At 49.4% G+C, this 57,671-nt stretch carries 26 protein-coding genes and 1 pseudogene (1 of these 27 running past the window's edge); 13 read left to right on the forward strand and 14 right to left on the reverse strand.

Annotation, left to right across the window (positions count from 1 at the left end; genetic code table 11):
- On the forward strand, positions 1–20,720 hold a 20,720-nt coding region (locus NE535_RS10510), incomplete at its 5' end, for a VCBS domain-containing protein (protein ID WP_261298598.1).
- Between the two features lie 843 nt (positions 20,721–21,563).
- A complete protein-coding gene (locus tag NE535_RS10515) occupies positions 21,564–21,686 on the forward strand; it encodes a hypothetical protein (protein WP_261298599.1) in 123 nt (40 codons plus the stop codon).
- Positions 21,687–21,874: 188 nt separating this feature from the next.
- Here the strand turns inward: NE535_RS10515 and greB (NE535_RS10520) are convergent, their stop codons facing one another.
- The 3 genes and pseudogenes from greB (NE535_RS10520) to gmtZ form a co-directional block, all read right to left on the reverse strand.
- Positions 21,875–22,369, reverse strand: coding sequence for a transcription elongation factor GreB (gene greB / locus NE535_RS10520; protein WP_261298600.1), 495 nt, complete (start codon positions 22,367–22,369; stop codon positions 21,875–21,877).
- A gap of 20 nt (positions 22,370–22,389) precedes the next feature.
- Entirely contained in the window at positions 22,390–23,010 is a 621-nt protein-coding gene (gene gmtX, locus NE535_RS10525; RefSeq protein ID WP_261298601.1) for a gamma-mobile-trio protein GmtX, read from the reverse strand.
- A 1-nt stretch (position 23,011) separates the two neighbouring features.
- Positions 23,012–25,405 (reverse strand): annotated as a pseudogene (gene gmtZ, locus NE535_RS10530) (gamma-mobile-trio integrase GmtZ); the annotation flags it as partial.
- Between the two features lie 481 nt (positions 25,406–25,886).
- On the opposite strand from gmtZ, the gene greB (NE535_RS10535) reads away from it, so the two are divergent.
- Together greB (NE535_RS10535) and NE535_RS10540 are read left to right on the forward strand one after the other, a co-directional pair.
- Entirely contained in the window at positions 25,887–26,261 is a 375-nt protein-coding gene (gene greB / locus NE535_RS10535; RefSeq protein ID WP_261298602.1) for a transcription elongation factor GreB, read from the forward strand.
- A 270-nt stretch (positions 26,262–26,531) separates the two neighbouring features.
- Positions 26,532–28,580, forward strand: coding sequence for a TonB-dependent receptor plug domain-containing protein (locus NE535_RS10540; protein WP_261298603.1), 2,049 nt, complete (start codon positions 26,532–26,534; stop codon positions 28,578–28,580).
- Positions 28,581–28,775: 195 nt separating this feature from the next.
- On the opposite strand, the gene NE535_RS10545 is transcribed toward NE535_RS10540, so the two are convergent.
- Together NE535_RS10545 and NE535_RS10550 are read right to left on the reverse strand one after the other, a co-directional pair.
- On the reverse strand, positions 28,776–29,315 hold the full coding sequence (locus NE535_RS10545) for a response regulator transcription factor (protein ID WP_261298604.1): 540 nt from the start codon (positions 29,313–29,315) through the stop codon (positions 28,776–28,778).
- On the reverse strand, positions 29,308–30,591 hold the full coding sequence (locus NE535_RS10550) for a sensor histidine kinase (protein WP_261298605.1): 1,284 nt from the start codon (positions 30,589–30,591) through the stop codon (positions 29,308–29,310). The genes NE535_RS10545 and NE535_RS10550 overlap by 8 nt, the downstream gene beginning before the upstream one ends.
- A 244-nt stretch (positions 30,592–30,835) precedes the next feature.
- On the opposite strand from NE535_RS10550, the gene NE535_RS10555 reads away from it, so the two are divergent.
- A complete protein-coding gene (locus NE535_RS10555; protein WP_261298606.1) occupies positions 30,836–31,405 on the forward strand; it encodes a cytochrome b/b6 domain-containing protein in 570 nt (189 codons plus the stop codon).
- Between the two features lie 16 nt (positions 31,406–31,421).
- On the opposite strand, the gene NE535_RS10560 is transcribed toward NE535_RS10555, so the two are convergent.
- Entirely contained in the window at positions 31,422–34,466 is a 3,045-nt protein-coding gene (locus NE535_RS10560; RefSeq protein WP_261298607.1) for a bacteriohemerythrin, read from the reverse strand.
- A gap of 189 nt (positions 34,467–34,655) precedes the next feature.
- Here NE535_RS10560 and NE535_RS10565 point away from each other — a divergent pair, with 189 nt between their 5' ends.
- From NE535_RS10565 to NE535_RS10575, 3 genes are all read left to right on the forward strand, one after another.
- Positions 34,656–36,995, forward strand: coding sequence for a Tex family protein (locus NE535_RS10565; RefSeq protein ID WP_261298608.1), 2,340 nt, complete (start codon positions 34,656–34,658; stop codon positions 36,993–36,995).
- Positions 36,996–37,338: 343 nt separating this feature from the next.
- Positions 37,339–39,003: a phosphoethanolamine transferase gene (locus NE535_RS10570; RefSeq protein ID WP_261298609.1), complete on the forward strand. Its 1,665-nt coding sequence runs from the start codon at positions 37,339–37,341 to the stop codon at positions 39,001–39,003.
- A 455-nt stretch (positions 39,004–39,458) separates the two neighbouring features.
- On the forward strand, positions 39,459–41,468 hold the full coding sequence (locus tag NE535_RS10575) for an LTA synthase family protein (protein WP_261298610.1): 2,010 nt from the start codon (positions 39,459–39,461) through the stop codon (positions 41,466–41,468).
- A gap of 6 nt (positions 41,469–41,474) precedes the next feature.
- Here the strand turns inward: NE535_RS10575 and NE535_RS10580 are convergent, their stop codons facing one another.
- Both NE535_RS10580 and bioH read right to left on the reverse strand, forming a co-directional pair.
- Positions 41,475–41,918 (reverse strand): hypothetical protein, encoded by a 444-nt coding sequence (locus NE535_RS10580; protein WP_261298611.1) that lies wholly within the window; start codon positions 41,916–41,918, stop codon positions 41,475–41,477.
- A 110-nt stretch (positions 41,919–42,028) separates the two neighbouring features.
- On the reverse strand, positions 42,029–42,814 hold the full coding sequence (gene bioH / locus NE535_RS10585; protein WP_261298612.1) for a pimeloyl-ACP methyl ester esterase BioH: 786 nt from the start codon (positions 42,812–42,814) through the stop codon (positions 42,029–42,031).
- A 36-nt stretch (positions 42,815–42,850) separates the two neighbouring features.
- Between bioH and NE535_RS10590 the strand changes: the two genes are divergently transcribed.
- The gene (locus NE535_RS10590) at positions 42,851–43,720 is read left to right on the forward strand and encodes a ComF family protein (RefSeq protein WP_261298613.1); all 870 of its coding nucleotides are present in this window, start codon (positions 42,851–42,853) and stop codon (positions 43,718–43,720) included.
- Here the strand turns inward: NE535_RS10590 and NE535_RS10595 are convergent.
- Complete coding sequence (locus tag NE535_RS10595) at positions 43,717–46,296, reverse strand: M14 family zinc carboxypeptidase (RefSeq protein ID WP_261298614.1); 2,580 nt, start codon at positions 46,294–46,296, stop codon at positions 43,717–43,719. The genes NE535_RS10590 and NE535_RS10595 overlap by 4 nt on opposite strands.
- Before the next feature lie 198 nt (positions 46,297–46,494).
- On the opposite strand from NE535_RS10595, the gene nfuA reads away from it, so the two are divergent.
- Together nfuA and NE535_RS10605 are read left to right on the forward strand one after the other, a co-directional pair.
- A complete protein-coding gene (gene nfuA / locus NE535_RS10600) occupies positions 46,495–47,073 on the forward strand; it encodes a Fe-S biogenesis protein NfuA (RefSeq protein ID WP_261298615.1) in 579 nt (192 codons plus the stop codon).
- A gap of 106 nt (positions 47,074–47,179) precedes the next feature.
- Positions 47,180–47,761, forward strand: coding sequence for a prepilin-type N-terminal cleavage/methylation domain-containing protein (locus tag NE535_RS10605; RefSeq protein WP_261298616.1), 582 nt, complete (start codon positions 47,180–47,182; stop codon positions 47,759–47,761).
- Between the two features lie 59 nt (positions 47,762–47,820).
- Here the strand turns inward: NE535_RS10605 and NE535_RS10610 are convergent, their stop codons facing one another.
- Entirely contained in the window at positions 47,821–48,888 is a 1,068-nt protein-coding gene (locus NE535_RS10610) for a PepSY-associated TM helix domain-containing protein (RefSeq protein ID WP_261298617.1), read from the reverse strand.
- A 441-nt stretch (positions 48,889–49,329) separates the two neighbouring features.
- Here NE535_RS10610 and NE535_RS10615 point away from each other — a divergent pair, with 441 nt between their 5' ends.
- Entirely contained in the window at positions 49,330–51,486 is a 2,157-nt protein-coding gene (locus NE535_RS10615) for a TonB-dependent siderophore receptor (protein ID WP_261298618.1), read from the forward strand.
- Positions 51,487–51,640: 154 nt separating this feature from the next.
- Here the strand turns inward: NE535_RS10615 and menE are convergent, their stop codons facing one another.
- From menE to menD, 4 genes are read right to left on the reverse strand one after another with little or no spacing between them, the layout of a single operon-like run.
- The gene (gene menE, locus NE535_RS10620) at positions 51,641–53,134 is read right to left on the reverse strand and encodes an o-succinylbenzoate--CoA ligase (protein WP_261298619.1); all 1,494 of its coding nucleotides are present in this window, start codon (positions 53,132–53,134) and stop codon (positions 51,641–51,643) included.
- A gap of 8 nt (positions 53,135–53,142) precedes the next feature.
- Complete coding sequence (gene menC, locus NE535_RS10625; RefSeq protein WP_261298620.1) at positions 53,143–54,168, reverse strand: o-succinylbenzoate synthase; 1,026 nt, start codon at positions 54,166–54,168, stop codon at positions 53,143–53,145.
- A gap of 9 nt (positions 54,169–54,177) precedes the next feature.
- Complete coding sequence (gene menH / locus NE535_RS10630) at positions 54,178–54,972, reverse strand: 2-succinyl-6-hydroxy-2,4-cyclohexadiene-1-carboxylate synthase (RefSeq protein WP_261298621.1); 795 nt, start codon at positions 54,970–54,972, stop codon at positions 54,178–54,180.
- Positions 54,972–56,711 carry a 2-succinyl-5-enolpyruvyl-6-hydroxy-3-cyclohexene-1-carboxylic-acid synthase gene (gene menD, locus NE535_RS10635; RefSeq protein WP_261298622.1) on the reverse strand — a complete coding sequence of 580 codons (1,740 nt, stop codon included), beginning with the start codon at positions 56,709–56,711 and terminating at the stop codon, positions 54,972–54,974. The genes menH and menD overlap by 1 nt, the downstream gene beginning before the upstream one ends.
- Positions 56,712–57,136: 425 nt before the next feature.
- On the opposite strand from menD, the gene NE535_RS10640 reads away from it, so the two are divergent.
- Positions 57,137–57,671 carry the 5' portion of an HDOD domain-containing protein gene (locus NE535_RS10640; RefSeq protein WP_261298623.1) on the forward strand. The gene runs 296 nt beyond the window's last position, so only the first 535 of its 831 coding nucleotides appear in the window; its start codon is at positions 57,137–57,139; its stop codon lies off the right edge, out of view.

Genomic DNA, 57,671 nt, shown 5'->3' on the forward strand with positions numbered 1-57,671 from the left:
ACAACACGCAGGCAGCGATCCAGCAACTGAAGGCCGGTGAAACACTTACCGACACCTTCACCGTCAGCACCACGGACGGCACGACGCATACCGTGACCGTCACGTTGCAGGGCACGAACGACGCCCCGGTGCTAGCGGCACAGAGCCAGGCCGTCGCCGAAGACGGCAGCTTGCTCAGCGGTCACATGGCCGCGACCGATGTGGACGCCGGCGACACGCAAACTTTCAGCATCGCCAACGCCGTTGACGGCTTCACGCTCAACGCCGATGGCAGTTATCAATTCGATCCGAGCCATGCGGGCTACCAGCATCTGGCCGCCGGTCAGACGCAAGACGTGGTGATTGCGATCACGGTGACCGACAGCGCGGGCGCGACCAGCACGCAAAATCTCACCATAACAGTCACCGGCGCCGCAGACGGCGCGGTGATCGGCGGTGTGGATCTGGGAACGGTCACTGAGGATGCCGCCGTCACCACCGGCCATCTGCAGGCCAGCGGCCAGCTCACGATCAGCGACGCCGATACCGGCGAAGCGCACTTCACGGCGCAAACGGATGTGGCTGGCAGCGGTAGCTACGGGCACTTCAGCGTCGACACAGCAGGGGCCTGGACCTACAGCGCGGACAACACCCAAACGGCCATCCAGCAGCTGAAGGCCGGCGAATCGCTGACCGACACGCTGACGGTGCAGAGCGCCGACGGCACCACTCACACGATCACCGTCACGCTGCAGGGCACGAACGACGCGCCGGTGCTCAGTGCCCAGACCCAAGCCGTCACAGAAGACGGCGCTCAGCTTAAGGGGCACATGGTTGCAAACGATGTGGACGCCGCCGATACACAGACGTTCAGCACGGCGCAGTCCGTAGACGGTTTCACGATGAACGCCGACGGCAGCTACAGCTTCGACCCAGCGCACGCGAGCTACCAGCACTTGGCTGCCGGCCAGACGCAAGACGTGGTCATCCCCATTACTGTCACCGACAGCGCCGGTGCGACCAGCACTCAGAACTTGACCATCACTGTCACCGGCGTTGACGACGGCGCCATCATCGGCGGCGTCAACACCGGTGCGGTCACCGAGGATCAGTCCGTCCAGAGCGGCCATCTGCAAGCCAGCGGGCAGCTGACGGTCGCCGATGTGGACACCGGCGAAGACCATTTCATCGCGCAGACCGGTGTCGCCGCCAGTTACGGCAGCTTCAGCATCGATGCCGCTGGCCATTGGACCTACTCAGCCGACAACAGCCAAGCCGCAGTCCAGCAACTCAAAGCTGGCGCCACGCTGAGCGACAGTCTCACCGTGAGCAGTGCCGATGGCAGCACGCATACGATCAACGTCACCCTCACCGGCAGCAACGACGTACCGGTTTTGCAGGCTCAAAGCCAGTCAGTCATCGAAGACGGTACGCGACTCCGTGGGCTCCTAGTTGCCACCGATATGGATGCGGGCGACAGCCTGGCCTTCAGCGTGGGCACGGCAGTCGCCGGCTTCACACTCAATCCTGACGGCAGCTATAGCTTCGATCCGAGCGACGCTGCCTATCAGCAGCTCACCGCCGGTCAGGTGCAGACGCTGACCATTCCCATCACCGTCACTGACACAGCCGGAGCCTCCAGCACACAGAACCTGTTGATCTCGATCACCGGGACTGGCGACGCCGCTGTCATCGGCGGTCGGCTTGCCAACAACGTCACCGAGGACGCTGTGGTATCCACGGCCGGTATACTCCGGGCCGCAGGGCAACTCACCGTCGTCGACCCGGATGCCGGAGAAGCCCATTTCGTGGTCCAAACCGACGTGACCGGAGCTGGCCATTACGGCAGCTTCAGCATCGATGCCAGTGGGCACTACAGCTACACCGCCGACAACACCCAGACGGCCATCCAGCAGCTCAAGGCTGGCCAGACGCTGAGCGATAGCTTCACCGTAACGACAGCCGACGGCACGCAGCAGGTCGTCACCATCACCATCAACGGCACCGAAGACAGGCCGGTGCTGCAGGCCCAAACCCACGCAGTCACCGAGGACGGCTTGCGGCTTGACGGTCAGATGATCGCCACCGACGCGGATGCCGGCGACCTCAAGGCTTTCAGCATCGCCCAGCCGGTGGACGGTTTCACGCTGCACAGCGACGGCAGCTTCAGCTTCGAACCTGGCCACGCAAGCTACCAGCATCTGGCTGCTGGGCAGACGCAGGACCTGGTCATCCCGATCACCGTCACCGACAGTGCCGGCGCGACCAGCACGCAAAACCTGAGCATCACCATCACTGGCGTCGACGACGGCGCGGTGATCCACGGCGTCGACAGCGGCGCAGTCACCGAGGATCAGTCCGTCCAGAATGGCCATCTGCAAACCAGCGGGCAGCTGACGATCACCGACACCGACAGCGGTGAGGACCATTTCATCGCGCAGACCGATATGGCCGGCAGCACTGGCCTGGGCCGCTTCAGCCTGTCTGCGTCCGGCCACTGGACCTACAGCGCCGACAACACGCAGTCTGCCGTCCAGCAGCTTCAAACCGGCCAGTCGCTGAGCGACACGCTGACCGTGCACAGTGCCGATGGCACGGCGCACACGATCACCGTCACGATCAATGGCACGAACGACGCGCCGGCGCTGGCCGCGCAGACGCAGGCCGTCACTGAAGGCGGCACCTTGTTGCAAGGCCACATGGTCGCCACCGATGCGGATGCTCACGACGCCCAGACCTTCAGCATCGCCAACACAGTTGACGGCTTCGCGCTGAATGCAGACGGCAGCTACAGCTTCGATCCGGCGCACGCCAGCTACCAGCACTTGACCGCCGGCCAGACGCAAGACGTGGTCATCCCCGTCACGGTGACCGACAGCGCCGGCGCGACCAACACGCAGAACCTCACGATCACGGTCACCGGCAGCAACGACGGCGCCACCATCGGCGGTCAGATTGCCAACTTCGTCACCGAGGACGCCGTCGTGTCCACGAGCGGCATGCTCAGAGCAGGCGGCCAGCTCACCGTCGTCGACCCGGATGCGGGTGAAGACCACTTCGTGGCGCAAACCGGCGTGACCGGTGCAGGTCATTACGGCAGCTTCAGCATCGACGCCAGAGGCCACTACAGCTACACCGCCGACAACACGCAGACGGCCATCCAGCAGCTCAAGGCTGGCCAGACGCTGAGCGACAGCTTCACCGTGGCAACAGCCGACGGCACGCAGCAGGTCGTCACCATCTCCATCAAAGGCGCCGAGGACAAGCCGGTGCTGCAGGCGCAGACTCATGCCGTCACTGAAGACGGCGCACGCCTCAACGGCCAGATGCTGGCCACCGACGCGGACGCGGGCGACACACAGCGTTTCTCGATCGCTCAACAAGTCGCCGGTTTCACGATTAATGCTGATGGCAGTTTCAGTTTCGATCCATCGAATGCGACCTACCAGCATCTGGCTGCGGGCCAGACGCAGGATGTGCTCATTCCGATCACGGTGACCGACAGCGCGGGCGCCACCAGCACGCAGAACCTGACCATAACCGTTACCGGCACGAACGACGCCGCCGTGGTGAGCGGTCGAGTTGCCAATGCGGTCAATGAAGACGGCGTGGTGTCTACGGGCGGACTACTCAGAGCGGGCGGCCAGCTCACAGTTGTCGACCCGGAAGCCGGCGAAGACCACTTCGTGGCGCAAACCGGCGTAACCGGTGCAGGTCATTACGGCAGCTTCAGCATCGACGCCGGCGGCCACTACAGCTACACCGCCGACAACAGCCAAACGGCCATCCAGCAACTCAAGGCCGGCGAGACATTGACCGACCGCTTCACCGTGACAACCGCCGATGGCACACAACAAGTCGTCACCATCACCATCAACGGCGCTGAAGACAGGCCGGTGCTGCAAGCGCAAGCCCAGGCGGTCACCGAAGACGGCAATCTATTGCGTGGCCAGATGGTTGCAACTGACGCCGACGCGGGCGATACGCAGCGCTTCTCGACCTCTCAACCCGTCGACGGTTTCACGCTGAACGCCGATGGCAGTTACCGCTTCGACCCCAGCCACGCGAGTTACCAGCATCTGGCGGCAGGTCAGACGCAAGATGTCGTGATCCCGATTACGGTCACAGATCACGCCGGTGCGACCAGCACACAGAACCTGACGATTACGGTCACCGGCACCAACGATGCCGCTCAAGTTCGTGGCACTGACAGCGGCGCTGTCACCGAGGATATCAATCCGTCAGGTTCAAACCTCTTGGTATCTGGCCAGCTTCAAATTAGCGACAAAGACACGGGTGAAAACCTCTTTGTAGTCACCGGTCAATCCAATCATCAGCCTGGGTCGCGCGAACGGGGTACGCCGGTGGATGGCGATCATGGCCTTGGCCAGTTTGTGGTTCATGCCGATGGCACCTGGACCTTTATCGTCGACAACCGCAAGTCTGAAATCCAGACTTTGGCTGAACACCAGACCTTGCAAGAGACGATTACGGTACAAACCGTTGACGGCACGACACACACCCTGACCGTCACGATCACCGGTACCAACGACGCACCGGTGCTGACTGCCCAGACCCAGTCCGTCACCGAAGACGGTGCGCAACTCACCGGCCGGATGGTCGCCACGGATGTCGATAGCGGTGACACCCAGGCCTTCAGCATGGGCACGGCAGTCGCCGGCTTTACCCTCAACGCCAACGGCAGCTACACCTTCGACCCGAGCAATGCCGCCTACCAGCACATTCAGGCGGGTCACTCCGAGACCGTGACGATTCCGGTGACGGTCACCGACAGCGCGGGAGCCACGGCTGTCCAGAACCTCGTCATCACGGTTGCTGGTGCACAGGACGGTGCAGTGATTCGTGATGCCAGCGGAACCGTCGGTGAAATCAAGGAAGACAGTCGTCTGCACATCGAAGGCCATCTGGCAGTGACAGATGTCGATGCCGGCGAAAATACATTCACCACCCAGCAGGGAACCAGCCAGGCAGGCCTTGGTCAGTTCTCCCTGACGCCGCTGACCAATGGGCAAGCCTTCTGGGGCTACACCGTTGACAACACCCGTCCCGAGATCCAGCGACTGGCCGAGGGCCAGACTATTCAGGACACCTTCGTCATTCATAGCGCCGATGGCACTCAGCACACGGTGACCGTGACGATCAAGGGCAGCAACGACGCCCCGGTGCTGACCGCCCAAACCCAAAGCGTGACCGAAGACGGCACGCAGCTCATCGGCCGGATGATCGCCACCGATGTTGACACGGGTGATACGCAGGCCTTCAGCATGGGCACGGCCGTCGCCGGCTTCACGCTCAACGCGGATGGTAGTTACAGCTTCGATCCGGGCAATGCTGCCTACCAGCACCTGGCCGCCGGCCAGACGCAAACCCTGACCATCCCCGTCACCGTCACCGACAGCGCCGGCGCCACCGCCACGCAGAATCTCGTCATCACCGTTGCCGGCGCCCAGGACGGCGCGATCATCGGCGGCGCCAGCACCGGCGCCGTCACGGAAGACACGGGCGTCAACGCCGCCGGGAAAATCGCCGCCTCGGGCACGTTGACCGTGACTGACCCGGATGTGGGACAAGACCACTTCAATGCGCTGGCCTCGAACGGCCACTATGGCGTCTTCACCCTCGATGCAGCCGGGCACTGGACTTACAGTGCCGACAACAGCAAGCCGGACATCCAGCAACTCAAGGCCGGTGACCCCCTGACCGACAGCTTCACCGTGACCAGTGCCGACGGCACCAGTCACACGGTGACGATGACGATCACCGGTACCAACGACGCACCGGTGCTGACTGCCCAGACCCAGTCCGTCATCGAAGACGGTGCGCAACTCACCGGCCGGATGGTCGCCACGGATGTCGATAGGGGTGACACCCAGGCCTTCAGCATGGGCACGGCAGTCGCCGGCTTCACGCTCAACGCGGACGGCAGCTACACCTTCGACCCGACGCACGCCAGTTACCAGCACCTATCGGCGGGACAGACTCATGACGTGGTGATTCCGATCACGGTCACCGATAGCGCCGGCGAGACCAGCACACAGAAGCTCACCATCACCGTCACGGGAACCAACGACGGCGCCACGATCACCGGCACCACTAGCGGCAGCGTCACCGAAGACAAGGGGGTGTCCACCGGCCACTTCCTGGAGACTAGCGGGCAACTGAGCGCCACCGACGTGGACAGCGCGGCCACCTTCCAGGCCGCCACCCTGCATGGCAGCGACGGAGGCGTGCTGACTATCGATGCCGCCGGTACTTGGCATTATTCGATCGACAACAGCCTGCCGGCGGTCCAGCAACTGGGGCCACAAGGAGCGCTGTCCGAAACGTTCACCGTGCAGACGGCCGATGGCACCAGCCAACAGATTGCCGTCAGCATCCACGGCACCATCGACGCCCCCAGCCTCACCGCAACCCAGGAGGCAACACAGTTCTTGCCTACCGACGCCACGGGCGAGGTGCTCCATGGCCAGGGGGTTTTGCACCAGATCACACTGAGCGGATTTGCCACCGACCAGATCGAACTGGGCGGCAAGCTGAACCTTGGCTTGGTGGGGAATACGCCAATCGTATCCGGCGGCAGTTTCGGCGTGTCCGCGCGAACTGGTGACACCCAGCTTGATAAAGGTGAGACCCTGATGATCCAGCTGGCTGGCGCCTCACGTTCCGCTACCCTGCAGCTCAGTAACTTTATGGACCACACCAGTACGGCCAATCCCTACGCCAGCGAGGACAAGGCGCACTGGATTGCCTACGACGCCCAGGGCAACAAAGTGGCTGAGGGCGACCTGGTGCCCAATGCCGACCCAGCGCTCAACGGCAAGCTCGACATTCATACGGCGACCCCGTTCAGCTACATCGCTTTGCAGGCGGTGGATGCTCCACTCCATGACGCTCACCATCAATCCCGTTTCATGCTGAGCCACGTCGAGGCGCAGCTGATCCAGTTCGACACACGGCTCAACCTGCACGGCCAGCTCAGCGACCAGGCGACCACTGAAACCCTGAGCTACAAGATTACCGGCCTGGATGTCGCCGCTACCCTCAACCGCGGCACCAGGAACGCCGACGGCAGCTGGACCGTCACTGCCGCCGAGGCCCAGGACCTGCACCTGCTGCACGCCACTGACCAGCATTTTCAGGTACAGGCGATGGCCACCGACGGCAGCGCCGTGGCCGACTCTACACCGGTGGATCTGCGTGTGACCTCCAGCGGCATGCAGTACGAGTTGATTGGCGGCGATCACCGGGGCAAGACGGACGAGGATGCCCATCAGGCTGTCGAGGGGCAACTGCGGGTGGACACCAGCGCGGCCGTGGCCCCGGCTTTTGTGGCGCAGATTCAACACACCGCCCATGGCACCTTTGAGCTGCGAGCCGATGGCCACTGGACCTATCAGGTGGACAACGCAGCCGTTCAGGGCATGGCCGGCCGTGAAGTCCAACGCGACACCTTCACCGTGGAGACCGCCAACGGCGTGCAGCGCGAGCTGACGGTAGATGTGATGGGGCGGGATGACGCTACTGTAATCGGCGGAAAACTCACTGGCGATGTCATCGAGGATGGCCAAGGCACGACTACCGGCCAGATGAGCTTCACCGACATCGACACCCCTAAGAGCAACATCGCGGCAGCCGACAGAAGCTACCCCGGGACCTACGGCACCCTGCTGGTGAAGACTGACGGCACCTGGGAATATCAGCTCGACCCAACCAAGGCGAACAGTCTTAACACCGGTGATGTAGAGCATGATGTGTTCGGCAAGGTATTCATCATGTCCCAAGGCCTACCCCAGACCACCAGCATCGATATCACCGTCCATGGCCATACCGATGGCACGCCGCAGATCACAGCGGTCATTGCTGGCGATGACGCAAAAACGACCGACGAAGACAGGGCGGTCAGCGGCGTACTGACCGTCACCGACCCCACGGCAGCCGATGCCCACCTAGTTGCCCAGACCGATGTCGCCGGTCAGTTCGGTCATTTCAGCATCACCGCCGACGGCCATTGGTCCTACACCCCGGACAACCGGGCCGATGCGCTGGCCGTGGGTGCGACACAAACAGATACCTTTGCCGTCACCTCAGCCGATGGGACGAGCCACAATGTCGTGATCACCCTCACCGGCAGCAACGACGGCGCCGTGATCACCGGCACCGACAGCGGTAGTCTGACGGAAGATGTCGCTGTCAATGCCGCCGGAAAAATCACCACGTCCGGGCTTCTGTCGGTCAGCGATGCCGATGCTGGCGAAGCCGTGTTTGCCGCGCAATTCGGTACCAGTGCCCAGGGTTATGGCGGCTTTGTGCTCGGTGCGAGTGGCCACTGGACCTATGCGGCCGACAACAGCAATCTGGCGATTCAAGCCCTCAAGGCCGGGGAACACCTGAGCGACAGCTTCACGGTACACAGCCCTGACGGCACCACGCACACCATCAACGTCACCATCAACGGCAGCAATGATGTTCCGGTGATCGGCGCCACCCGTGCCTCGGCGCGCTTCGTCAGCGAAGATTCGGCGACGTCCACCATCACGGGTCTTTTGCACAGCCGCGATCTGGATGCCGGCGATACCTTGAGCTGGTCGGTAAGCGGCCAGGGCCAGGGCACTTACGGGCATCTGGATTTCGATGCTGCATCGGGCAGTTGGACTTATCAGCTCGACAATACCGACGCTGACACGAACGCACTGTCGGCCGGCCAGCGTGGCGAGGATGTGTTCCAGATCACCGCCACTGACAGCAGCGGCGCCACGGCCAGTACCGTGGTGCGCGTCATGGTGATGGGGGCGAACGATGGCGCAGTCATTGCCGGCGTCGATGCGGCAACATTGAACGAAGATGCGATCGACAGCACGGGCAAGCTGGCGGCCAGTGGCCAGCTCACGGTCACCGACCCGGATGCCGGGCAAGATCACTTCACGGCACAGACCGATGCGGCCGGCAGTAGCGGCCTCGGCCACTTTAGCGTGGATGCGACCGGCGCCTGGACCTACACCGCCGACAATACGCAAAACGCAATCCAGCAACTCAAGACAGGCGACAGCCTGACGGACAGCCTGACGGTGCAAAGTGCCGACGGCACGACCCACACGATCACGGTCACCCTCCAGGGCACGAACGACGTTCCGGTACTGCAAGCACAGACGCAGGCCGTGACCGAAGACGGCACGCAGCTCACAGGCCATATGGTCGCCACTGACGTAGACGCGGGCGATACCAAAGCTTTCAGCGTCGCGCAGGCAGTCGACGGCTTCACGCTGAACGCTGACGGCAGCTACAGCTTCGACCCCAGCCATGCCAGCTACCAACATCTGACTGCGGGGCAGACGCAAGCTGTCGTCATCCCGATCACGGTGACCGACAGCGCGGGCGCGACGAGCACCCAGAATCTCACGATTACCGTCACGGGCGCCAACGACGGCGCCGTGATCGGCGGCGTGGATGTGGGAACGGTCACTGAGGACGCGGCCGTCACCACCGGCCACCTGCAGGCGAGCGGCCAGCTCACGATCAGCGATATCGATACCGGCGAAACGCATTTCACTGCCCAAACGGATGTGGCCGGCAGCGCCGGCTACGGGCATTTCAGCGTCGATGCGTCTGGCGCCTGGACCTACAGCGCCGACAACGCGCAGACGGCCATCCAGCAACTCAAGGCGGGCGAAAGCCTGACCGACACGCTGACCGTGGCCAGTGCCGACGGCACGACCCACACGATCACGGTCACGCTGCAGGGCACGAACGATGCGCCGGTGTTGGCGGCACAGAGCCAGACCGTCACGGAAGACGGCACGCAGCTCACAGGCCATATGGTCGCCACCGATGTCGATAGCGGCGACACGCAGGCCTTCAGCCTCGCCAACGCGGTCGATGGATTTACGCTCAACGCCGATGGCAGCTACAGCTTTGATCCGAGCAATGCGGCGTACCAGCATCTGGCCGCTGGCCAGACGCAGGATGTGATCATCCCGATCACGGTGACCGACAGCGCTGGCGCGACCAGCACCCAGAACCTGACCATCACCCTCACCGGCAGCAACGATGGCCCGCTGGTCACCCACGGTACGGTCGCGACAGCCGCCGACCTGGGCGCGATCAATGAAGACGCACCGCGCGTGTTCACCGAGGCCGAGCTGTTGCAGGCGGTGGGCGCCAGCGATGTGGATGACGGCAGCAGCCTGCACATCGTTGACGGATCGCTTACCAGTGCCCACGGCACCTTCACCGGCGATGCTACCCACGGCTACACCTTCACCCCGGCGGCCAATTTCAGCGGCCAGGATGTGGACCTGCAGTTCAGCGTGAGCGATGGCACGGTCAGCCGCGAAGCGCATGGGCAGCTGGATATCACGCCGGTGGCGGACAAGCCCGTGGGTCCGCTGGTGTCGACCACTTTCGATGATGTGCAACTGTCGGGGCAATTCGCCGACCCCGCGTTGCTGGGCTGGAAGACCGATTCCACGTTCGGCGTGGAGCAAACCACGGAAGACGTGTTTGGCGGGACGGGCAAAAACCAGGTGCTGGAATTGGTGTCCAAGGGCGCCAGCATCAACTCGCCGAACATCTACCGCGAGCTCGACACGCAGACCGGGCAATTGCTCCACGTCAGCTTCGATGCCTCGCGCCGCGAGAACTGGGATGTCGCCCGCATCGAGGTGCTGTGGGAAGGCAAGGTCATCGACGCGTTCACGCCGGGCACCGCCGGTTACGAGATGCATCATCACGAGTACGACCTGCAGGCCACTGGCCCGCAGTCGCGCATCGAGTTCCGCGTGGTGGGCGATGATGCAGACAAGCGGGCCATCATCGACAACATCCAAATCGGCCTGCCCACCCAGGTGGGCGAGGTCAACCAGGCCCTGCACCTGGATATGGGCCAGGCATTTCAGCTGGCCGACACCGACGGCAGCGAGACCCTGAGCTACCTGATCAAGGGCTTGCCGCCAGGCTTCACGCTCACGGACGGCACGCACAGCGTGACCATCGCCAGTGTCGGCCAGGTGGTCGACACTAAGGGGTGGAGCCAGGATGCGTTGGCTTTGCGTGCGCCTCAGGACTACCAGGGGCAGCTCGAGATCCAGGTCAGCGCCCGTGCCGAGGAGACCGCCAACCACCAGACGGCGACGTCTGACCAGCAGTCGCTGCGCTTGAGCTTCGATCGGCTGACGGCCGTTGAAGATACGCCCCAGACCTTCTCTGCATCCCGCTTGCTGCAACTGGCCGGTATCCGTGCGGGTTTGGGAGAGGTCCTGACGCTGGATGACGTGCAGGTGAACCCGGCCTTCGGCCATTTCAGCCACAACGCCGATGGCAGCTGGACGTTTACGCCGGAGGCCAACGTCTCGGCCCATCAGGTGCCGCTGACCCTCACCGTACACGGTGGTGCGCAGCCGATCAGCAGCACCCTGCATCTGGACATCACGCCGGTGGCCGACACGCCGCTGCTCGACCTGCCGGCCGATGGCCAGCTGACGGCCATCCATACCGACTTTGACAGCACCCTGTTGCACGGCCAGTTCGCCGATCCCACACCCCTGGGCTGGCACACGGATGGGCCCCAGGGCTCGGAAGTGGCGCGGCAGGACGTGTTCGGCGGCAGCGGCGGTGACCATGCGCTGGAACTGATCTCCGAGGGCGCCGGCGCGGTCAACTCGCCCAATCTCTACCGCGTGCTGGACGTCGCGTCGGGCCAGATGGCGCGTTTCGGCTTTGACGTGTCACCGCGCAATAGTTGGGCGGTACCGCTGGTCGAAGTGCTGTGGGAAGGCAAAGTCATCGACAGCTTCACGCCCTCGGGCACGGGCTTCGGCTTGCAGCACCATGACTACGATTTACTCGCCACTGCTGGCCAGCCCCGTCTGGAGATTCGCGTGGTGGGCGCGCAGAGCGATATGCGCGCTATCTTCGATAACCTGGACGTCGGCGTCTCTCCGGTGGCGGCGCGCTTCAGCCCGGTCAATGGCGATGCGTATCTGGATCTCGGCGCACAGTTTCACCTGGCCGATACTGACGGCAGCGAGACCCTCAGTTACGTGGTCAAGGGCCTGCCGCAGGGCTTCACCCTGACCGACGGCACCCACAGCATCACCGTCACCACGGCCGGTCAGGCCATTGAGACCAAGGGATGGGATCAGGCGGCGCTGGTGGTGAAGGCACCACAGGATTTCCAGGGCCAGGTGAATCTGCAAGTCAGCGGGGTAGCCGAAGAGAGCGGCACGCAGCAGACCGCCAGTTCACCCGAGCTGTCCATGCGGTTGAGCTTCGAGCAACTGCGGGTGTACGAGGACACGCCCCAGGTGTTCACTGAATCCAAGCTGCTGCAGCTGGCCGGTGTTCATGCGCCTGCCGGACAGGCCATGACGCTGGCCGATGTGCAGGTAGACCAGGCCTTCGGCCAGTTCAGCCACAACGCGAATGGCAGCTGGACCTTCACCCCGGCCTCCAACGTCAATGCCGACGATGTACCGTTCACGCTGACCATCGCCGGCGGCAGCCAGCCGCTCAGCCGCCCGCTGCAGCTCAGCATCGCGCCGGTCAATGACGCGCCGGTGCTGGCGGCACAAAGCCAGACGGGGACCGAAGACGGCAGCCCTATCACCGGTCATATGGTCGCCACCGATGTGGATGTCGGTGACACGCAGAGCTTCAGCCTGGCCCACCCCGTTGACGGATTCACACTCAATGCCGACGGCAGCTACAGCTTCGACCCCTCGCATGCCAGCTACCAGCATCTGGCGGCAGGGCAGACTCAGGATGTGGTCATCCCGATCACGGTGACAGATCACGCCGGGGCGACCGGTACACAGAACCTCACCTTCACCCTCACCGGCACCAACGACGGCCTGCAGGTGGTGGCCAACAGCGCAGCGAAGGCGGGCGATCTTGGCGCCGTGGACGAGGACGCGCCGCGCCTGTTCACCGAGGCCGAGCTGCTGCGTGCGGTCGGTGCCAGCGACGTTGACGATGGCAACGACCTGCACATCGTGGCGGGTTCGCTGAGTTCCACCCACGGCACTTTTACGGGTGATGCCGCCCACGGCTTCACCTTCACGCCCTCCGCCAACTTCAGCGGCCAGCAGGTCGATGTGCAGTTCAGCGTCAGCGACGGTGGCGTCAACCAGGCGACCTTTGCCCGGCTGGACATCCGTCCGGTGGCCGATGTCCCGGTCTTCGAATACACCGGCGAGACCCATTCGCTCGCCCACCAGACCGACTTCGACAGCACCCTGTTGCACGGCCAGTTCGCTGACCCCACACCCCTGGGCTGGCACACCGATGCGCCCCAGGGCTCGGAAGTGGCGCGGCAGGATGTGTTCGGTGGCAGCGGTGGTGACCGCGCGCTGGAAATGATTTCCTCCGGGGCTGGCAAGGACAGCTCGGCCAACTTCTACCGCGTGCTCGACACGGTGCCCGGCCAGGAGCTGAAATTCAGTTTCGATGTCTCGCCGCGCAGCGGCTGGGCCGTGCCCCTGGTAGAAGTCTTGTGGGAAGGCAAGGTCATCGACAGCTTCACGCCCGCAGGGACGGATTTCAACCTTCAACGTCACGACTATCAGCTGACAGCCACCGGCGAGCATTCCAGGCTGGAGCTGCGTGTGGTTGGCGATCAGAGCGACATGCGCGCCATCTTCGACAAGCTGGAGATCAGCGACACGCCCCATCTGGACCGCGAGGCCCTGGTCAACAGCGAGCTTCAGCTCCACTTGCCCACCAATCTGCATCTGGCCGACACGGACGGCAGCGAAACGCTGAGCTATCTCATCAAGGGCTTGCCGGTGGGCTTCAGCCTGACGGATGGCAGCCACAGCATCACGGTCACGGCCGCCGATCAGGTGATCGATACCAAGGGCTGGCAACAGGATGCCCTGAGCGTGCAGGCGCCCAAGGACTTTGCCGGCACGCTGGAGCTCAGCGTCACCGGTCGCAGCGAAGAGGCCGGTAACCAGCAGACCGCCAGTTCCGCGGCACTGCCGGTGCGCCTGAGCTTCCAGCCGCTCGCCACGGCCGAAGACACGCCCCTGACCCTCAGCGAGAGCAAGCTGCTCGCGCTGGCCGGCGTAGTCCCGGCAGCTGGTGAGCACCTGAGCCTGAGTGATGTGCAAGTGGATCCGGCCTTCGGCCAGTTCAGCCACAACGCCGATGGCAGCTGGACCTTTACGCCGGCGGCCGATGTCGCTGCCGACCAGGTGCCGCTAACGCTGACGGTGAGCGGCGGCGCGCAGCCCATCAGCAGTTCGCTGCAACTGAGCATCACGCCGGTGAATGACGCGCCGGTCATGGCGGCACAGACCCAGGCCGTGACCGAAGACGGCAGCTTGCTCAGCGGCCATATGGCGGCTACCGACGCCGATGCCGGCGACACGCACACCTTCAGCCTCGGCACCGCGGTGGACGGCTTCACGCTCAACACCGACGGCAGCTACAGCTTTGACCCCAGCCACGCCAGCTATCAGCACCTGGCGGCCGGCCAGACCCAGGCTGTGGTGATTCCGATCACCGTGACCGACAGCGCTGGCGCGACCAGCACCCAGAATCTCACGATTACCCTCGCCGGCAGTAATGACGGCCCACTGGTGACCCACGGCACGGCGGCCACGGCAGCGGATTTGGGCGCGATCAATGAAGACACACCGCGCGTGTTCACCGAAGCCGAGCTGCTGCAGGCGGTGGGCGCCAGCGATGTGGATGACGGCGCCCAGCTGCACATCGTGGCCGGCTCGCTGACCAGCGCGCATGGCACGTTCACCGGCGATGCCACGCACGGCTTCACCTTCACCCCGGCCGCCAACTTCAGCGGCCAGGACGTGGACCTGCAGTTCAGCGTCAGCGATGGCACGGTCAGCCGCGAAGCGCATGGCCAGCTCGACATCACGCCGGTGGCCGACACACTCCGCGTGAGCGAGTTGCCGGAGTCAGGGCAGGCCAAGACCCTTGTTTCTTCGGTCGACTTCCAAGCGCACAGCAGCTTTGAGAGGATGCCGGCGACGATTCAGGGCTGGAATAACGAAGGGGGAGATTTGCTCCTGCAGCGCCCCAACGGTGGGGCCAACACGATGCTCGTGATGAGGGGCACGGACGATGCAACGGTCGGCACCCATTTCGCCACCAAGCCAGGTCAAATTTATGAGCTGACCCTGAGTGCCTATTCCAGCGGCAACATCAAGCTTGAAGTGGTCTGGAACGGGCAAGTGGTTTCCAGCTACACCCCGGAAGGGGGGTGGGGTGAGCAAAGCTTCAGGTTCTTGGCCGACAGCGACCAGGGCTATCTGCAACTGCGCGCACATGATGGCGCAGGCCAATTTGCGCATGTGAACGTGGATTACACACATCTTCGTATGCGGGAGCCGCTGCCCGTGCTGGCAACCCAACCCGTTTCTCTGGGCGGCCTGGACACGTTCACGCAGTTCCACCTGAGGGATACGGACGGCAGCGAAACGCTCAGTTACGTCATCAAGGGTCTACCGGTCGGCTTCACGCTGAGTGATGGCAGCCACAGTGTCACCGTCACCACGGCGGATCAGGTGATCGACACGCAAGGATGGGCGCCGGATCAGCTGCATCTGATGGCACCGACCGGATTCGAAGGCGTCGTGGGGTTCCAGGTCGCGGCGCGCTCCGAAGAGGGTGCGAATCACCAGCAAGGTGCCCTCACTGCCTTTGTGCCGCAGGCACTGAGCTTCGATTCCCCGGTGGTGATCGAGGACACCCCGCGCCACTTCAGCGAGGCGCAACTGCTGTCCTTCGCCGGCCTGCATGCCGCAGCCGGGGTCTCCTACGGCCTCAGCGATGTGCAGGTGGATGCGGCCTTCGGCCACTTCACCCACAACGGCGATGGCAGCTGGACCTTCACCCCGGCGGCCAATGTGTCGGCCGATCAGGTGCCCATCACCCTCACCGTTACCGGTGGCGCCCAGCCGCTCACGGCCTCGCTGGCGCTGAGTATCACGCCGGTGGTGGACACGCCACTCGGTGCCGGTGGCCAGACCGAGCTCACGGACTTCAACCACCAGGCGGTGGGCTCCGCCGGTTGGGCCATGGTCGACCCATCCGGCATGGGCTGGCACACCGACCATGCCCAGGGTGTCGAGCTGGGTCAGGACAAACTCTATGGCGGCAGCAGCACCAGCAACCAGATCGTCAGCCTGAGTGCCAGCAGTGACGCCAATCTCTACCGTGACCTGTCCATCTCGGCCGGCGAGGTCGTTCATTTCGGGTTTGACCTCTCGGCGCGCGCTGGCGTTGCCATCGCGCCGCTGCAGGTGCTGTGGGAAGGCAAGGTCATCGACACCATCACGCCCGCCAGCGGCTACGCGATGGCGCACCATGAATATGACCTGGTGGCCACCGGCGCCAATTCGCGCCTGGAACTGCGCGCCACTGGCTCCGGTGATGCCCGCGCGTTGATCGACAACCTGCAGCTCAGCACAACGCCGCCCCAGGTGGCGCTGGTGAACCATGCGCTGCATCTGGATCTGGGCCAGAGCTTCCAGCTGGCCGACACCGACGGCAGCGAGACGCTGAGCTACTTGATCAAGGACTTGCCGGTCGGCTTCACCCTCAGCGACGGTAGCCACAGCGTCACTGCGACCACGGCGGGGCAGCAGATCGACCTCAAGGGCTGGCAGCTGGATGCCCTCGTGCTGCAATCGCCTGCCGATTTTGAAGGCCAGCTGGCACTGAAAGTCAGCGCCAGCGCCGAAGAAGGCGCCACCCACCAAATCGCCACCTCGGCCGAGCTCTTGCTGCCGCTGAGCTTCGAGCGCTTGTCCACGGCGGAAGACACGCCGCGCAGCTTCAGCGAACGCGAGCTGCTGCAGTTGGCCGGCGCGGTACCGGCCCCGGGTCAGCACCTGAGCCTCAGCGATGTGCAAGTGGACCCGGCCTTTGGCCAAATCACGCACAACGCCGATGGCAGCTGGACCTTCACCCCGGCGGCCAATGTGTCGGCGGACCAGGTGGCGCTGAACCTCACCGTGGCTGGCGGCGCGCAGCCGCAGCAGGTCGCCTTGCCGCTGCAGATCACTGCCGTGACCGACGCGCCGGTCGCGGGCATGCTGTCCATCCATCCCGACATCAGTAGCCAGAATCCCGGCAGCGCCGGCTGGGCTTACCTTGATCCGACCCAGGTAGGCTGGCATACCGACCACCATGAGGGGGTGTACATCGGCACGGCCACCCGTTACGGCGGCGCCGACAGCCACAGTCTGCTGGAGCTGTCGGGCCTGGCCTCGTCGCCCATGAATTTCTACCGCACCCTGAACACCCAGGCCGGGCAGACCCTGGTCTTCAGCTTTGACCTGACCGGGCGCCCGGGACGGCCTGCGGCGACCATCGAGGTCTTGTTCGAGGGCAAGGTCATCGACACCCTGACGCCGGGCAACCAGGCCTACGACATGCAGCGGCATGAGTATGTCCTGACGGCCACGGGACCTGACTCGCGCCTGGAGCTGCGGCCCAGCGGCCAGGGCGATGCGCGGGCCTTATTCGACAACCTTCAGATCAGTCCGCCGCCCCAGGTGGCGCTTGTGAACCATGCGCTGCATCTGGATGTGGGTCAGGCCTTCCACCTGGCCGACACCGACGGCAGCGAAACCATCAGCTACCTGATCAATGGTCTGCCGGTGGGCTTCACGCTCAGCGATGGCAGCCACAGTGTCACCGTCACGACGGCCGGGCAGGTGATCGACACGGCAGGCTGGCAGATGGATGCCGTGACCGTAGAGGCGCCCAAGGATTTCGAAGGCCAGATCGACCTGAAAATCAGCGCACGCACCGAAGAAAGCGCCACGCACCAGACCGTCACCTCGGCCGAACTGCCGCTGCCGCTGAGCTTCGAGCGCCTGTCCACGGCGGAAGACACGCCCCGCAGCTTCAGCGAACACGAGCTGCTGCAGCTGGCTGGCGTAGTCCCGGCCGCAGGCGAGCATCTGAGCCTCAGCGATGTGCAGGTGGACCCGGCCTTCGGCCATGTCACGCACAACGCCGATGGCAGCTGGACCTTCACGCCCGTCGCCAATGTCTCGGCCGACCAGCTAGCGCTCACGCTGACGGTCACCGGCGGCGCGCAAGCCATCACGACCACCTTGCCGCTGGCCATCACGCCGGTGGCGGATGCACCGGTGCGCGACGGCGCGCTCTCGATCACCACCGATTTCAGCAACCCCGTGCTGGGCGACCCCGGCTGGAAGCTGTCCGACCCGACCCCGCTGGGCTGGCACAGCTCTGAAGCCAGCGGTGTGGAAATCGGCCAGGAGCGGCTCTACGGCGGCAGTGGCAACAACCAGATCCTCAGCCTGACCGCGAGCTGGAGCAGCAACATCTACCGCGACCTGGCCACCCAGGCCGGTCAAACAGTGCATGTCGGCTTTGATCTCTCGGCCCGCCCGGGTTTTGCGATGACGCCGGTCGAGGTGCTGTGGGAGGGCAAGGTGATCGACACCATCAGCCCGACCGCCGGCACCTTCGCCATGCAGCACCATGCCTACGACCTGGTGGCCACCGGCAGCAACTCGCGCGTGGAGTTCCGCGCCACGGGGCAGGGCGAGGCGCGCGCCCTGTTCGACAACATCCAGATCGGCACCCCCGACCACCTGACGCTGGGCGATCAGGACATCCTGCTCAAGCCCTACCTCGGCTACCAGCTGGCGGACACCGATGGCAGCGAGACCCTGAGCTACGCCATCCATGGCCTGCCGGTGGGCTTCACGCTGACGGACGGCACGTACAGCGTCACGGTCGCTACAGCCGGGCAGGTGATCGAGACCACAGGCTGGAACCAGGAGGCGCTGGCCCTGCGCGCGCCGCATGACTTCCAGGGCGATACCAGCATCCAGGTGAGCGCCCGTGCCGAAGAAGGCAGCAATCACCAGAGCGCCAGCGCGGCGGACTTCACCCTGCATCTGAGCGGCGTGCCCGTCAGCCATGTGGCGGTGATCGGCGGCGACACCGCCGTCACGGTGACGGAAGATCAGCAGGTCAATTCGCAGGGCAATCTGGAGCACTTTGGCCAGCTCAGCATCGTCGACCCGGATGCGGGCCAGGCCCTGTTTGTTCCGCAAAACGCGGTGGGCGCCACCTACGGCCACTACACCATTGATCAGACGGGCTACTGGCTGTACGAAGCCGACAACAAGCTAGCGGCGATCCAGCAGCTCAAGACCGGCGAGCACCTGACCGACACCTTCACCGTGCACAGCGCCGATGGCACGGCGCAGACCATCACCGTGACCATCCAGGGCCAGGACGATGCCCCGGCTTTTGTGCCCCATGCCGGCCCCACGCAATCGGACGATGCCTACGCCCAGATCGGCCATGCGTTTGAATGGATGAGCCATCCGAATTTCAAGTACCTCGCCAGCATGATGCTCCAAGGTGCCGACACGTACCCGTTCGAGCGGGCCCTGGTCATCATCAAGAACGCGGGCATTTCCTTCATTTCGCCCGATGGCAGCGTCGCGAAGGCCTTTGGTCCCCATGGCGGCACCCTGACGGAAGTCCCGATCAGTGAAATGATCGCCTGGCACGCCAAGGGCGCCGGGTATCAGGTGGTGTTCACCGACGCAAAAGCCAGCGAAGTGGGTGTCTACGCCTATAACAATGGCAACCCCGGCATGCTCTCGGGCCGCCATCCCTACACGGATTTTGTGCTTCACCCGGAACAAAACGCGGCTCAGCTGACCCCGGTCATGCATGACGTGGCCGCGGCCAGCGGCGGCGCTGCCGTGCAGGGCTCTGGGTTCATGCCGCCGGCCATTGCGCCGCTTGAGTTCGACAGCGCCCATGTGCTGGAGGACAACGGCCAGCTGATCTCCGGTTTCATCGAGGTCAAAGATGCGGACGCTGGCCAGTCGGCGATGAAGTCGCAGACTGATGTTGCCACCCAGCATGACCATTTTGACTTGGCGCCCGACGGGCACTGGACTTACAGCGAGGACAACACCCAAAGCGCAGTGCAGCAGCTTAAGGCTGGCGAGAACCTCACCGACACGCTGGCTGTCACTTCTGCCGACGGTACACCGCACACCGTTACCGTGACGATCCAAAGCACGAACGAAACCCCAGAAATCACCGCGCAGATACAGGAGGTCACCGAAGACGGCATCGAGAACCGGGAGGTCCATGCGCTGCTGGATAACACGCCTGTGGACGATGCGGCAAGCAGTGATGAAGCCGCACAGGGCTTAGGTTTGGCATCACAGCCAAGCGAGGCTCTATATGCTGACCAAACGGCAGCAATCCATCATGTGGGCATCAATAACGAGAGTCACAATTTAGTGTTATCGGATGAAGGGGTTGCAGCGGTGAGGGCACTTGCAATAGAGCCTGCAGCTATAGCAAATGTTGATATGATCTCAGTAGTTCATTCAGCTTCTGCTGATGAGCATGTTGTCGCATCTGCACTGGCCTCGCCCATAGATCCCTATTTGCAAATGGTTGGCATTACACCTAATACCTTTGAAACGCCAACATCAACACAAACACGGATGGATTTAACGCTAACGGAAATACCTGCCATATCAACTCAGGATAGTGAAACTGATATGTTGGATATTTCACACGTTAACCATTTTGAGAATCCATTACTCGATGACGCTAAGGATCAACATAAAGACCAAGGCATTGATATTTTTGAGGGAAGTTATACTCACCTCGATGGAAATTCGAATGACGATGATTTATTACATTCGGCACTAAATGATATGCACAACCAGATGTAAGCGCTAGGGAGCTAATACTCTTCACTCTAGCCCAATAGACCATAGGTAAACTTCCATGGTCTATTGGGCCTCAGTGTTAACAATGATATTTAGACCAAGGCATGATCTACTGACATTAGCTGTCATACGATTTAAGTATCTAATAATAGAGTTATTTATGTATCTCGCATGTGAAATGGGATGATATATAATCATTAAAAACTGAATTCGAGGTGGTAGTCTACTTGCTGTCTTGGGATGTCAGTTCCTTCATTTATCATACTTACACTGACGAAACAGCCAGTCGTACTATTTCTAAATTCATTTATTTTTAGCTTAGAATCACCCCATTTGTGGATGCAAAAACCATATAGGATCTGATTTTGGGCTTTATAGCTCCGAGCTGACAGTAAGAACCGCCAGCTTTGACCAATATTCGGAATGTGAAGCCATAGTTGTCGTAGGCTATGGATTTAACATAGACGACAGTCATATCAATGGATTATTCCGAAAATTGATTGAGGAAAAAGAAAAGTCCTTATATTGGGTGTGCCTAGAAACTGATGGCACAGCTGAAGAACAGAAAAGGCGCCTTATTAAGCGCCTAAGAATATCACTTCAGTTTCGTGACCGGATCAATGTTATTCCCGTTGATGCAGAGAATAGGCTATTTAGAGGTGTAACTTGGTTACATGAGGTAACTAGAACCATACAAAGTTGAATTTCAATGCTCTGTTTTTTTAGCTTAAATTCGAAATTTATGTTTTTACCTTAAAGTAGAAATGAAAAATTTATACATCACTACACTTGCTGTTAAACTGTTGTGGCCAAATTTAGTTGAGCACTACAATCGGTGGTTTTTTTATGGCTTCACCATTAAAGGGCGGTTCAGAGCAGCAATTTGCCAAGTGGATAAAGGAAGATCGAGGTAGTGGCCAGCATGCTGACTACAAACCTTGGTTAACGGTTAGGGATTTCCCTTCTTGAGGGTGAGTTCACCGTGTATTTGTCCACAAATAGCAAAGAATTCATCACCATTTTTCTGATATAGAACTTTCGGTATTTCTGATACTGGAGTCACGCTGAGAAGTCACCCAAATCCGCGAGCTGCGTATTTCGATGATTAGGATTTCACCCGCTGGTAGTCATCAATATTTTGTTTTTAAAAGATTTTTCTATTTTACATTCTCTTTTTGAGGATTTTTGTAGGAAATTGAATTTACGTACCAGGTATGCTCACCTAATGGTGTACTGACCACAACTTCGTCATCTACTTCTTTTTTCAGCAAAGCACGGGCCATTGGCGCATCGATCGAAATATAGTCATTTCTACCATAGATCTCGTCAGGGCCAACTATACGGAAGCTCTTTATTTCGCCTGCGTCATTTTCGATTTGTACCCAAGCTCCGAAGAATACTTTTCCATCTTGTTGCGGGGAATATTCGACAACCTTCACAGCTTCAATGCGTTTTCTCAGATAACGCACACGCGAATCAATCTGCCTAAGTAATCTCTTGTTTTCCTTGTAATCAGCATTCTCCGAGCGATCACCAAGACTCGCTGCCCATGCTACTTTCTTCGTTATTTCAGGCCTGTATTCACGCCAAAGATGGTTAAGTTCTGCATTTAGCTTGTCGAAGCCCTCGCGGGTTATCAAGTTAGTTTTCAAGGTCCGTCCTACAGATTTATCTAGAGGTACTGTAAAGCCTTTTTTATAGCATCTATCGTTGCGACAGGTAAAAAGGGCTCGTTATTATTGCCAGATACTATACTGCCATGCTGCCCCACCTCCAATTGATTCCGCCGTCTAAATTCATCAGACAACAGGTACTCAAGAGCTTCTCGCTCAAGGCCTGTTAGCCTTTTTGTGAGAAGATCAGACGATCTTCCATCAAAGATCTCTATTACCTGGTTGATTGGAGCGATCTCATTGACGGCCCGTTCGGCAGTAATTTTTTGTGAGTACAAGATCCTTGCCTGTAGTTTAACAACTGGATCTTTAAGTTCATCTATCCAAGCATAACTTTTGCCATAGCTTGGTTTATTACTCTTTGAAGAGTTGGGGGATTGGTTGGCAAAGCTTGATATTAAAGTGCGATAGGCTTCACCTGTTTTGTTTCGAATGCTTTGTGCAGCTGGGACTCCTCGCCCTTTACCAAGCCGAGCAATTGTCGCATAGCTAAATTCATTCAGGCCCCTTTGTTGCTGCTCTATGCAAATTTGATATATAGCTTGCAGAGAGTGTTGTACTCGCTCTGAAACCTCAGATTTTAGCTGTTTCAAGACGATTTCAGGAGATGTTTCAGTCATATTATTCGACCAGTTTAAGAGGTGTTGACCCCATAAAAAGTTGTTTTAATTCGTTCTTAGAAATTCGCTCGCTATCTTCAAAATCATTTAAAGTCAAATCACCATCGATAAGCCGGTCGATTTTTTCCCAGCTTTTTAGCCTTGAGAGCATCAATTGAGTCATTTGGTTACCCACTACAAGTTGTTCAGCTTCGTTTAAATGCAAAAAATGGGGGATAATACCGTTCTTCACCAACATCTTATCAAGAGCTTGACTCCTTCTTGTCACAGCTTGTTCATCTGTGCAACTGTGGTAAAGCTCTGCGTTTTCACATACTTCAGATAGTTGTTGAAATCCACTAACTTCACTGATTTCAAAACTAACAGAAAAGTCTCTAGGTACAATGAGTTGTAGCTTTGTATCTTCAGATGATGAGTCTTTATTAATGATAGCTTGACAGCTTAGTAAGTGTTTATGAAGGGCGTTCATATCACTCATGTATAAATCCATTTTTTTGGCTTTGACTTCAATTTCTGAGTTCAGTTTTCGTCGTTCAGATTGAAGTTTAAGCTTTTCACCTTCCAGCATAGACGTTTGAGTACTTTGTGCTTTCTGCTGATATATTTGATGTGAGAGTATTTCTATCTTAGTTACAGTATCGTCGAGCTCTTTCTCTAAATGGCTATAACGTTGAGATTGTGTATTAATCGCCAAACACAATTCGTTAAATATAGCAGCCAGTCCCATCATAAATGCAGGGCCAGTGACAAAAAACCTACACTGTATACAGTTTTGCTCCCCGAGATAGCCGGCAGTAACAGGATGATAAATATTGGCTTTCATCGCGACGGCAGCTCCCCCCTCGTTACAAAACCCCCCACCAACAGGACAAATGCCAAAGTCTCTGAAAAGATAACTCGATGCAGGTCTAGCATTATCGATGGTTGATAAAAACTCAGTATTGTTAGCGATGAGTTGGCTCTTACATTGTTCAATTCGTTGGGATTCAATAAAACTTTTTAGTGTATCTGCTGCTTTATTTAATGCCTGCTTTTCTCCAAGAGTGATTTTCTCTCGAATATTTGCTCCTGTCTTATCGCTCTTCATGTAGTAAATAGACATGATGATTGAAGAATGACCGACCAGTTTCATTATGACTTCAATAGGCATGCCAAATTCATAAGCGTAGGCATTAATCAGGCTTACGCGCATAGAGTGTGGTGTGTAGGCGGATTTAAATGGTGCAAGGGCAATTGATTGCTGTTGTTTTAGTTCAGACGCACACTCGTGAAAGTTTTGCCCTGCGTAGGAAGCAGAAACGAGCTGGTCGTCAGATGAAAAAAATATCGCTGCCGCAAGTCTAGAAGCCAATCTTCCACCAAATGTGCCTGGTTCATTTTCTTGAAAGTCACGAAATAAGAAGCAGTTGTGCCCCTTTTGTTTCCTTTGGAATTCGTTCAAATTAGTTCTAGTGCATTCTAGCCACTCAGTCGGCTTCTCAATGGGGTTGTATTTCTCTTGCCATTTTCTTAATTTGATTAGCCAACACGCTAACTCAATGGGCATAAATGGAATGGCATAGCCTTTGCCGTCGAAACTTGTTTTGTTAGAGGTATAGTAAACACCGAAATCGCCATCTCGAGTTTTGTTTATCATGCCTTGTCTGTTGGTTAAACCTGCCAATTTGTTTCTATTTGGCGACCAGGTTATTTTACCAATCTGAAAATCTGGCACTTCGGGGTCTGCTTCCCCAGAGTCGCAATAAACAATTTGCCTTCCTCTTGCAGGTAATTGCATTAATGCATAGGTATAGGTCCAATAGATAGGGAGCCAAAGATACGTTTTCCCCCCTTCAACTTTGGTAACGCAGTCAGGATCTGATGGGTTAATTTCTAAGGAGTCATCAACTTGTACCCAATCGGCCGAAAATTTATGTAGATGATGAAGTTCTGAATAACCGATCTTTTCAAAATTTCCCTGGGGGAATATCCATTCTCGAGCGCTTTTTACAAATTGATAAGGCAATGCCAATTTGTTGGTTTCATTAAGTGAAACTGGTATTTGTTCACCATCAAAATTGATGTGAGAAAATGGGTTTTTTGCTCCCTTTATACGAGATACTTCACCAGTATCTTCATCTTCGATGGTCAAGAATTTTACGATGAGCCAATCTAAAAATTCATTGATGGAAAACAGCCATTTTTTCTTTCGAGTAATAGGTACTAATTCAAATAGCTCGAGCATGGGTTGAATATTTGTTTTGCCGCGAGTGAGGTAATCAAGTGGAGATATTTCGAAATTGTTGGGTTCAATGTATTCTCGTACAAATTCACACAGATCTTTGACTTTTGTATCTCCACCTTTTGCTGTTTTCAAAAACTCGGTTATCAAATCACCCCATGGTTTCCATTTAGGCTCAAAATATCGGACTTGATAGCATCTTTTACCGCTTGATGGATTACATGTTTTTTTGTGGTAAGAACAAGGCCGTCAATCTTTTCTGCTCATTATAGAGATAGACTAAATAGTGATTTCACGATTGACAGAAAATAGCGGATTCATCGTTCATAAAACCTTGTGCAGAAATCTCACTCGCCAAAAGACATGTAAAAAAATCCGAAGGGTAGCCATCCAACTTCATCCTAAATTAAATGAGTAGCCAAGGAGGCGAAAACGCCCTTAATCGATATGATTAATTGGAAGTAAACTGTCTCAAACCGCTTGTAACAATAAACGATTGGAGCCCTATTTCCATAGATGTCTCCATAACCACTTTTATGGTTATGGAGCTGAAAACTATTCTTAGTTCTGTGATGGTTTTAAGAGCTGAACGTGAAAATAGTACATTTATAAAAGTATATGCACTATTTTTTTACTCAATAAATTCAAATAGTAAATGATATTAGTACGATTCGAGAGGTACTTAGTTTTATACAACAAAAAGCGTCTTCGTGAAATTGACCGCAGAGTCAGATACTTACGTAAGTCTATCGAGAACTTAAAAATAGTTGATTATGCCCCAGAGCAAGAGGGTAAGGTCTTCTTTGGTGCTTGGGTTGAAGTTGAAAATGATGACGGTCAACAACTTACCTTTCGCATTGTGGGTTACGATGAAATTTTTGGCCGCAAAGGTTACATCTCAATTGATTCTCCGATGGCGCGCGCACTGTTGAAAAAACAAGTTGATGATGAGGCTGTGGTCAGCACGCCTGAGGGTGAAAAGTGCTGGTACATTAACAAGATATTCTACCATTTGCCTGAGCAAACCTAACTTAAGCAGAGTTAAGTTTACTAAGCGTATTGCTCAATAAAAATTAAGTTTAAATATAGTCAATTTTCAGCCTAGAACAGTATAAGTTGACCGGCTTTATCACATATGGCCTATAGGCTATGCGTCAGTGTGCTGTTGTTCAAAGCAAGCTCCCTATCAAATCATAGCCTTAGACTGCGACACCTTGTCGCAGTTTCCACTTTAGCTTTTGTTATTTATGAGTAATTGCAGGCACAATTGCGTCACAATTTACCCATTAAAAATAACAACATGATCGTAAAGTGTTCCATCCTAACCCTCGTCGTAGCTGCAATTCTTGCTGGTAACCATGCTTTTGCAAATGAAATGGAAATTATCACTATTCATCATAGTGATAATCACTCAGTTGTCTCTGCCACGGATAAAGCATTGCCTGCCAAAATTGATGTGGGTGATTTATTCGAGGTGCTGCCAGGGGCATCAATCAATGGCAATGGACCATTAACTGGTATTGTGCAATATCGCGGATTATCAGGCGATAGAGTGAATACCCAAATTAACGGTGTCAAATTAGCTGGCGCAGGCCCTAATGCAATGGATACTCCGTTAAGTTATGCCAGCCTGATCATGACTGAACGCGTTGATTTATCGCGTGGTATTGCTCCAGTATCATCGGGCATAGATACTTTGGGTGGCAGTGTAAACGTGGTTGAGTCGAGCGCGGAATTTGATGTTGTTGATGGCAAAGTGGCGGCTCAATATCAAGATAACGGCCAGCGTGGCAGCTTTGGTGCGAAAGCCAATCTTGCTAATAAAGACCATGCCTTGCTGGTATATACCGATATCTTAAAAGGCAATGAAGATGTCATAACTGGTAATGGCAAACACATTATGCCGACGGACTATCAAAAGCAGATGTTTGGAGGCCAATATAAATTCAATTTAACTGATTCGCTTAGCCAAGAGGAATTTATCGGGATAGGTTATCAATATTTAGAAACTACAGATGCAGGCACACCAGCATTGCCAATGGATATCAATTTCATTCGTACCGATCACATCAATAGTCAGGGGGTGCACCTGTTTGCTGAGTGGCAACTTGACTGGCATTTAGCCTATTCAGATGCTCGTCATGGAATGGATAATTTTAGCAAGCGCATGCTTATGCCTTCAATGTCAGCACGCTACAACAATGCCGATTCTACCAGTTGGGATGGCGCGTTAGCCTTCACCAAAGATGACTGGCAAGTCGGCCTAGATATGCAAATGGCCAAGCATGATTCGGTCATAACCACCCCTGAACAGTCCATGTTTAGCATTGGAAACTTCAATGGTGTTCGCGACGACCGTTATAGCGTCTATGCACAATGGGACAAGCACATTAATCAATGGCAGCTCAATGTAGGTGCTCGGCTTAAGCAATATCAAACCGATGCTGAAAATGTACACCATTCTATGGCGGCCAATAAACCAGCGATTAACCTATTGATGACACGCTTTAATGAAGCGGATAAAAGCCAGTCACAAACCGGAGTCGACTTTGTATTTGATGCACGCTATCAAGTGAATGATGAGCTGACTTGGATTGTCGGATTAGCACGAAAACAAGCAAGTGCGTCTTATCAGCAGCGTTATCTTTGGTTGCCTATGCAGTCGACAGGTGGCTTAGCTGATGGCAAAACCTATGTGGGTCAGATGGATTTAGATCTTGAAACCGCATATCAAATTGAGCTAGGAAATGCCTACCATAGTGGTAATTTTTCTATAAACCCAAGGATTTTTTACCATCGAATTGATGATTATATTCAAGGTATTGAAGCAACAGATCCGGTTGTATTAGCGGTAACTGCAATGATGGGTGATGCAAATCCAATGCAGTTTGCCAATGTTGATGCTGATTTGATGGGCATGGATATTAACGCAACATATGCATTTAGTACGCAAGTCTCAATCGATATGGTTGCTAGCTATGTGTCAGGCGAGCGCCGTGATATCGACGATAATTTATATCGTATTGCGCCGGCTAATATCAATGTTGGCTTAAATTATGAGTCAAATTCTTGGTTTGCGCGTTTAGAAACCTTAGCAATGGCCGCACAAGATAAAGTCTCGGTTAGCCAGCTTGAACAACGCACATCGGGTTATGCTGTTGTGAATATGTTGGTGGGATATGAAGCAAAGTCTTGGCGCGTGAAAGCCGGGGTTAACAATGTGTTTGATACCGAGTATCAAGATCATTTAGCGGGATATAACCGGGTGATGGGCAGTGAAATTCTTCCTGGAGAGCGCATGTTTGGACTGGGAATGCAGGCTTGGCTCTCTGGGGAGTACCACTTTTAGTGTAAGTCGTACCACCCTTCGTCGATGACGTCCCACTTTCACATCTCTGCTAAAAGTGAAAGTGGGCTTTTTTATCTCATCACTGACATTTATTGATTTTTGCTGATGTGTTTAGTGATATCTGGTCATCTTCAAATAGGCATAACTTGATATAGTCGGCGATATTGATGTTGACGTTATAGATCATATTTTCTTCTAAGAACACTTTAGTGATGTCGGTTTTTTTAATAGCTTGCGCTGTAAAGTACGTCGATGCATGCCCAATTGCCTTGCTGTTTCCGACACATTGCCATTATTGGCTTGTAACACTTGTTGCAAATGTTCCCACTCTAAGCGTTGGGGGGTAATGGGGGGCTCTGCTATCACTTCATCTGCAATATCAAGGTGCTTTTTGTCGAGCGCTTTGAGCAATGTTTGAGTATCAACGGGTTTTGATAAGTAGTTATCGGCTCCTAGGCGAATAGCCTCAACGGCAGTGGCAATGCTGGCATAACCGGTAAGAAAAACCAGCGTGGCTTTAGGTAGCAATTGCCGTAATGGTTTAACTAAGTTGAGACTGTTACTGTGCTCAAGTTTCATATCCAGCAGAATGTGGCTGGGTAAATGCTGCCTTGCTAATAATAATCCCTGAGTTGCATCATGGGCGACATGGCATTCAAAACCATGTTGACTCATGCGCCGATTAAGAATGTTGGCGAGTGTGGTGTCGTCTTCAATGATCAGTAATTTATCCATGGCTATTTTTTGTCGATACAGTTGAAGAAAATGTTGTTGGTGCTTGTTTTAACGGTAATAGCACTTTCGCTACAGTGCCGCCATCAGAATGCTGATGCAGGATCAAACTTCCCCCCAACCTTTCTAAACTGGCATGGCTCAATAATAACGACACTCCCATGCCTTTTGCATCGTGAATAATATTTTCACCAATCTGGGCAATTAAATCTGCTGAGATCCCGTTACCAAAATCACGAATACTAAGACAACAGTATTGATTATCAATAGTGGCGGATAACTCAACCTGATAATCAGCATTGTTTTCGTGACTTGCCCTTGCAGCATTTTCAATTAACGACATCAATGCCGGCAGTAAGTTAGTATCCATATTTAGAGACATTGTATTATCGTTAATATCTATTTGAGTGGTTAACGATACTTCAGGCATTAATAGCAATATCTGCTGAGTTAATGTGTCGACTAAGTTGGGAATTATTATGTTTGTTTGCTGGTTTTCACGTATTGACTGAGTTGCAGTGCGAAGGTCTGTTAGGGTTTGCTCGCAGCGGCACAACGCCTGTTCTACATCAGGCAATACTCCATCGACAGGTTGATTTTCGTGTAACTCATCAACTAATAAACGCAAGCTTGCCAGTGGTGTGGCAAGCTGGTGTGCCATTTGTGCCGAAGCAGTCCCCAGTGCGAGTAGTTTTTCTTGGCGCAATTGGGCTTCTCGTAAAATATTGAGTTCAGCTTCTTTTTGGCGAACTTTTCGGGCGATGAAGGCAATGCTGGTGGTAACGATTAATGCTGATATTAAAAAGTTAAACCACATGCCAAGAAAGTGTGAGCGCATATCCATGGTGTGATCGCCCATATTGTGTTCTGGCATAACAAATATCATCAGGCTGTAGCTGGCAGTAGAAATCAGCGTTAATCCCCAAGGTGCCCATTGAGGTAATGCCACAGCAGCAACGGCGATAGGCAATAATAATAATGAAATAAATGCATTTGTCGCCCCACCGGTTAGGTACAGCCAGGCGGCCAATAGCAAGGAATCGATCACCAATGACATAAACAGTAAAGGTGCATTGTGCTGATAACGATTTTTAAAACAAGAGCTTAATCCAACATAAACCGCTTCAAAAAAAAAGAGTACATAAATCAAGGCGGGTGGCGCGCTTAGGCCAAACAGGTCTGCCGCAATAAAAGTCAGCCCAAGCTTAAGCAGTAGGTATATTAATCTAAGGTGGGTGTGATGATGATTAATCAGCCCAATAGGTTTGCTGATAGGCAAAAAAGTATCCTTGTTAATGTGTTGTAAATTAAGACAAGTTTGTAGCTGATTTTTTAATATTATGCTGTCTATGCTCGTCGTTATGCTATGTATATCTCACATCATAATGCTATTTTACGGTTTAATGAATTGATATCCATGTCATAAGCGTTACTTAAGTTTCAGTCAGCACACTATTTAAAAAATATCGCTAATTGATATCAAATTATGCGTTAAACATACTTACATCACATCGAGGTTGATTATGAAAACATCACAAGAGTTCCCCTTGGTTCATCGAATCATTCACTGGGGCTTAGCCTTTGCAATGTTGGTGATGTTGCTGACAATATTTTTGCGTTTGGGCTGGATGGAGAAAAACCATATGGCGGCAATTATTCAGCAAGGCTTAACCAACATTTCAGTCACTATTGATAATAAACAAGCAATCAGTATTGCCAAAATGATCCGTGGTGAGATGTTTCAGTGGCACATTTATTTTGGCTATGCTGTTGGCGTATTTTTGTCGGCGCGGTTTATCTACATGGCTAAATGTGGTTTACATTATTTATCGCCATTTAATCCGCAGGCAAACTTACAGCAAAAAATGCAAGCAGGGGTATACTGGTTGTTTTATGCTGGTGTGACTTTTTCTATGATAACTGGGCTATTGCTTAAGTTTGGCCCCGAATCTGTCGAAGAGCTGGCTGAAACGATACATAAGTTAGCCTTGTGGTATTTCATTCCGTTTATTGTGCTGCATTTAGCCGGAATTGTACTGGCTGAAGCGGGGCACGATAAAGGGCTAGTATCGAAAATGATTGGTGGCGAGTAGCGATTATTTAACCATGTTAGGCACTATGATTGAGTTTTGGACCAGATGTTTTTGACTGATCTTGTGCCTGTATGTCGTTAACAAGCAGTTCAAACTCTTTTATAGGCACAGGCTTACCAAATAAGTAACCTTGATAATATAAGCATCCTTCACGTTGAAGAAACTGTTGTTGCTCAATGGTTTCTACACCTTCTGCTATCACCGAAAAACCAAGGCTTTCAGCCATTGAAATAATGGTTTTTACAATCGACTGATCACTTTTATCTGTGATTAAGTCACCCACGAACGAGCGGTCTATTTTTAATTGGTATAGCGGCAATTTTTTAAGGTATTGCAGCGAAGAATAGCCGGTACCAAAATCATCTAACGAAAACTGAATCCCTAATTTACCTAAGGCATGCATTTGCACTATGGTATTGCCAATGTCATCTAACAATAATGATTCTGTTAGCTCCATTTTTAATCGAGATGGGTTGATGTCATATTTGTTTATTGTATCAATTACTTGATCTACAAATTCAGGCTGACGAAATTGTTTAGAACTGACATTGATGGAAATTGTCATTGCTTTGGTCGCAGGTTGAGTTTGCCATTGTTTAAGTTGTTGGCAGGCGGTTTCTATTACCCAGCTACCAATCGCTAAAATGAGCCCAGACTCTTCTGCATAGGGAATAAACTCTACGGGGGTAATGATACCTTTTTGTGGGTGTAACCATCGAATAAGGGCTTCAGCTCCAATAGGTTGCTGTAGGTGATTGACTTGAATTTGGTAAAATAATTTAAAATGATTGTGTTTAACTGCCTCAAATAATTCATTTTCAAGTTTGGCACGTTTTAAAATTTCTTCCTGCATTGTGGGGTCGAAAAAGCGCATGGTGTTTCGACCTGCTACTTTAGCTTGGTACATGGCGATATCAGCCTGTTTCATGATTTCAGAAGTGGTGGCCGATGGATCATTGAATAACACTACGCCGATGCTTGCACTGCAATGATATTGAATGTTTTTTAGTTGAAATGAATGGCTCATGGCCGCTAAGAGTTTATGGCAAATCTCGGTAGTTTGAGAGGCCGCAGTAATGCTCTGTTCACTCAATCCTTCTAAAATAATGACAAACTCATCACCACCAATTCTGGCTAGGGTATCTTCTTCACGCACGCATTCGGCTAACCTTTCGGCGATTGAAGTTAATAATAGGTCTCCCATGTCATGTCCATAGGTGTCATTGAGCATTTTGAAGCGATCAATGTCCAAAAATAATAAAGCATTATTCTTATTTAGCCGCTTGTTAGAAATGATCACCCGATTTAATCTATCCAACAATAAGCGTCTGTTAGGGAGTTGAGTTAGGTGATCATAAAAAGCCAGTTGTTGTATTTTTTGCTCGTTTTTTTTGCGGGTTGAAATATCGTTGATGGTGACTATGTAATTAGTAATGTGGTTTTGATCATTACGTACCGCATCTACATATAAATAAGCCGGAAATGTAGAGCCGTTGTGATGTTGATGCCAGATTTCGCCTTCCCAACAGTCTTCATCGCGCAGTTTGTCCCAAATCTGGTTATAGAATTGTTCATCATAAAGATCGCCATTAAATAACTGCAGCGGTTTGCCAATAATATCTTGTTCTTGATAACCGGTTATTTTGCTAAAGGCACAATTGGCTTGCAAAATGTTCTTATCGGAATCAGTAATAAAAATACCTTCCTGTGATTCGAACACCTTTGCCGCAAGACGTAATTTTTGTTCAAGTTGCTTACGCTCGGTGATATCAGAAATACCCGTGATATAACCAACTACGTTTTGTTGGTCATCAAACTCAGGCACATATTGCACCAGCAACTCTTTAGAAAATAAGCATAAATCGTAAGAGGTTGGCGTGCCAGACAGTACCTTGTCAATATGGTTTTTTACTTCGCCATATATTATCTCGCCCATTGTTTCTTTAACCGTTTGGCCTACAATATCATCAGGTTGTAAACCAAATAAGGCGGCATAAGGTTTAGATACATAAATATATTTTTGTGCTTCATCGCACCTTGCTATGTAAAACGGTGAATTATCAGAGATAAATTGTAATTGTTGTTGCTGTTCAATAAGCTTAATTTCTGCCTGTTTGAACTCTGTTATGTCTTGAGCAAATCCTGAAATAGAGATGGTGCCATTGTCGGTCACAACCCGCTTTCCACGACATTCAATCCACCTTATTTGGTTATCACTTGGGCGGGTGATTTGATATTGCACATGATGTTCGGTGCCATTGTGATAGCAAGACTTCATCGATGCCATTAATTTAGAACGATATTTAGGGTGAATGATATCGGCTAATAACGTCAACGTGGGCGAGGCATCTTTTATTATGCCCATTAAGCTATACATTTGCGCCGACCACTGAAAATGCCCGTTTAAGTTGGCAAGATCCCAATGCCCAACCTTTGCATAGTACATTGCTTTTTCGAAGCGTTTTTCACTGCGAATTAACTTCTGTTGGATTTCAGCACTTAATCTGGTTTTACGCATCAGATGCAAGGTATTGGTAGATAAGCTGGCATAGATGGAGAGAATGACATTAATGAGATGACGAGTAGAGCCTTGCATTTTTTGTTTGGTAAAATCTTCAGCTTCTTGTTTGTTCATACCACTTTCAAGTGCCAGAACATAGACGACCATGTAGCGATCACTTTCTAAAATATGCGACGCTAGCCACTGAGTCAAAAATGAGATTGTTTTTTCAAGCAATGCATCTGACGGTGTTGAGGTCAATTCAGACTGTAGCTGAAGTACCTGTTGTATGAAGATGTCGTGGCTCAGTTTATGATCGTCTACCACATCATCATCAGATAAATACTGATGCCAAATATCTTCTTCAGTTTTAAAGTGGTAAACCGTGTAATCAACCAGCTCTTTAAACACAGTGTTTAACTGGAGTTGCTGGTTGCCAAACACGGCATGACTGGCAAGTCGATTCAAAATTGCGACTAACTTTTTATGCTGATGATCAATCTTTGCCAGTCCAGTGCAAAAATTATCATCCCAAGGAAAAATGTCTATTGATTCAGTCATACCAATACCATGTGTTTTTTCATCCTTAAAACATGAGTATAGTTGCTATAGTAAATCTTTGTAGTGAATCGTTAAATCAATTTATTCATGATGTAACCTTGGACTTAATGATGACTAGCAATATCACGTTATCGTTGGTTTGTGGTATTGTGGGCCAATGTTAAAATTTAAGTCTATATAACTCCTGCTATGCAAAATATTGCCCAACTGCTTGCTCAAGAATTGAATGTACGCCAACAACAGGTTGATGCCACCATCGCGCTACTTAATGATGGCGCCACAGTGCCCTTTATTGCTCGATATCGTAAAGAAGCAACCGGCGGCTTAGACGATACTCAACTACGCCAGCTGTATTCTCGTTTATCTTACCTAACTGAAATGAGCGACCGCCGCCAAGTTATCTTATCGAGCATTGATGCTCAGGGTAAGTTAACCCCAGCTTTAGCAAAGGCAATTAATGACGCTGATAGCAAAACTCGCCTTGAGGATTTGTATTTACCCTACAAGCCGAAACGCAGAACCAAGGGACAGATAGCTATAGAGGCGGGTATCGAGCCTTTGGTTGATGCCTTGCTGGCGGATCGCACCCTTGATATTGATGCCAAAGCTGCTGAATTTATTGATTCTGAAGCAGGTTTTGCCGATGCCAAAGCTGTCCAAGATGGCGCGCGATATATTCTTATGGAACGTTTTGCAGAAGATGCTGAGTTGCTGCTAAAAATCCGTCAACATTTAACCCAACAAGCTGTACTTGAAAGTAAAGTCATTAAAGGCAAAGAGAAAGAAGGTGCAAAATTTCGCGATTACTTTGAACAGAGTGAAGCGATTACCAAAGTGCCATCTCATCGAGCTTTAGCAATGCTACGTGGTCGTAATGAAGGTATTTTAAGTTTAAGCATTAATGCCGATCCTGACACTGAAGCAAGTCAAGGCAGTTATTGTGAGGTGATTATTGCGGATCACTTCAAACTTAACTTAACCGATTCGAGTGTGGATCAATGGTTAAAAACGGTCGTGACATCCACATGGCGGATTAAAATCGCCTTACAGATGGAAACCGAATTTATTGCCAAAATGCGTGAAAGTGCAGAAGAAGAAGCTATTAAAGTCTTTGCCCGTAACTTAGGCGATTTATTGATGGCAGCCCCTGCTGGCGCGAAAGCGACCATGGGATTAGACCCTGGTATTCGCACCGGTGTAAAAGTGGCTATTGTTGATAACACAGGCAAGTTAGTGGCTCACACGACGGTTTTCCCCCATGCGCCGCAAAACCTGTGGGATAAATCCATTAAAACCTTATCGAACCTGATTGGAATGCATAAGGTAGATATCATTGCCATTGGTAACGGTACAGGCTCGCGTGAGACAGACAAGTTAGCGGGCGAGTTAATTGCCATGGTGAAAGACAGTCATCCACGTTTAACCAAAGTCATGGTCAGTGAAGCAGGCGCCTCTGTGTACTCGGCATCTGAGTTTGCCGCGAATGAATTTCCTGATCTTGATGTGTCTATTCGTGGCGCAGTTTCAATCGCCCGTCGCTTACAAGACCCATTAGCTGAATTAGTGAAGATTGAACCTAAAGCCATTGGTGTTGGGCAATATCAGCATGATGTCAGTCAAAGTCAGTTATCTCAATCGTTAGAAGCTGTGGTAGAAGATTGCGTAAACAGTGTTGGTGTGGATTTAAACATGGCATCTGCGCCGTTATTAGCGCAGGTTGCGGGATTAAATAAAACCCTCGCCAAAAACGTCGTGGATTATCGTGACGAACATGGGCAATTTACTAACCGTAAGCAATTGTTGAAAGTCGCGCGTCTTGGCCCAAAAGCGTTTGAACAAGCCGCAGGATTCTTACGTATTCGTCAAGGTGATAACCCATTAGACGGCTCAGCTGTGCATCCAGAAGCTTATTCGATAGTTGAGGCCATCGCCGCAACATCAAAACACGATGTTGGCCAATTAATTGGTAATAGTGAATTGCTAAAGAGCATCAATGCTGCTCAATTTGTCACAGAATCATTTGGTCTGCCGACAATCACTGATATTCTTGCTGAACTCGATAAACCTGGACGCGACCCACGAGGTGAGTTTAAAACCGCAAATTTCAAAGATGGTGTAGAAGAGCTTAAAGATCTCAAGGTTGAGATGATCCTTGAAGGCGTGGTAACCAATGTGACTAACTTTGGTGCGTTTGTCGATGTTGGGGTGCATCAAGATGGTTTAGTGCATATCTCATCGCTTACCGATAAATTTGTTAGTGATCCTCATACCGTCGTAAAAGCGGGAGATGTGGTGAAGGTAAAAGTCATGGAAGTGGATATTGAGCGCCGCAGAGTCAGCTTAAGCATGCGTCTTGATGAAACGCCGCAACCATCATCAAACCAGGTCAATAAAACGCAACAGAATACGCAAGCTAAAAAGCCACAAGCGGTTAAAAAAGGCCAAAAGCCTGCTAATAGCTCTAAGGCACCCACCAATGCCGCAATGGGCAATGCCTTTGCCGACGCGTTTGCCAAAATGAAAAAATAAGTCACTGCAGTTAACCGGAATGATGATTTCGACAACATAAACTTCGCTTCGGCGGAGTTTATTTTTGTAGATTTAAAACATGACCATTTCACTTATTTTGACGCCTGCTTTTAAGCGCTACATTTCTAAAAATGAGTTTGCCATCAACATTTTATGAGGATAGGGAACGTCTGTGACAATGGCATAGTTGTTTAATAAAGGACAGCATGTGTTTGTTGCTGTGTTAGTTTTCCCTGTCTAAAATAATAATAAAAATTATCTGGCTAGTGAAACAATTGAATTATTAAGTTTATCTTAAGATTTATTGGTCATGCTCTGGCCAAGATGGTTTGCCTTGGATGTCATGTTGAAATTAATCTCTCGTTTACAAACTTATTGGAATTCAATTGAAGTTACCAAAGAAACATTGATTATTTTGTCTGCGTTGTATTTTGCAGTCGTTATCAATTTTCCTATCAATCAGCGCATTTTCGAGCTAACTACAGAAGGACACGGTTTTTTTTCATTTACGCCCGCCATTGTATTAACTGGCTTATTTATGCTGATTTTTAGCGTATTGTCTTCTCGTTTTATCTTTAAACCGCTAATGACGCTTTTATTGCTCACCTCTGCTGCGGCAATGTACGCCACCTTGAAATACAATGTGTTGTTTGACTACGCCATGATGGAAAACATTTTTGAAACCCATTCAGGTGAAGCGTTTTCTTATATCAATATCAGTTCGCTAGCGTACTTATTTGTTTTTGGTGTGTTGCCGGCTGGTTTTTTATGGCTCGTTAAAATAAAACCTACTACCAGTATCTTTAACACTTTTTTGCGTCGAGTTGCTGTAGGATTTACTGGGTTGATACTGGTGGGGGGGGTAGGGTTATTTTTCTATAAAGATTATGTCTCGGTTGGCCGCAATCATCATTATTTGAATAAAATGATCATACCTGCACATATCTTTAATACCGTTAAGTATCTAAATAATAATTATTTTACCGAAGCCTTACCTTATAAGGCGCGTGCAACTGATGCCAAGTTAGTTGCATCATCTGACACTAAGCCTACTTTATTTGTGTTAGTGGTGGGGGAAACCGCCCGTGCAAAAAATATGGCTTATTATGGCTATGAACGAAATACCAATCCTTATACGCAAGGGCTAGAATTAATTAAGGTCAATGATGTTACTTCGTGTGGTACAGCAACAGCGCATTCATTACCCTGTATGATGTCAGATCTAAACCACAGTAATTACAAGCGTGAACAGGCTAATTCCCAAGACAATGTTTTAGATGTGATGAAACAGGCTGGGGTTGATGTTGTTTGGTTTGAAAATGATGGCGGTGATAAAGAGGTGGCGGCTAGGCTGACAAAAGTAGATATTTCGACGTCTGAAGCTCAGGTTTTTTGCGATGGTTCGAGTTGTTATGATGAAATGTTAGTCGAAAAACTGTCGGCGTTTTTGAGCGACAAAATCACCAATCAAACGGTGACGCCTTTGACTAACCAAATGGTTGCTTTACATATCATAGGCAGTCACGGTCCCACCTATTTCAAGCGTTATCCAGCTGAGATGCAACGCTTTACACCAGCTTGTAATCGCGGTGATATTGAAAATTGTACCGATGAAGAAATCGTCAATGTTTACGACAATACCCTAGTCTATACCGATTACGTTTTAGCGAAAACTATTGCATTACTAGAGCAATATTCAAAACAATATCATGTCGCCTTGGTATATTTATCCGACCATGGAGAATCATTGGGCGAAAACGGTATTTATCTACATGGTACCCCTTACGCTTTCGCTCCAAGCGAGCAGATCTATGTGCCCTGGTTGATGTGGCTACCTGAAAACTATACCCAAGCGAAGCAATTAAGCCGAGAATGTATTATCAAACAAGCTGCTCGAGCCGGTCATTCCCATGATAATTTGTTCCATACATTATTAGGTTTGTACGGTGTTGAAACGCACTTGAAAAATCCTCTATTGGATATTAGCCACGAGTGTAAACTGAGCTAATAGAGCAATTATGTTGAGTTGAGGTGTGAATTTTTTCTCAAAGTGCAGATTGGGAACGCTCGACTCTGCCGTTATACCAAACAGAAAAACAGTCAGCATCTTTATTGTTTAGGCATGGAAAGTGCCAATAAAATAGCCCAAGTAAATCAATTTGATTTTCGTTTTGTGTCGGAGAATTTTATTGCATCACGTTTAGTTTTTCAGTGTCATCATTGCAGTTGACAGTTAAGGTTATGTAAATGTGATATTTATAAGAAGATAGTTGAACCTAATTTGGATTTTAACGTCTAATAAAAGATTAGATTATTCAATTGATTGATAAGTATAAAAGAGAGTTAATGACTCAAGAGAAGCATAAAATCATGATTAAAGGCACAGCCATGCTAACATCGCCATAACGCATCCTGTGTTGTAATACACAAACAAATAATAACAATGAAATACTGGAGTCATTTATGGGATTATTTTCCCTTCGGTCGAATACCGACTACATCAAATCCACAGGTATCCCAAATCAGCATCATAGCTTGAAAGCTATTATCATATTCGCATTAATCATTTTAGCAGTAACCACAGTTAGCCGCTTAGGGTTGTCATTGTGGCAAATAGAGCGAGTGAATGATGCACAAGGTTGGTCACATATTATTTTGCAAGGGTTGCGTGTTGATTTTGCAACCCTTTGTTGGTTATTAGGTCTTGCAGGCTTAGGCACAGCATTATTATCAGGCAAGCATGCTATTGGTAAATTGTGGACCGTATTGTTACGTATTTGGTTAACGCTAGGTTTATGGCTGATTGTTTTTCTTGAAATTTCTACACCATCATTTATTCAAGAATATGGGTTAAGGCCTAATCGCTTATATGTCGAATATTTGATTTATCCTAAAGAAGTACTGTCAATGTTGTGGGCTGGCAGAAAATTAGAGCTGTTATTAGCTTTAGTTGTTTCTGTTACTACGTTAATTGGTGGTTGGCGGTTATCTGGGTATTTCACTCGTAATGTTAGATTCCCCCGTTGGTATTGGCGTCCGGTGCTTGCGGTTATTGTTATTTGTATCACCATTTTAGGTGCGCGTTCCTCTCTTGGACATCGTCCATTAAACCCCTCATTGGTGGCGTTTTCAGATGATCCTTTAGTCAATTCATTACTGCTAAATTCAAGCTACTCATTAACATTTGCGATTAAGCAAATGGGCAATGAACAGGACGCCTCTAAAGTCTACGGTAAGTTAGAACAGCAGAAAATAATCGATATCATTCGCCAGCAAAGTGGCCGCTCTGTAGAGGCATTTACCTCTAATGAATTTCCAAGTCTGACCTTTAACCAAGCCACTTATCAAGGTAAGCCTAAAAATTTGGTGATTATTTTACAGGAGAGTCTAGGGGCAAGGTTTGTCGGCAGTTTGGGTGGATTACCCTTAACCCCGAGTATCGATGAGCTGTCATCTCAAGGTTGGTTTTTTGAAAATCTTTATGCTACAGGGACCCGTTCAGTGCGGGGTATTGAAGCCATCACCACGGGGTTTACCCCTACACCTGCAAGGGCAGTAGTGAAGTTAGGTAAAAGCCAAACTAACTTTTTTACTATCGCTGAATTATTGAAACGTCAGGGCTACTTAACCCAGTTTATTTATGGTGGTGAGAGCCATTTTGATAACATGCGCAGTTTCTTTTTAGGTAATGGCTTTAGCCAAATTATCGACCAAGACGACTATAAAAGCCCAGCGTTTGTGGCATCTTGGGGGGTTTCTGATGAAGATCTATTATTCAGGGCTCATGATGAATTTACTGAGATGCACAAACAGGGAAAACCGTTCTTTAGTTTAGTTTTTAGCTCTAGTAACCATGATCCATATGAGTTTCCTGATAACCGCATTGAACTGTATGAACAGCCGCAATACACCATGCACAATGCGGTCAAATATGCTGATTACGCTGTAGGTGAGTTTTTCAAGAAAGCCCAAAAAGCGGATTATTGGAACGATACACTGTTTCTGGTGGTTGCGGATCATGACAGTCGTGTAGGAGGGGCTAGCTTAGTGCCGATTTCACGCTTTAGAATTCCAGGGCTAATTTTGGGGGGTGGTGTTGAGGCCAAGCGCGATCCTAGGGTGGTTAGTCAAATCGATATGGCGCCAACCTTATTATCTATGATTGGAATATCAGGCAGTTACCCTATGTTGGGCCGAGATTTAACCCAGCAAGCCTCAGATTGGCAGGGAAGAGCGTTGATGCAGTATGATAAAAACTTTGCTCTTTTAGAAGGCAAAAACGTCACCATATTGCAACCCGAGCAAGCAGCAAAGAGCTTTGTGTATGACTTTAGCAAAGAAACATTAACGTCACGTGAGCTTGATACTCAACAGGCTGAAAATGCCTTAGGTTGGGCCTTATGGGGCAGTGCGGCTTATAATCAGCACTGGTTTAGTTTGCCTAAGCGAGAAGCTGTGACAGAAGTGCGTTAAGTATTGTTAGGTTTTGTGTTGGCCATAGTATTGGCTAACATGCTGGCGCACCAATTGAAAATAAGCAGCATCTTGTGTTGAGGCATGATTTGCTGCTTTTTTATTATGCGGCGCCGTGGTTTTTGTTTGTGTAGAGGTAGGCAGCTTGATGCGAATGTCTTTACGCTGAATTGTCGGTGAATTGCTGGCAATGACTCTTACGGGTTGGCTCTGCGGCGCTTGTTGAGCGGTTTGCTGCTGATTGCTGGAACCTTGTTGCTGCTTTTGCTCAACAATTTTATACGCTGGTGTACGCTCATTTTGTGGATTATAGGCGCGTTCAGGATGATTTTTGGTGGGTTGTTGCGGAGGAATGATTGGCGGCTTTTGTTGATTATCCACTCGTGCAAGATCCGTCGCAACATTACTGGTTGCTAAAGGTACCTGTGGATAGTGGGAATTAATCAACATAGTCAATCACCTTAGTCAGTATTTATGCATAAATACAACATCGAAAGATGGATGCGTTACCGACAATATGTTTGAATTATAGCCAATTGTATCAGGTTGTGAAAGTGAAATTAGGGCTTAAGCGTGTTGAGCCAGTGATTTATGTGCTCGATAAATAAGCTAGTATGTGAAATAAACGGTGCATGTGATGCTTTGGCTAAAATAATATCTTCCACATTTGTATTTTTTACCAGCATGTTTACTGCTTTCCGTGGCACTAATCCATCTAATTTCCCCCAAACTCTTAACCAGGGCTGCGTGATATTGGGCAGCTGAGATCGTAAATCAACTTCAGCCAGCATATCTAAACCCTGTTGCAAACTCGTCTCGCACGGTAACGGTTTTGCCAATACCAATGACTTTATTTTGAGGATATCCGTTTTAGCGGTCTCACTGCCCATTGCCTGAATCGCCAAAAAACGCTCTACGGTTTTTGGTAGGTTTTGGTGTAGCTGGCTGGAAAATTGTTCTAATACTTGCGGCGCAATACCTGGCCAAGGGTGAGGTGTCTCAGCCAAATGTTCCATAAAACAGGGGGATGAAGCTACAGTGATCAGGGCTTTTATTTTATCGGGAAAATTTAACGCAATTTGAGTGGCGACAAGACCGCCTAGAGACCAGCCTAACCAAATTGCATTATTTGGCAGCTGCTGAATTAGCGCAGAGGCCCAGTCTGAAATGTCACCTTTAATTATCGGGCTGTCACCAAAACCGGGCAAGTCAACGTAATGCACTCTATACTGACTTAGTGCCTGTTTTAACGGTTCAAATACCGCACCATTTACCCCCCAACCGTGTAGCAACACGATATCTTGGCCATTACCTATGGTATTGATATGCAGTTTAGGGTAGGTCAAATGCTTTGCCTCTATTTAATGGAATGAATAGTGAAAATGCGTAAAAAATTTTTCAATGACAACGAAAGTGACAAGGATGTTGGTATATCTTCCCTGCTTTGGCTGACAAAAATGCGTCAGTTATTGCATCATTTCAGCTTCGAATTGCGTCGCAGTTTACCTAACCGCTGCTTGCTGTGCCAGCAAAGGATCGATCAACAAGGTTATCAACAGACATTTCCACAGAGGATGTTAACCGGCATTTGCCAAACTTGTTTAGTCAGTGGCTTGTATCAAACAGAAGTGTGTTTAGGGTGTGCTAAACCCCTAACTCTGCTGCAAGAGTACTGCGGCAGATGTATGGTCAGTCTTCCTATTAAAGTAATAGCCCCATGCAGTTATCATCAGGGGTTGGGTCACTTGGTAAGTGCAATCAAGTATCAGCGCCAGATGGCTGCATTGAATGTATTGTCACAGCAATTGGCATACCGAATACAACAACTGGTGAACTACGGCCTAATTGATTTGCCACAGGTGATTATTCCGGTGCCATTACACACCAATCGATTACGTCAGCGAGGCTTTAATCAGGCCTGGCTGATTGCAAAGCAATTGAGCGATTTGTTGGATATCCCTATGGATGATGAATATATTTTTCGATGCCAAGACACTACGCCGCAAGCTGGACTGGATGGTAAACAGCGACGGGATAACTGTCATCAGGCGTTTGCTCTTAAAGTACAGCAACAACCTTTAAATACTGGTGGAACCCTTGCCCCATATCAACATGTGGCGATTGTCGATGATGTGGTGACGACGGGGACAACTGTGAATGAGATTGCCATATTATTAAAGCAGCATCACATTGCCACTCAGGCATGGTGCCTCGCCCGCGCGGAAGCACCTGAGTTACGTGAGTCGCTTTAAGGTGCTGCTTGGATAAAATATAAGGCATTGGCGTAGACTTTATCGCTGCCTAACCAGATATTTCTGAACATCATATTATCGGCTAATCCCACAATCGCCCCCTTGCCTTTTCGTTCCACTATCATGGCAGGCTTGTTAGCAAAGGCGCGTTGATATTCCTGTGCCATATACCCACTAGACAATAATTTATCTTGATATTGTCCCGCAACGGTAAAGGGAGCTGAATGGGTTTCAAATGCCAATGGTTTGTTTTTCATCACTGCGACCGTGCTTGGCATACCAAAGGTTAACGGATGGGATGAGTCTACTGCCAGGTTAACAATGGCGCCGCCAATATGCTGCTTAGCTTTAAAGGCGGCCTGATCGCTAAAGCGTAAGCCATCACTGTTAAACAGTTTGCTGTAATAACGCTCTGTTTGCACTTCCTGAGTTAACACATTACGTTTATTAAGCCATGTTAACGCCGCTTTTTGGGCGATAATTACGCCACCATTTTGTACAAATTGTCCGAGCTTACGGGCGCTAATATCATTCATGCTGCTAAAGTGACCTTCAGTCATAAATACATGGGTATAACGGCTTAAATCAAGGTCATTGATACGTTCTGCATTTACCAAGCTAACGGGGACAGAGAGTTTTTTATCTAAGTGATACCAAATTTCACCAACTTCAAAAGCATCACTGCCATAGCCACTAATGATCATTGGGACGACAGGTTTGATGGTGATGAAATCGTCAGAACCTAAGTCGATGCCGGTAAAGTTAGCTGAACTTGTGGTAGCGATAACGTCCACTTGCCATTGAGTTGCGGCTTCCCAGGTGAGTTGTCTCACCTCGGCTATGCTTTTTCCAGTTTGTTTTAAGGGAATTTGTATACTGCCAGCAACAAATTTTTTCTGAATCGTCTGATCGTTTTGTGTTTGCTGTAGACTAAATTCTTGATTAGCAAACTTAACCTGCACACCTTTTGCGACTAATTGATGGACAAATCCACTGGCGGGTGATTGTTGCCAATTAACCAATAACGCGACGCTGTTTTGTGGCCATGGTGGCGCGGCGCTGTTATTCAATTTAAGCTGATGATATTGCATCGGACGACTTGTTAGCACATCAATATCTGGAGTGACATTCGGCACCACATTTAACCCTAAAGCTGATTCAATATCCCAGGTAGAAATATCGTAAAAAGTAGGATCTTTAAAATCGGTTCGTTTATCAAACAGTGCACTCAGTAATGCTTGCTGCGGCTGATTATCAGCAACAAAAATACTGTCCAGAGGGCGATACTCTTGCCCTGAATGGAATAATGACTTGGTTAGGTAATTAAATTGGATGTGATGCTGGCTGAATAAATTAATCAGCTCATCACGACGAGCGGGATCGTTTAATGCGCGAATTAAGCGGCCTTTACTGCGCACTTGGTCTTCGGGTTGTTTGTCGCTGAAAAACTCGGCTTGGTAATCGATAAGTGCTTGTTTGAGGGCAAATGCTCCCTGCACACTTGAAATCGAAGTGGCAAAATGGTTCGCTATACCGGTTTGAAAAGTGACAGTGCCATTAGCCGAGGCTTGTGCTTGCCCTCGGGCGCTAGCCTGTTCAAATAATACGCCTACCGAGCCATTGATGTCGGGGTAAGTCGAACCTTTTCCATAGAAGAAATCATCAAATAACTGACCACTAAAATACACCTGCTTGGCCTCATCTAGGGCTTTGCGGTGAAAATCGGCGAGTTTTTCGGTGAGTTCATGATTTGCTTTTGGGGTTAATGGATAGATGCGGTCTACCACTCCTGGTTGAAAAAAGTAAGATTGGTTATGCCACATTTCATGAAAGTCACCTACATAGTGTGGCTGCCATTTATGGAAAAATGCTACGCGACCTTGCGACTCTTTATGGCGTAAAAACAACCAGTCACGGTTTAAATCCGCAAAGTAATGGTTGCCTCTGCCCGTTGGCCAATCTTGCCAATGCTCACGATGGTTTTCATCGGTAACAAGAGTTTGACCTTGATGATTGTTTGCCCAGGTCGCAAAACGGTCAAATCCATCGGGGTTTTGGCTTGGGGTGATCAACACTACAGCCTGTTCTAATAACTGCTTCACCCAAGGTTCTTGGCTTGCGGCTAAATAATAGCTAAAAGCGAGTGCTGCATGGGCACCGCTTGCTTCGTCACCATGAATTGAATATGCCAGCCAAATGACCAGAGGCCCTTGTTGGGAAGTCCCTTGTTTTACTTGACTGCGTTGCTGCAAAATCTGGATTAAATTTCGCTGGTTTTTGTCTGAGGTAATTACAGCGGTGAGCTGATCACGGGCTTCATGACTTAAACCTGCGCTATCTAATGAGACTCGTGGACTTTGATTGGCCAAGGTTTTTAGATAGAAATTGATTTGATCATGACGCAAATGCCACTCACCAAGCGGATATCCTAAAAAGGCTTCTGGAGAGGTTACATTTTTATCCAGTTGAATGTTGCCCATTGCTAAATCAAGTTTAGATGGTGCTGGTTGAGCACTCAGCGATGCACTCAGAATTAAGCTGGTGAGTAGTAAGCACAATAAACGAATAAAAGTCATGGTAATCAACATCAATAAATCAAGCCAGAATGGCTTAACCTTAATGCCAAATGGCGATAAGTGCCATTAAAAGGGTGTGATTTATCGCATTTTTTCGACAACAAACCACTATGAGGGCTACAAACAAAATGCAACACGGAGTATCATAGCGCTAATTCTTACTAATTTACTCAGGTATACCCTGACGGAGCAGGTTTTATGATTACCATTTCCGAAGCAGCTCAGGCGCATTTTGTTAAATTGTTAGCTGATCAAGCCGAAGGCACGCATATTCGTGTGTTTGTTATCAGCCCTGGTACCGCGCAAGCTGAATGTGGCGTATCTTATTGCCCACCAGATGCGGTAGAAGATGATGACATGGAATTACCTTTCAATGGTTTCAAGGCTATGGTTGATGAGAAAAGTGTGCCTTTTCTACAAGAAGCCACCATTGACTATGTTTCTGATCAAATGGGTTCGCAGTTAACTTTAAAAGCCCCAAATGCCAAAATGCGCAAAGTGGCTGATGATGCGCCATTAACCGAGCGTATTGAATACGTTATTCAATCTGAAATTAACCCACAGCTTGCTAGCCATGGCGGCAATATTATGTTGGTTGAAATTTCATCAGAAGGTGTGGCAGTACTTCAATTTGGTGGTGGCTGTAATGGTTGCTCACAAGTTGACATTACTTTAAAGGATGGGATCGAGAAGCAGTTACTTGATATGTTCCCAGGTGAATTAACGGGCGTGCGTGACGTAACCGATCACCAGCATGGCGAGCATTCTTACGCATAATGATACGAGTCTGTTCGATAAAAACGCGCCAAAAGGGCGCGTTTTTTTGTTTCAAACAACCTTGGTGTTACAGTATCAATATATCGTTTTAACAAGGGAGATAGCATTGTTTAGCATAAGTAAAAAGCAGCGCGGCTTTACACTCATCGAGTTAGTAGTGGTAATTATTGTGTTGGCGATTTTAGCTGTTATTGCTGCGCAGAAATTTCTCGACATTAAACGTGATGCCGCCATCAGTGATGTGAAAGCAACCGCAGCGGCTTACCAACAGAGTTTAACGTTTGTGCATACTCGTTGGCAGATCCTTGGCAATCAGGGCGCGATGAATGATTTACCGGGTTTTGGTAATAATGATCTCGACATTAATTCGTTTGGTTACCCTATTGGGTCAGATAAAGGTAATCCGATGGGCCAACCTAAAAATATTGGTCGTGGCCAGCAAGGGTGTGTGGATTTATGGAATGGACTGTTAACAACCCCACCTTCGGTGGCGATTGCCAATAGTAATAATGATAGTGATAGTGATTATGAATCATATCGTCATCAAGCTGACGTAAACCCAGATGGTCAAACCCAATGTACTTATGTCTTGAGAACCTTGGGTGATAGTGGCAATCGAAATCAGGCAGAGATTAAAATTGTTTATGATTCTATCGCTGGAACAGCACAAGCCGTCATCAAAAATTAAATTATAGTCAATGAGAAATAGCGGCCCATTGGCCGCTATTTAACTAGGCGTAACAGCTATTAACGTGTAGCCGTTTTCGACTTAAAGGTTCTTCTATAAAAAGTGACGGTACTGAATAGCAAAATAAATATCGCCACAATAGAGATAGATGTAATTAATACTACATAGCTAAGTGGCATGTTTAGCGCATCGTGCAACGGTCTAACAAAACTAGCAATTCTTCCTGATAGTGCACGGTCACTGTATTTTAATGCCGATTCTATTTTACCTGTGTTGTAGTTCATGGTGATATTATCGGCCTGTCTTAACCACACATCGCTGTGGCTATCAAAGCGAATGCTATAGATCAAATCTGCAGGTTCGATGCTTTCGTCTGCCGAAACCCTAGGCTTATTAACCGACACTAGTATGGCTTGTGGCCATAAACGTTGTGCTGTTTCGAGTTGGCTGAGCCAGTCATTAGGTTTGCTGCTAGGGTAGCTTAGTGTTTCTTCTGCTTGGTGTTGTAAATGGCCGGTCCACAGTCCTTTATAAGTAATTAAAAAACCACTAAGACATAAGATAAATAATGGCACAGAAATAAATAAACCTAATTGGATATGGCTCTTTACCAAGCTGCTTGAGCGCGTATCAGTTGGAATGCTGTGCTTTAATCTAAATCCTTTACGTACCCGCCACCATAAATATATGCCAACTAATGTAATGACTCCGCCAGCCAAAGAGGCACAGGCATTGGTATATTTGCCCACATCGTCCAATAAAAAATTACGGTGTAACCAAAACATTGTGCTGTAGAACGCAATATCATGGTTGGCATGTATCGCTAATTCATTCAATTGAGTATCAAGTGCGATAGATTTACCACGTGTGGCGGCTTCAATATATGGGGTATGCTCAGTTGGAAAACGCACAGAGCTCATTTGTGGATAGCGTTCAAATATGGTTTGTAGTATTTGTGCTTTTTCAACGGTGTTGAGTGCAACAAAGGTTTGTCCGTGATCATCTATACGTTTAAGTATGTCCATGCCACCCAGGTATACCCCAGTTGTCAGCACAATAAGCATTGTGATACTGATAAAAAAACCTACCCAGTTATGAAACCATTTTAAAGCTGGTACTACTTTCATATTTTACTTTCTCAACGTGTTATAGCGCTTATTGATGAACGCATGAAATTGCTTAGCGACAAGGCGATGTTGGTCGTCACGAATGTTATTTTCGAGAATGATAATTAATCTCATTTAATTCATCAATTAAAGAAGTGTAAAGATGGGTAAAAATGTGAAGCAATCGAATGTATGGCCTAATGTAATCACCCAGAACTTTACAGTTTGTAGCACATGTAAGAGCCATTGGTTTATTGTTGGCTTTAGGTTCTTGTTTGTGTGATTTAATGGTGATTTGTGTTTGTTTTTATCTGTTGTTTTTCAATGGTTAATGATGAATATCACATTAATTATCTTAATGTTGAAAATCTATTTTACTCACCGATGAATAGTAATGATAATAAATATCATTAATGTTCAGTTGGTTTGGGCAAAAGTTAAATTTAACGTTAGGGTAAAGAAATGAAGGTTTCACCAATTGCAATTGCCGTTATTAGTAGCTTACTTTCCGTTGTGGTTTTCGCTGAAGAGCAAGCACCGCCGTCATCATCAACGACCAGTAACCTTTACGGTGAGGATTTCTCATTAAATATCGAACGTATCCAAATTATGGGCATGAACTTTAATAACTATAAAGTGGGTTCATCTTCTGGGGCGATGAGAGGCGATATTGACCTAATGGATACGCCACAATCGGTAAACGTAATCCCAAGTTTTGTTACGGATGAGCAACTAGCCACCAATTTATCTGAGGTGCTAGTGAATGACTCAAGTGTGACCAGTGGCAGTGAAAAATGGAACCGTCAGGTGTTTAATATTCGCGGTTTCGAGCTTGATTCCGGTAGTGGTTTTTTAATTAATGGTCAGCAGCAGTTTTCTCATTATGTGCAACCTATTGAAACCCTGCAGCAGGTTGAGGTGCTTAAAGGCCCTTCAAGTATGCTATATGGTCAATCAGGCCCAGGTGGCTTAATCAATATGGTGACCAAAAAGCCAACATATGATACAGCATTTAATTTTGAAGTGGATACTGATGAGCATGGTTCAACCCGGGTGCAATTAGATGCGGGTGGGAGCTTAAACGATGCACAAACCATTCGTTATCGCAGTGTTCTCGTCAAGCAGGACACCCGCTATTGGCGAGAATATCAGGATGATAATGGCCAGCAGGAACGCGATCGATTTTTAGGTTATCTTAATCTTGAATTCGACTTAACCGATGATGTGTTGCTATCGATTAAATATGATTACACCGATGACAAAACTGGCATTGACCGCGGTGGTTGGTTAGATAGCAGCGGCGAGTTAATCGGCGAACGTGAAGATATTTGGGATATGTCATGGGCTTTTACCGATAATCATGTGCAAAACCTTGGCGCTGATTTGAGCTGGTATATCACCGACGACTGGAAAATGAAAACCGGTTACAACCACCAAACCTTCACTCGCCAACGCCTAGACTCCTCACCCGCATTAATGACTGGATCTGAAAATCCATTTGAAGATGGCTACTATATTAGTGCGTTTGATCGTCATGATGATTGGCAGCATAAAACGGCTTATATGGATTTTACGGGTGAACTATCAGCCTTTGGTGTTGATCATCAATTGCTCATTGGCGCAAATATTTTAGATTATTACTATGGTCAAAAACGCGATGATGGCGAGAAGAAGCAACACATTATGCCTGGTGAGTATGTGCCGCAACCGGATTTAGATTATAACCAAGGGCAGGTCAATACTGAAACAAGCTACCAGCACTATGGTTTTTATATTCAAGATTTAATTACTATTAATCAGCAGTGGCAGATATTGGCCGGGGTGCGTTATGACGAGCAGAAAAAAGACGGCGCAGGGGAAAATAGCCATTCGTTATCGCCTAAGTTTGGCGTGATATATTCGCCCACTGATAACGGCAGTATTTATGCGAACTACTCAAAAAGTTTCAATCCGCAATCAATCGTCACTAGTGACAATGATGTTAATGAAGGAATGAACTTAAACCCTGAATACGGTGAGCAATTTGAGCTTGGGACAAAATGGGAGCTATTTGATAGTGGCTTATTATTAACGGGAGCTATCTTTGATACCACTGTGACCAATGTGACAGTGCAAGAGCAGCTGGCACAGCCCATTGGGGATAAAGAATATATTACTACGCAAAATGGTAAGCAGCATCATCGTGGTTTTGAAATGGGGGCTCAGGGAGAGCTGACCGATAATCTGTTTATCACCAGTTCAATGATGTATTTAGATGCTAAGTACATCACCAGTGCAGAAGATACTCAAAATTTAGATGGAAAAACGCCTGTCGATGCGCCTGAGTGGTCGGCCAATGTGTGGACCCGCTATGAAGTTAGTGATGCTTTAGCGCTAAATTTTGGTGCTGTTTATGTTGGAGAGCGGTTTGCCAATACTCAAAACACCATCATTAAAGAAGATTATGTTAGATTCGATTTTGGTGCTGCGTATACGTTTGCTGTTAGTGATGTTGATATGAGTGTCCGTTTTAATGTGAAAAACGTATTTGATACAGAATACCTTGCCGGAGGCACTAATACGGATGTGACATTAGGAGAAGGTCGACATTTCAGCTTGGCGTTTCAAACTAAGTTTTAAGCATCTGTTAATCAATAATTGCTAATAAATAATTGTTAATATAAGTGGCGCTGAAAGGGTTAACCTATCAGCGCTTTTACTTAATGTTCTTCGACAAAGAGGATGATTGAGTCAGTAACCAGTAAATCAGGTTAAGTTTAGAATGGATAACTTATCAATTTTTTGATTTATGAACGGTACTTATTACATCTGAAATAACGCGTTTACGATTAATTTTCAGGCCATCCATTGTGATATTTGGCCAGGTATAGAAATGTCGTGGACGCTTAAAGCTGGCCAGTTGTTGTGTCACCATTTGAGCGAGTTGTTGTTCAATGTTTGCAGGTAATTCATCTTGCTTATATTCAATTATCGCAGCGGGTAATAACCCAAACTTTTCATCAGCAAGTCCAAATACTAAGGCTTTGTTGACCAAAGGGTGTTGCAGTAACACGGATTCAATTTCTTCAGGTTGAATATTCTCGCCACCACAAATAAACATATTGTCCGCTCGGCCGAGTAGGATGAGTTGGCCTTTTTCATTTAATTGGCCGCGATCCTGTGTGCAAAACCAACCTTGTTCATCAACGGGTAAATCCAGTTGATGTTGCTGTTCATTAACACTCAAATAGCCTTGAAACAAACACTCGCCTTTTACCCAGATTACATCATCAACCAGTTTCAATTGTCGATTAGGTAATGCGCGACCATGATGTTGCTGTAGGTTGGCTTTTGCCGTGGTGATTTGCGAACTCATTTCTGTCATGCCATAGCTTGTGTAAGTGTTCACTTTTGTCTGTGCTAGGGCTTCAATCAATGCGGCGTCAATAACGCCGCCACCAAGTAATAAGGCCTTTAATGAGCCTAATGCCTGTGGCGCTTGTTGCACAATTTCAATGGCTTGGGTTGGCACCATAGATACGTGGGTGATGGCTTCATCTTCAAGTTGCTGCGCCAAGGCGATGCGGTTTGATTTAATCACAATACAGGCTTTGGCAAGGGCGCAGCGATTAACAATGGCCAAGCCGCCTATGTGAAACAAGGGTAATGACAATAACCAACGGTCGTTATGATGCAGTGGGATATAACGGCTTGATCCCTGAGCGCTGGCAATATGATTGATTAACCCATGCACGGCCGCTTTGGGCGTACCACTGGAGCCCGATGTCAAAATGATATTAACTGGCTTGTGCGGGTTTATTTTTTGTAAGGTATAAGCGGGCTGACTATTGTCGAGTTGATCATTGCCGAGTTGATTATCAGTGGTGATGTTTTGAGTTAAGTCAATTAACGCGGGATGGCGTTCTTGGGTCACAACTTTATCATTTTGCCAAATAAAATGGATCTGAAAACGCCTAATCAGTTGCTCGATTTGACTCACCGAAAAGCGGCCGTTGATGGGAAAAAATATGGCGCCAATTTCAACACTCGCCCAATAAAGCGTCATGACTGCAAAGGTTTGCTGGGCTAAGTCGTGATTTGAGTTTTGATTAACAGGGACAATCGCTGCAATGATTGCTCCTGGCACTACCCCTTGTCTTTGCAGGTTAGCAGACAGCGCAGAAACTTGCGCTGCCCAACTCGCGTAAGGTATCGGCGTGCCTTCAAGTAGCACTGCAGCATTATCAGGTGATTGCTGCGCGGCTTGTTGAACGGGCGATAACATCATAATGCCGTCTAGCCTGTAATCAGTTTAAGCTTATTAAGCTTTAACTGACCATTTTCATCTAACAAACGTTGGCTAAATGCACTTAAGGTATCAAGCCCTGGAGGATTATCAGGAGTGAGTGCTTGGCTGATAAACGCCAAATCTGTGATGCCTACATCCGATTCTAAACTTGAGCTTAAAATACAACGCACACCTTGGTGATCGGCAAGGCTGACAATCTCTTGCATTTTACTTAATGAACCAAGCAGCATAGGTTTTAAAATGAATGCCCCGATGCCGGGTTGGTTTTGTAAGAGTTTATCGAAGTCTAAATCAGCGGTGAGCAGAAATTCATCAAGTGCGTATTTAATGCCAAGTTGCTTATATAATTCAATATTATCGCTGGGTTGCAGGCAAGGCTCTTCAACGTACTCAATTTGTTTTTTTGGTAAGCAGGCTAAAAAGTCGACCGCTTGATTAAGGGTAAAACCACGATTGGCATCAAGTCGTAGGGTTAAACTTGGCTTACGGGCTAACATCTGATGCACAAACGCGATTTCACTGTCCATATCCGTTTGGGCAACTTTGATTTTTACGCTGTTGATATTGGCTAAATCGGCCAATTTATTATCAATCGCCGAGGCGGATAGCCCGTGGTACAGCAAAGGGATATTAGCCTGCGTTTTCACTCTGGCAGGAAATTGTTGTAAGCATTTTGCAAGCAACACACTTAAGCCAAATTGAACTGAAGGATATGCACTGTTAGCAACAGCTGTGTTGAGTTCATTAACGTCTTTACCCATTAATGTGCTTTGTAACTGGGTGAGTTCAGCTGTGACCTGTTCAATGGTTTCATGGCTAAACCCTTGCAGTTGCAAACCTTCAATATCGATACCTGCTAAGGGGGCTACTTCAGCAAAAGCCTGTTGGCCATTATCTAAAACCACATTCACAATAATACCAACCCGATGATCAATACGCTGCTTCGCAACGGGTAATGGCACATTTAAATCAATTTGATATTGGTACAGATCAAGCGATGTGATGTTGGGCATAGGGCACTCTTATTTTGTGGGTTCACCGCGAAGTAATGATAGTAACGTATTACTGAAAGTATGTGGCTGCATCGAATGAATATTGTGACCAACGCCTGTAATGATAACTAATGTTAGCGAAGAGGCAGAGTGAAGTGATTGCTGCCAATCTTTGGCTAAACCCTGAAATTTTGTATCTTGTTCGCCGGTGATAAAGGTACATTGACTCGTCAGGTTATCTATCACATTCCGACAATCTTGCTGCAAGCTTAGTGATGTGGCCTGGTAGCATGCGTGCAAGTTTTTGGGATAATTATTAAGGCGTTTGGAGATTAAAAAGTGGCGTTGCTTATCACTCAGATCGCTAAAAACGGCTTGTTGATACCATTGTTGTAGAAATTGCTCAAAAGGTTGACTAAGCAATTTATCAGCCCAATTACTATCATTTAGCGCACGTTGATGTTTTTCATCATCACTCAGTAAGCCTGGGTGAGCCGACTCTAGCGTTAAACTCAAAATTGCCTGTGGTTGAAGGCTAGCAATATGCAGCGCAATGCGGCCTCCTAATGAATACCCCACCAAGTGAAACCTGTTATAACCTAAATTATCCACCGTGTTAATAATATGTTCAGCTGCGCTGAATAACCCTGGATTAGGCAAAGCGAATGAGTTGCCGCCATGGCCGGGTAAGTCGATACAGATACAATGAAAGTATTGGCTTATTTCCGCCATCATTGGCAGCCAATCTTCTTTTGCTCCCATAAAGCCATGTAACAACACCATGGCGGGTAGTTGAGGGTCACCGTACCGATTTATCCATGCCATTAGTGCTGCTTAACCCATTGGCTAATTTGCGCAATTTGGTCGCTTGCCTGAGTAGCGCTGACATTCACTTCAATGACACTGGCACAGTCAAATTCAAAGGCTTCAGTATAGGCTTCAATAAAAGACGTTAAATCATCAGCTTGACGATAAGCTAAACCGAACATGGCCGCACCGTAACCAAATTCAAAACCGTGGGGTAAGCGATAAAAATCTTGGCGTAATTGCTCAGTAGGTACAGGTAATAAATTGAAAATATTGCCGCCATCGTTATTTAAAATCACTAACACATAGGTTGAAGTAATTTGCTTTAACAGTGCCAACGAATTTAAATCATGCAAGCATGAAATATCGCCAATGATCATCGTCATTTTTTGTTGCTTATCTACCGCAATACCTGTGCTGGTGGCTATCAGTCCATCAATGCCTGATGCGCCACGATTGGTATATATTTGGGGTAACGCAGGGCCGATGGGCGCATACATGTCATATAAGCGGATGGGTAAGCTGTTACCGATAAATAATACCTGTTCAGCGCTTTGTTGCTGTGCTATCCAGCGAATAACCTGAGCTTCGCCGAATTGAGTTTGATCGATTTGCTGAGTAAATAACTCAGCTAAGGTTTCGTTGTGATTGATTAACGCTAACCCCCAATTGGCACTAGATGAGCGAGGCCAACTCAGTTTGCAAAATGCGCTAACACTGGTTTGCCAAATCTGCTTACTTTGGTGGCTAGGATCTAATCGGCTTGAACGCGGCAATACTTGCCAATAGCTATGCCAAGATTGATTTGCTAGATAGTTGATTAATCGTTTCGAAATAAAGCGCCCACCAAACACCAGTACACGTTCAGCTTGTTCTAAAAGCTTAGTGGCTTTTGGGTTAAGCAGCAGTTGATCAACATTGCCTATGACACCCGAATGTTGTCTTAGCTGTGATTGGGCATCGGTCACAATTGGCCATGCAAGTTTTTGGGCTATTTCTACGATTAACTGCGGGTTGTCGTCAGGCGACAAGGTCCCCACTACAATGATTCCTTTGCCATGGGCGAAACGTTTTAAGGTATCTTCACTGGGTAATAATGCCCCCATGTTTTGCTGATACTGGCTAAAAGGTTTGTGATGAGATAACCATTGGGTGAGTGGTTTTAAATATTGCTGTATGACCACAGGAGCATTTTTAACCTGTTTAGCTAAGGTGCTCAGTTCACTTGGGTAAAACGGTTCACGGTACATGCAGTTGATATGAATAGGCTGACTATATTGGCTAACCGCTTGATCTAGAGTGGTGAGTAACGCGCTGGCCGGAAACGCTAAATCAGGGGTTGGTAAATTCACCTGTGTTGCATAATTGGCAAAAATGGCCGGTTGGATAATTGCCTGATTTGCGCCGCAATCAATTAATTCACTAGGGCGATCACCCGATAACACAATTAAAGGAACATGGGTTAGCCAGGCTTCCACAATCGCAGGATACAAATTGGCGACCGCAGTGCCAGATGTGGTAATGATCGCTACCGGTGTGTTACTGGATTTGGCTAAACCTAGCGCCATAAATCCTAAACCACGCTCATCAAAATGAATGTGCCTGCGAATCGTTGGTTGCGATGCTGCAGCCAAGGTTAATGGCGTTGAGCGTGAACCCGGTGCCATACAGACGTGTTTAACCCCCAAACGGCAAAGTTCTTCGAGGATTATTTGCCCCCATAAAAGATTTAAATCGGCACTGGGCTGAGGTTGCATATTAAGAATTACCTGCAAAAAAGAGTCAGTTTAAGTGTAACCGTTCACACTCGCTATATCTAAAATTTCGTGCGCAATTGTAAATGATGCCTTAAAAATTTCATCAAAAACACTGAGTAAAAATCAGCAGGTTATATTTTTGTTGTGCTAATGTTATATATGTGATTTATATAAAGCGAGATACCTAAGTAATGTCAAACCCTTATATAAAAATATGCGCCATAACTAGGGCGGCTAAATAACGGTATTAATGAACAAGGTCCTGAGTGCTTTAGAGAGCCGCTAGTTTCTTTCTAACCTGCTTAAGCGACATTATTAACTCACCCGAAAAAGTGAGTCAGCAAATCCATTTTCACTAAGTGGAACATAATCTGAACTCATCCCTTATCAAAAGAGGATATGGGTGGATCCTAAGGAGAACACATATGCAGTCTGCGGCGTTATTAAAAAGAGTTGATGAGCTTCCTCGCTTACCTAAAGCAATCAGTGAATTACTTGAAGCGGTTAATAATGAAAATAGTTCGGTCAAAAGTATTTCATCTAAGGTTGCTCAAGATACCTTGATCAGTGCTCGTGTATTACGTTTAGCTAACTCAGCCCATTTTGGACGTAGCCGTGAAGTTGGGTCAATTGATGAAGCGGTGATTCGCTTAGGCATGCAAACGCTACGAACCTTGGTGATTGCATCGGCCGTGGTTGGCGCGATCCCAAAAGTTGATGGTATTGATTTAGCTTACTTCTGGGGTAAAACATTTGAGATATCGCTATATGCTCAGGAATTAGCAAAACGTTGTAATGTTCCCGCTGATGAAGCCTTCACCTGCGGCATCTTACATAATATTGGCGATTTATTAATTGCGACCGTTGAACCCAGCTTGGCAGCACAAATTCGTGCGGCGGCGGAGCAAGGTGGCGATACCCAAGAGCTTGAAACTAAACTGTTAGGCTTTGATTCGCCAT

The organism is Shewanella holmiensis, from assembly GCF_025370255.1.
Classification (GTDB): domain Bacteria; phylum Pseudomonadota; class Gammaproteobacteria; order Enterobacterales; family Shewanellaceae; genus Shewanella; species Shewanella holmiensis.

Excerpts from the sequence above, each read along its gene's own strand:
- NE535_RS10515 (WP_261298599.1), top strand. The coding sequence starts at position 21,564 with ATGGCTTCACCATTAAAGGGCGGTTCAGAGCAGCAATTTGCCAAGTGG.
- gmtX (WP_261298601.1), bottom strand. The coding sequence starts at position 23,010 with ATGACTGAAACATCTCCTGAAATCGTCTTGAAACAGCTAAAATCTGAG.
- greB (WP_261298602.1), top strand. The coding sequence starts at position 25,887 with ATGATATTAGTACGATTCGAGAGGTACTTAGTTTTATACAACAAAAAG.
- NE535_RS10540 (WP_261298603.1), top strand. The coding sequence starts at position 26,532 with ATGATCGTAAAGTGTTCCATCCTAACCCTCGTCGTAGCTGCAATTCTT.
- NE535_RS10545 (WP_261298604.1), bottom strand. The coding sequence starts at position 29,315 with ATGGATAAATTACTGATCATTGAAGACGACACCACACTCGCCAACATT.
- NE535_RS10555 (WP_261298606.1), top strand. The coding sequence starts at position 30,836 with ATGAAAACATCACAAGAGTTCCCCTTGGTTCATCGAATCATTCACTGG.
- NE535_RS10560 (WP_261298607.1), bottom strand. The coding sequence starts at position 34,466 with ATGACTGAATCAATAGACATTTTTCCTTGGGATGATAATTTTTGCACT.
- NE535_RS10565 (WP_261298608.1), top strand. The coding sequence starts at position 34,656 with ATGCAAAATATTGCCCAACTGCTTGCTCAAGAATTGAATGTACGCCAA.
- NE535_RS10570 (WP_261298609.1), top strand. The coding sequence starts at position 37,339 with ATGTTGAAATTAATCTCTCGTTTACAAACTTATTGGAATTCAATTGAA.
- NE535_RS10575 (WP_261298610.1), top strand. The coding sequence starts at position 39,459 with ATGGGATTATTTTCCCTTCGGTCGAATACCGACTACATCAAATCCACA.
- NE535_RS10580 (WP_261298611.1), bottom strand. The coding sequence starts at position 41,918 with ATGTTGATTAATTCCCACTATCCACAGGTACCTTTAGCAACCAGTAAT.
- NE535_RS10590 (WP_261298613.1), top strand. The coding sequence starts at position 42,851 with ATGCGTAAAAAATTTTTCAATGACAACGAAAGTGACAAGGATGTTGGT.
- NE535_RS10595 (WP_261298614.1), bottom strand. The coding sequence starts at position 46,296 with ATGACTTTTATTCGTTTATTGTGCTTACTACTCACCAGCTTAATTCTG.
- nfuA (WP_261298615.1), top strand. The coding sequence starts at position 46,495 with ATGATTACCATTTCCGAAGCAGCTCAGGCGCATTTTGTTAAATTGTTA.
- NE535_RS10610 (WP_261298617.1), bottom strand. The coding sequence starts at position 48,888 with ATGAAAGTAGTACCAGCTTTAAAATGGTTTCATAACTGGGTAGGTTTT.
- NE535_RS10615 (WP_261298618.1), top strand. The coding sequence starts at position 49,330 with ATGAAGGTTTCACCAATTGCAATTGCCGTTATTAGTAGCTTACTTTCC.
- menE (WP_261298619.1), bottom strand. The coding sequence starts at position 53,134 with ATGATGTTATCGCCCGTTCAACAAGCCGCGCAGCAATCACCTGATAAT.
- menC (WP_261298620.1), bottom strand. The coding sequence starts at position 54,168 with ATGCCCAACATCACATCGCTTGATCTGTACCAATATCAAATTGATTTA.
- menH (WP_261298621.1), bottom strand. The coding sequence starts at position 54,972 with ATGGCATGGATAAATCGGTACGGTGACCCTCAACTACCCGCCATGGTG.
- menD (WP_261298622.1), bottom strand. The coding sequence starts at position 56,711 with ATGCAACCTCAGCCCAGTGCCGATTTAAATCTTTTATGGGGGCAAATA.